Source organism: Polynucleobacter sp. MWH-UH35A, assembly GCF_018687075.1.
Taxonomy (GTDB): domain Bacteria; phylum Pseudomonadota; class Gammaproteobacteria; order Burkholderiales; family Burkholderiaceae; genus Polynucleobacter.
In genome coordinates, this window is sequence record NZ_CP061285.1 from 282,386 (window position 1) to 340,056 (window position 57,671).

General features: G+C 37.2%; 64 protein-coding genes (2 of these 64 running past the window's edge). 52 read left to right on the forward strand and 12 right to left on the reverse strand.

What is annotated here, in order from left to right; translation table 11 throughout:
* Positions 1-283, forward strand: partial view of a serine hydroxymethyltransferase gene (gene glyA / locus ICV36_RS01520; RefSeq protein ID WP_215401519.1) — the end only. The gene continues 962 nt to the left of window position 1, outside the view; the window shows 283 of its 1,245 coding nt (coding positions 963-1,245); the start codon falls outside the window, past its left edge; its stop codon occupies positions 281-283.
* 46 nt (positions 284-329) lie between these two features.
* Positions 330-776 carry a transcriptional regulator NrdR gene (nrdR, locus tag ICV36_RS01525; RefSeq protein ID WP_215321463.1) on the forward strand — a complete coding sequence of 149 codons (447 nt, stop codon included), beginning with the start codon at positions 330-332 and terminating at the stop codon, positions 774-776.
* A gap of 9 nt (positions 777-785) precedes the next feature.
* On the opposite strand, the gene ICV36_RS01530 is transcribed toward nrdR, so the two are convergent.
* From ICV36_RS01530 to ICV36_RS01565, 8 genes are all read right to left on the reverse strand, one after another.
* Entirely contained in the window at positions 786-1,103 is a 318-nt protein-coding gene (locus tag ICV36_RS01530; RefSeq protein WP_215400796.1) for a DNA-binding transcriptional regulator, read from the reverse strand.
* Positions 1,093-1,479 carry a type II toxin-antitoxin system RelE/ParE family toxin gene (locus ICV36_RS01535; protein WP_215400797.1) on the reverse strand — a complete coding sequence of 129 codons (387 nt, stop codon included), beginning with the start codon at positions 1,477-1,479 and terminating at the stop codon, positions 1,093-1,095. The genes ICV36_RS01530 and ICV36_RS01535 overlap by 11 nt, the downstream gene beginning before the upstream one ends.
* A gap of 99 nt (positions 1,480-1,578) precedes the next feature.
* Complete coding sequence (gene adk, locus ICV36_RS01540) at positions 1,579-2,244, reverse strand: adenylate kinase (RefSeq protein WP_215400798.1); 666 nt, start codon at positions 2,242-2,244, stop codon at positions 1,579-1,581.
* Between the two features lie 114 nt (positions 2,245-2,358).
* The gene (gene kdsB, locus ICV36_RS01545; RefSeq protein ID WP_215400799.1) at positions 2,359-3,123 is read right to left on the reverse strand and encodes a 3-deoxy-manno-octulosonate cytidylyltransferase; all 765 of its coding nucleotides are present in this window, start codon (positions 3,121-3,123) and stop codon (positions 2,359-2,361) included.
* A gap of 41 nt (positions 3,124-3,164) precedes the next feature.
* A complete protein-coding gene (locus tag ICV36_RS01550; protein ID WP_215400800.1) occupies positions 3,165-3,344 on the reverse strand; it encodes a Trm112 family protein in 180 nt (59 codons plus the stop codon).
* A 70-nt stretch (positions 3,345-3,414) separates the two neighbouring features.
* The gene (gene lpxK, locus ICV36_RS01555; protein WP_215400801.1) at positions 3,415-4,506 is read right to left on the reverse strand and encodes a tetraacyldisaccharide 4'-kinase; all 1,092 of its coding nucleotides are present in this window, start codon (positions 4,504-4,506) and stop codon (positions 3,415-3,417) included.
* Between the two features lie 25 nt (positions 4,507-4,531).
* Entirely contained in the window at positions 4,532-5,014 is a 483-nt protein-coding gene (locus ICV36_RS01560) for a biopolymer transporter ExbD (RefSeq protein WP_215400802.1), read from the reverse strand.
* Positions 5,011-5,670 carry a MotA/TolQ/ExbB proton channel family protein gene (locus tag ICV36_RS01565; RefSeq protein WP_215400803.1) on the reverse strand — a complete coding sequence of 220 codons (660 nt, stop codon included), beginning with the start codon at positions 5,668-5,670 and terminating at the stop codon, positions 5,011-5,013. The genes ICV36_RS01560 and ICV36_RS01565 overlap by 4 nt, the downstream gene beginning before the upstream one ends.
* Positions 5,671-5,983: 313 nt before the next feature.
* Between ICV36_RS01565 and xseA the strand changes: the two genes are divergently transcribed.
* The 3 genes from xseA to ICV36_RS01580 are packed head-to-tail and all read left to right on the forward strand — an operon-like array spanning position 5,984 to position 7,757.
* Positions 5,984-7,201 (forward strand): exodeoxyribonuclease VII large subunit, encoded by a 1,218-nt coding sequence (gene xseA, locus ICV36_RS01570; RefSeq protein ID WP_215400804.1) that lies wholly within the window; start codon positions 5,984-5,986, stop codon positions 7,199-7,201.
* 53 nt (positions 7,202-7,254) lie between these two features.
* Positions 7,255-7,497 (forward strand): type II toxin-antitoxin system Phd/YefM family antitoxin, encoded by a 243-nt coding sequence (locus tag ICV36_RS01575; RefSeq protein ID WP_215400805.1) that lies wholly within the window; start codon positions 7,255-7,257, stop codon positions 7,495-7,497.
* Positions 7,494-7,757, forward strand: a complete 264-nt coding sequence (locus tag ICV36_RS01580) for a Txe/YoeB family addiction module toxin (RefSeq protein WP_215400806.1) — start codon at positions 7,494-7,496, stop codon at positions 7,755-7,757. The genes ICV36_RS01575 and ICV36_RS01580 overlap by 4 nt, the downstream gene beginning before the upstream one ends.
* A 4-nt stretch (positions 7,758-7,761) precedes the next feature.
* Here the strand turns inward: ICV36_RS01580 and murB are convergent, their stop codons facing one another.
* The gene (murB, locus tag ICV36_RS01585; RefSeq protein WP_215400807.1) at positions 7,762-8,799 is read right to left on the reverse strand and encodes a UDP-N-acetylmuramate dehydrogenase; all 1,038 of its coding nucleotides are present in this window, start codon (positions 8,797-8,799) and stop codon (positions 7,762-7,764) included.
* Between the two features lie 126 nt (positions 8,800-8,925).
* Between murB and ICV36_RS01590 the strand changes: the two genes are divergently transcribed.
* The 11 genes from ICV36_RS01590 (at position 8,926) to ICV36_RS01640 (ending at position 15,219) form a co-directional block, all read left to right on the forward strand.
* A complete protein-coding gene (locus tag ICV36_RS01590) occupies positions 8,926-9,411 on the forward strand; it encodes a YajQ family cyclic di-GMP-binding protein (protein WP_215400808.1) in 486 nt (161 codons plus the stop codon).
* Between the two features lie 69 nt (positions 9,412-9,480).
* Positions 9,481-9,780, forward strand: a complete 300-nt coding sequence (locus tag ICV36_RS01595) for a BrnT family toxin (protein ID WP_215400809.1) — start codon at positions 9,481-9,483, stop codon at positions 9,778-9,780.
* On the forward strand, positions 9,767-10,039 hold the full coding sequence (locus ICV36_RS01600; protein ID WP_215400810.1) for a BrnA antitoxin family protein: 273 nt from the start codon (positions 9,767-9,769) through the stop codon (positions 10,037-10,039). Before ICV36_RS01595 ends, ICV36_RS01600 begins: the two co-directional genes overlap by 14 nt.
* Before the next feature lie 41 nt (positions 10,040-10,080).
* Entirely contained in the window at positions 10,081-11,013 is a 933-nt protein-coding gene (gene xerD / locus ICV36_RS01605; RefSeq protein ID WP_215400811.1) for a site-specific tyrosine recombinase XerD, read from the forward strand.
* A gap of 17 nt (positions 11,014-11,030) precedes the next feature.
* A complete protein-coding gene (gene plsY, locus ICV36_RS01610; protein WP_215400812.1) occupies positions 11,031-11,663 on the forward strand; it encodes a glycerol-3-phosphate 1-O-acyltransferase PlsY in 633 nt (210 codons plus the stop codon).
* A 56-nt stretch (positions 11,664-11,719) separates the two neighbouring features.
* Positions 11,720-12,091, forward strand: coding sequence for an MAPEG family protein (locus ICV36_RS01615; RefSeq protein ID WP_215400813.1), 372 nt, complete (start codon positions 11,720-11,722; stop codon positions 12,089-12,091).
* 100 nt (positions 12,092-12,191) lie between these two features.
* The gene (locus tag ICV36_RS01620) at positions 12,192-12,983 is read left to right on the forward strand and encodes a GTP cyclohydrolase I (RefSeq protein WP_251375043.1); all 792 of its coding nucleotides are present in this window, start codon (positions 12,192-12,194) and stop codon (positions 12,981-12,983) included.
* Positions 12,984-13,068: 85 nt separating this feature from the next.
* Positions 13,069-13,878 (forward strand): hypothetical protein, encoded by an 810-nt coding sequence (locus ICV36_RS01625; RefSeq protein ID WP_215400814.1) that lies wholly within the window; start codon positions 13,069-13,071, stop codon positions 13,876-13,878.
* 8 nt (positions 13,879-13,886) lie between these two features.
* Entirely contained in the window at positions 13,887-14,102 is a 216-nt protein-coding gene (locus ICV36_RS01630; protein ID WP_215400815.1) for a hypothetical protein, read from the forward strand.
* Between the two features lie 183 nt (positions 14,103-14,285).
* On the forward strand, positions 14,286-14,594 hold the full coding sequence (locus ICV36_RS01635; RefSeq protein ID WP_215400816.1) for a high-potential iron-sulfur protein: 309 nt from the start codon (positions 14,286-14,288) through the stop codon (positions 14,592-14,594).
* An 82-nt stretch (positions 14,595-14,676) separates the two neighbouring features.
* Complete coding sequence (locus tag ICV36_RS01640) at positions 14,677-15,219, forward strand: HPP family protein (RefSeq protein WP_215400817.1); 543 nt, start codon at positions 14,677-14,679, stop codon at positions 15,217-15,219.
* A gap of 24 nt (positions 15,220-15,243) precedes the next feature.
* Here the strand turns inward: ICV36_RS01640 and ICV36_RS01645 are convergent, their stop codons facing one another.
* Positions 15,244-15,384 (reverse strand): hypothetical protein, encoded by a 141-nt coding sequence (locus ICV36_RS01645; protein ID WP_215400818.1) that lies wholly within the window; start codon positions 15,382-15,384, stop codon positions 15,244-15,246.
* Between the two features lie 185 nt (positions 15,385-15,569).
* On the opposite strand from ICV36_RS01645, the gene ICV36_RS01650 reads away from it, so the two are divergent.
* The 17 genes from ICV36_RS01650 (at position 15,570) to ICV36_RS01730 (ending at position 33,744) form a co-directional block, all read left to right on the forward strand.
* Positions 15,570-17,045, forward strand: coding sequence for a mannose-1-phosphate guanylyltransferase/mannose-6-phosphate isomerase (locus tag ICV36_RS01650; RefSeq protein WP_215400819.1), 1,476 nt, complete (start codon positions 15,570-15,572; stop codon positions 17,043-17,045).
* Positions 17,046-17,075: 30 nt separating this feature from the next.
* On the forward strand, positions 17,076-18,167 hold the full coding sequence (gene gmd, locus ICV36_RS01655) for a GDP-mannose 4,6-dehydratase (RefSeq protein ID WP_215400820.1): 1,092 nt from the start codon (positions 17,076-17,078) through the stop codon (positions 18,165-18,167).
* A complete protein-coding gene (locus tag ICV36_RS01660) occupies positions 18,167-19,105 on the forward strand; it encodes a GDP-L-fucose synthase (protein WP_215400821.1) in 939 nt (312 codons plus the stop codon). The genes gmd and ICV36_RS01660 overlap by 1 nt, the downstream gene beginning before the upstream one ends.
* Positions 19,095-20,261, forward strand: a complete 1,167-nt coding sequence (locus ICV36_RS01665) for a DegT/DnrJ/EryC1/StrS aminotransferase family protein (RefSeq protein WP_215400822.1) — start codon at positions 19,095-19,097, stop codon at positions 20,259-20,261. Before ICV36_RS01660 ends, ICV36_RS01665 begins: the two co-directional genes overlap by 11 nt.
* Positions 20,262-20,281: 20 nt before the next feature.
* The gene (gene rfbF / locus ICV36_RS01670; RefSeq protein ID WP_215400823.1) at positions 20,282-21,055 is read left to right on the forward strand and encodes a glucose-1-phosphate cytidylyltransferase; all 774 of its coding nucleotides are present in this window, start codon (positions 20,282-20,284) and stop codon (positions 21,053-21,055) included.
* Entirely contained in the window at positions 21,052-22,128 is a 1,077-nt protein-coding gene (rfbG, locus tag ICV36_RS01675) for a CDP-glucose 4,6-dehydratase (protein WP_215400824.1), read from the forward strand. Before rfbF ends, rfbG begins: the two co-directional genes overlap by 4 nt.
* 7 nt (positions 22,129-22,135) lie before the next feature.
* Positions 22,136-23,479 carry a lipopolysaccharide biosynthesis protein RfbH gene (rfbH, locus tag ICV36_RS01680; protein WP_215400825.1) on the forward strand — a complete coding sequence of 448 codons (1,344 nt, stop codon included), beginning with the start codon at positions 22,136-22,138 and terminating at the stop codon, positions 23,477-23,479.
* A gap of 5 nt (positions 23,480-23,484) precedes the next feature.
* Positions 23,485-24,516 carry an NAD(P)-dependent oxidoreductase gene (locus tag ICV36_RS01685; RefSeq protein WP_215400826.1) on the forward strand — a complete coding sequence of 344 codons (1,032 nt, stop codon included), beginning with the start codon at positions 23,485-23,487 and terminating at the stop codon, positions 24,514-24,516.
* Positions 24,500-25,309 carry a transketolase gene (locus tag ICV36_RS01690; RefSeq protein ID WP_215400827.1) on the forward strand — a complete coding sequence of 270 codons (810 nt, stop codon included), beginning with the start codon at positions 24,500-24,502 and terminating at the stop codon, positions 25,307-25,309. The genes ICV36_RS01685 and ICV36_RS01690 overlap by 17 nt, the downstream gene beginning before the upstream one ends.
* On the forward strand, positions 25,302-26,186 hold the full coding sequence (locus ICV36_RS01695; RefSeq protein ID WP_215400828.1) for a transketolase family protein: 885 nt from the start codon (positions 25,302-25,304) through the stop codon (positions 26,184-26,186). The genes ICV36_RS01690 and ICV36_RS01695 overlap by 8 nt, the downstream gene beginning before the upstream one ends.
* A gap of 130 nt (positions 26,187-26,316) precedes the next feature.
* Complete coding sequence (locus ICV36_RS01700; RefSeq protein WP_215400829.1) at positions 26,317-27,711, forward strand: lipopolysaccharide biosynthesis protein; 1,395 nt, start codon at positions 26,317-26,319, stop codon at positions 27,709-27,711.
* Between the two features lie 155 nt (positions 27,712-27,866).
* Positions 27,867-28,706 (forward strand): glycosyltransferase, encoded by an 840-nt coding sequence (locus tag ICV36_RS01705; protein ID WP_215400830.1) that lies wholly within the window; start codon positions 27,867-27,869, stop codon positions 28,704-28,706.
* Entirely contained in the window at positions 28,699-29,730 is a 1,032-nt protein-coding gene (locus ICV36_RS01710; RefSeq protein ID WP_215400831.1) for a glycosyltransferase, read from the forward strand. Before ICV36_RS01705 ends, ICV36_RS01710 begins: the two co-directional genes overlap by 8 nt.
* Positions 29,731-29,735: 5 nt before the next feature.
* On the forward strand, positions 29,736-30,767 hold the full coding sequence (locus tag ICV36_RS01715) for a glycosyltransferase family 10 domain-containing protein (RefSeq protein ID WP_215400832.1): 1,032 nt from the start codon (positions 29,736-29,738) through the stop codon (positions 30,765-30,767).
* A 21-nt stretch (positions 30,768-30,788) separates the two neighbouring features.
* Entirely contained in the window at positions 30,789-31,634 is an 846-nt protein-coding gene (locus ICV36_RS01720) for a glycosyltransferase family 2 protein (protein ID WP_215400833.1), read from the forward strand.
* 42 nt (positions 31,635-31,676) lie between these two features.
* Entirely contained in the window at positions 31,677-32,507 is an 831-nt protein-coding gene (locus ICV36_RS01725) for a glycosyltransferase (RefSeq protein WP_215400834.1), read from the forward strand.
* A 121-nt stretch (positions 32,508-32,628) separates the two neighbouring features.
* Positions 32,629-33,744, forward strand: coding sequence for a glycosyltransferase (locus tag ICV36_RS01730; RefSeq protein ID WP_215400835.1), 1,116 nt, complete (start codon positions 32,629-32,631; stop codon positions 33,742-33,744).
* 57 nt (positions 33,745-33,801) lie between these two features.
* Here ICV36_RS01730 and ICV36_RS01735 read toward each other — a convergent pair whose 3' ends face one another.
* Together ICV36_RS01735 and ICV36_RS01740 are read right to left on the reverse strand one after the other, a co-directional pair.
* The gene (locus ICV36_RS01735; protein ID WP_215400836.1) at positions 33,802-34,998 is read right to left on the reverse strand and encodes an oligosaccharide flippase family protein; all 1,197 of its coding nucleotides are present in this window, start codon (positions 34,996-34,998) and stop codon (positions 33,802-33,804) included.
* A gap of 106 nt (positions 34,999-35,104) precedes the next feature.
* Positions 35,105-36,175, reverse strand: a complete 1,071-nt coding sequence (locus ICV36_RS01740; protein ID WP_371743206.1) for a glycosyltransferase — start codon at positions 36,173-36,175, stop codon at positions 35,105-35,107.
* 397 nt (positions 36,176-36,572) lie between these two features.
* Between ICV36_RS01740 and ICV36_RS01745 the strand changes: the two genes are divergently transcribed.
* The 19 genes from ICV36_RS01745 to ICV36_RS01835 all read left to right on the forward strand — a co-directional run.
* Positions 36,573-37,520 (forward strand): glycosyltransferase family 2 protein, encoded by a 948-nt coding sequence (locus ICV36_RS01745; RefSeq protein WP_215400838.1) that lies wholly within the window; start codon positions 36,573-36,575, stop codon positions 37,518-37,520.
* The gene (locus ICV36_RS01750; RefSeq protein WP_215400839.1) at positions 37,517-38,776 is read left to right on the forward strand and encodes a hypothetical protein; all 1,260 of its coding nucleotides are present in this window, start codon (positions 37,517-37,519) and stop codon (positions 38,774-38,776) included. The genes ICV36_RS01745 and ICV36_RS01750 overlap by 4 nt, the downstream gene beginning before the upstream one ends.
* 77 nt (positions 38,777-38,853) lie before the next feature.
* Positions 38,854-39,939 carry a glycosyltransferase family 4 protein gene (locus ICV36_RS01755; protein WP_215400840.1) on the forward strand — a complete coding sequence of 362 codons (1,086 nt, stop codon included), beginning with the start codon at positions 38,854-38,856 and terminating at the stop codon, positions 39,937-39,939.
* Between the two features lie 8 nt (positions 39,940-39,947).
* Positions 39,948-40,979 (forward strand): GDP-mannose 4,6-dehydratase, encoded by a 1,032-nt coding sequence (locus ICV36_RS01760; RefSeq protein ID WP_215400841.1) that lies wholly within the window; start codon positions 39,948-39,950, stop codon positions 40,977-40,979.
* Between the two features lies 1 nt (position 40,980).
* Positions 40,981-41,829 (forward strand): glycosyltransferase family A protein, encoded by an 849-nt coding sequence (locus ICV36_RS01765; protein ID WP_215400842.1) that lies wholly within the window; start codon positions 40,981-40,983, stop codon positions 41,827-41,829.
* The gene (locus tag ICV36_RS01770) at positions 41,813-42,670 is read left to right on the forward strand and encodes a hypothetical protein (protein ID WP_215400843.1); all 858 of its coding nucleotides are present in this window, start codon (positions 41,813-41,815) and stop codon (positions 42,668-42,670) included. The genes ICV36_RS01765 and ICV36_RS01770 overlap by 17 nt, the downstream gene beginning before the upstream one ends.
* Positions 42,667-43,695, forward strand: coding sequence for a glycosyltransferase family 2 protein (locus ICV36_RS01775; protein WP_215400844.1), 1,029 nt, complete (start codon positions 42,667-42,669; stop codon positions 43,693-43,695). The genes ICV36_RS01770 and ICV36_RS01775 overlap by 4 nt, the downstream gene beginning before the upstream one ends.
* Positions 43,688-45,730, forward strand: a complete 2,043-nt coding sequence (locus tag ICV36_RS01780) for a hypothetical protein (protein WP_215400845.1) — start codon at positions 43,688-43,690, stop codon at positions 45,728-45,730. The genes ICV36_RS01775 and ICV36_RS01780 overlap by 8 nt, the downstream gene beginning before the upstream one ends.
* A 38-nt stretch (positions 45,731-45,768) precedes the next feature.
* Entirely contained in the window at positions 45,769-47,133 is a 1,365-nt protein-coding gene (locus ICV36_RS01785) for a hypothetical protein (protein WP_215400846.1), read from the forward strand.
* A gap of 32 nt (positions 47,134-47,165) precedes the next feature.
* A complete protein-coding gene (locus ICV36_RS01790) occupies positions 47,166-48,272 on the forward strand; it encodes a UDP-N-acetylglucosamine 2-epimerase (protein WP_215400847.1) in 1,107 nt (368 codons plus the stop codon).
* The gene (locus ICV36_RS01795) at positions 48,257-49,447 is read left to right on the forward strand and encodes a hypothetical protein (RefSeq protein ID WP_215400848.1); all 1,191 of its coding nucleotides are present in this window, start codon (positions 48,257-48,259) and stop codon (positions 49,445-49,447) included. The genes ICV36_RS01790 and ICV36_RS01795 overlap by 16 nt, the downstream gene beginning before the upstream one ends.
* A complete protein-coding gene (locus tag ICV36_RS01800; protein ID WP_215400849.1) occupies positions 49,428-50,384 on the forward strand; it encodes a hypothetical protein in 957 nt (318 codons plus the stop codon). Before ICV36_RS01795 ends, ICV36_RS01800 begins: the two co-directional genes overlap by 20 nt.
* The gene (locus ICV36_RS01805) at positions 50,377-51,402 is read left to right on the forward strand and encodes a glycosyltransferase family A protein (protein ID WP_215400850.1); all 1,026 of its coding nucleotides are present in this window, start codon (positions 50,377-50,379) and stop codon (positions 51,400-51,402) included. Before ICV36_RS01800 ends, ICV36_RS01805 begins: the two co-directional genes overlap by 8 nt.
* Positions 51,395-52,393, forward strand: coding sequence for a hypothetical protein (locus ICV36_RS01810; RefSeq protein WP_215400851.1), 999 nt, complete (start codon positions 51,395-51,397; stop codon positions 52,391-52,393). The genes ICV36_RS01805 and ICV36_RS01810 overlap by 8 nt, the downstream gene beginning before the upstream one ends.
* Positions 52,394-52,417: 24 nt before the next feature.
* The gene (locus tag ICV36_RS01815; protein ID WP_215400852.1) at positions 52,418-53,194 is read left to right on the forward strand and encodes a hypothetical protein; all 777 of its coding nucleotides are present in this window, start codon (positions 52,418-52,420) and stop codon (positions 53,192-53,194) included.
* Positions 53,195-53,204: 10 nt separating this feature from the next.
* Positions 53,205-54,656 (forward strand): DUF2079 domain-containing protein, encoded by a 1,452-nt coding sequence (locus tag ICV36_RS01820; RefSeq protein WP_215400853.1) that lies wholly within the window; start codon positions 53,205-53,207, stop codon positions 54,654-54,656.
* A 23-nt stretch (positions 54,657-54,679) separates the two neighbouring features.
* The gene (locus ICV36_RS01825) at positions 54,680-55,777 is read left to right on the forward strand and encodes a glycosyltransferase family 1 protein (RefSeq protein WP_215400854.1); all 1,098 of its coding nucleotides are present in this window, start codon (positions 54,680-54,682) and stop codon (positions 55,775-55,777) included.
* A 297-nt stretch (positions 55,778-56,074) separates the two neighbouring features.
* The gene (locus ICV36_RS01830) at positions 56,075-56,797 is read left to right on the forward strand and encodes a class I SAM-dependent methyltransferase (protein ID WP_215400855.1); all 723 of its coding nucleotides are present in this window, start codon (positions 56,075-56,077) and stop codon (positions 56,795-56,797) included.
* A gap of 350 nt (positions 56,798-57,147) precedes the next feature.
* Positions 57,148-57,671: the 5' portion of a UDP-glucuronic acid decarboxylase family protein gene (locus ICV36_RS01835; protein WP_215400856.1), read on the forward strand. 412 nt of this gene lie beyond the right edge of the window; the window shows 524 of its 936 coding nt (coding positions 1-524); the start codon lies at positions 57,148-57,150; its stop codon lies off the right edge, out of view.

Sequence of the window (57,671 nt, forward strand, 5' to 3'; positions counted from 1 at the left end):
TGCCAAGAAAATGACGGGCAAAGAAGCGGAGCGTGTGTTGGGCGAAGCGCACATTACTTGCAATAAGAATGGCATCCCGAACGATCCTGAAAAACCAATGGTTACTAGTGGTATTCGTTTGGGTACACCTGCGATGACTACTCGTGGATTTAAAGAAGCTGAAGCAAGACAAGTAGGTAACTTTATTGCCGATGTTTTGGATAACCCAAATGATCCAGAGAATATCGCTAAGGTGCGTGCGCAAGTTGCTGAGTTGACTGAGCGTTTCCCGGTTTACGGTTAAGTACTAATTAAGCAATTAGTAACCCAATCAAGAAAAGAAGAGTTCATTGCGCTGCCCTTTTTGCCATAACGAAGATACCCAGGTTCTAGATACCCGGGTATCTGACGAGGGCGATACTATTCGCCGTCGTCGCCGTTGCGCCAAATGCGACAAGCGCTTTACAACTTATGAGCGTGTTGAGTTAGTGCTTCCGGCAATCGTGAAGAAAAACGGTAGCCGGGTTGAGTACAGCCACGACAAGTTGGCTAGCTCAATCAAACTAGCACTTCGTAAGCGCCCAGTTTCTTCAGACTCCGTTGATGAATCCATAGCTCGTATCGAGGAAAAACTTCTTAGCCTTGGTGAAAAAGAGATCCCAAGCGAACGTGTAGGTGAATTGGTGATGCGCGAGCTCAAGCGTCTCGATAAAGTGGCTTATATTCGTTTTGCTTCGGTTTACAGAAGCTTTGCAGATATTGAATCTTTTGAGAGCGCCTTAAAAGAGTTGAAATAAATCAATGGGTTAGAGGACTACGTCTAAACCCTTTCTTTCAATAAGCGACAAAAGTTTTAAAGATGGTCCACTCGGGCTTTTATCGCCCGCCTCCCATTTTTGAATGGTTGATAGACTGGCATTAATAGCGACCGCAAACACTGCTTGGCTTAAGTGAGTTTTAGCCCTTAAGCGTTTTATCCTGGTAGGAGTCATTGGCTTTACATCAAGATTTTTTAAGGCCTCAAACTCATCCATGCTTTTCTTTGTGATCACTCCTGCTGCATGCAAGCCCAATACCGTCTCTTGCATCTCTTGAATAATTCGACTTTTCTTATTATTTTTCATCGATCTTTATTTCCTCTAATTTACCTTCGTCAATAGCGATATCTATTTCTCGATCTACCAAACTTAACAGTCTTTTTGCCGTTTCTTGGAAATAGATTAATTCTTCATTGCTTATGTTGGATTTTTCATTCTTTGCAAAACCATACATAAAGTACCAACATCTCAAAAGTTTGGTTGCCACGACCACTCTGGCACCTCCTCTTTTACCTATGCCCTGGAGTTTCACTCGCTTTTTGTAAACATTGCAACCCAAGTCTGCGTCGATGAGACCTTTTTCCATTTCCTCAACTGCGCTCAATAAGCTACGGTCATTTAAAGTATTTTTGCTTAACCATCTTGCAAATGGTTTAGTTACAAAGATGCGTTTTTTAGTCATCCAAAACTATATCACTTAGTGGTATAGAGATAATAACCTATATCTTGATAATGAAAAAGGGGTTGCCATGGCAACCCCTTTAAGGAAGGCGCAAACTTATTATTTCAATTCAGCAAAAATCGAAGCAGTAATATCTTCAACACTACCCGTGCCGCTCACCTTGCGATAGGCGGGCGCCTTCACTTTGTCTGCAGGACTGGCTTGAGCAGCCCATGATGAGTAGTACTCCACTAGTGGGCGAGTTTGATCGTCATAAACCTGTAAGCGCTTGCGAACAGTTTCTTCTTTGTCATCGTCACGTTGGATCAATGGATCGCCAGTAACATCATCTTTGCCTTCAACCTTTGGTGGGTTGTACTTGATGTGATAAGTGCGGCCAGAAGCAGGATGAACACGACGTCCGCCCATGCGATCAATGATGGCATCAAACGGCACATCAATTTCTAAAACGTAATCAATAGGCACACCAGCATCTTTCATTGCCTGTGCTTGGGGAATCGTTCTTGGAAAACCGTCAAACAAATAACCTTTGCTGCAATCTGGCTGAGTCAGGCGATCTTTTACAAGGCCGATAATGATGTCGTCGGAAACAAGGCCGCCGGCATCCATAATTTTTTTAGCGGCAATACCAAGTTCAGTTCCCGCTTTCACAGCAGCGCGCAACATATCGCCTGTGGAAATTTGTGGAATAGCGAATTTTTCGCAAATAAACTGAGCTTGTGTGCCTTTTCCAGCACCTGGTGCACCGAGCAGAATCAACCGCATTGTTTTCCCCTTAGAAGAGCTGACATTGTCCCGTATTTTGTTGGGATCTTAGAAACCTATTGCCTAGGATTATCCCCGAGAAGATTAAAGCTGCCAGGTTGGTGGTGTGTTGGCTTAGGAGCTAGCCAGTAGCTGGCGCACTCTTTTCAGGTCTTCTGGGGTATCGACCCCAGCTGGAGGAGCCTCAGGGGCCGTATGAACCGCTATGCGGTAACCGTTCCAGAGGGCGCGGAGTTGTTCTAGGGCTTCAGCCTGCTCTGGGGGTGCCGACTCTAGACGGGTGTAGGCCTGCAGAAAGTCGGCTCGGTAGGCGTAGATGCCTAGGTGACGTAAATGCTCAGTTTTATGGTTTACCTCCGAATCTCTTACAAAGGGTATCGGCGCTCTTGAAAAATACAATGCCTCGCCTGAGCGATTCAGAACGACTTTCACCACATTGGGATTGTTGATCTCAGCGCCATCGGTAATGGGTACGGCAACGGTAGAGATGGCACATTGGTCGTGATTCGCTAAAGTGTGCGCTACCTGATTGATTAATTCTGGTGGAATGAGTGGTTCATCACCTTGCACATTCACAATCAAAGCATTGCTTGGTAGCTTGAGAAGTTGAGCAACTTCTGCAATGCGGTCAGTGCCGGTAGGATGATCTGCTCTAGTAAGTAAACACTCAATGCGGTGTTCATCACAAGCGGCTTGTATTTCTGGTGAATCCGTTGCAACCACAACGCTTTGCGCAAGTGATTGCTTAGCACGTTCTGCAACACGAATTACCATGGGTTTACCACCAATGTCCGCCAAAGGTTTACGTGGCAAGCGAGTGGATCCCAGTCTGGCTGGAATAACGACTAAAAAATCAGGAGCCTTAGAGTCAGCGTGCATTGCTATGACTTACTGTGCGGTGATATTGAGGATGTAAATATTTAAGCAATTTCATCGGCGCTGAGCGTGCGCGCCTCATCCACCAGCATGACTGGCACATCATCGCGGATTGGGTAAGCCAGGCGATCTGCTTTACAAATAAGTTCATGTTTTTCGGCATCTAAATGCAATTGGCTTTTGCACAAAGGGCAAACCAAAATATCGAGTAGTCGTTTATCCATGATTTCTTAAATGATGTTTTTAAATAAGTGATGAGACAGTGTAGTGCTTTGTGAGCCAAAATCACAAGCGCTACAAGGTATAGCGATAGGGATCTGGTCGTTGAAGTATGGATTGCAGCCATTCAGCCAAGCTATCTGGGAGGGCGAGAGTCATTGGAACGACCCAAATACGCTCATCGCTAATGTTTGCGCACTTCACCGCATCTTTTTCCGTAATCAAAATGCATTGCGCATTGAGTCTCTCGAAGAACTCGGCAGTGTATACGGCGTGATCAGGCAAAGGAATCGCTTTGCCAGCAATTCCCTGTTTCAATAGATCATCAAAAAATCGCTGTGGATTACCTAACCCAGCAACAGCAGTAATCTTATTGGGTAAATAACTATCGGCAACTTGAGAGAGTGACTGTGTATTTGTTGGATTATTCAATTGATAGGCGTTGCCCAAAGTGCTCATGAGTGAGAACGCACGACGCCCTAAAAAGTATTCATCCTGTGGACCAAGTTTGGAGTCATTATCTTTGGCTTTGCCGGTAAAAAGTGTTGCATCGCGTTCGCGTGTGACAGGTTCGCGCAGCGGACCAGCAGGTAGTAAAAACCGGTTACCCTCACCGCGTCCATCTCGCACAACAAATTCAATATCACGACCACCTTCGCGAGCGGGCCAGCGAGCTAAGCCATGGTGTTGGAGTCCATCGTCACTAATAATGACATTCACATTTGAGGAGTGCTTGAGTAACGCTCGGATACTTTTCTGGCGCTTTGGAAACACCCAGATCGGAAATTGATCATGCGTCCGTTTTGCAATGAGTACAGGTTCATCACCCACCAAAGATGGATCAGAGTCGCTGCGGACCTGCAAAGGGGCTATTTGTGCAGAAGAACCATAGCCCCTACTGATAATGCCGGGTCTCCATCCAAGTTGCTGCAATCGTTCAGCTAGAGCAATCACAATAGGTGTCTTGCCTGTCCCACCTGCGCGAATATTACCCACAATAATCACTGGCACTGGAGCGGGCTTTTGTTTTACTAAGCCCGTATCTTGAATTAACTTACGTACACGTATCACCAAACCATACAGCCAAGATAGTGGCCACAGAAATAAGCTTGTGGGACCGCGTCTTTCCCAAAACTTGGGTGCTTTACGGAAAAAAGAAAAGGACATGAAAAATAGTTTCTTTATTTGGAAATTATTTCTTAGTTTGAGTATTAACTTGGCTACTAAAGACAATATTAGAGAGATTGGCATCGCGCGCGGCTTCAAGAGCGCTCATTACTGCCTGATGTGGTGCTTTAGCATCAGCATCTATATTGACTTGGAGCGTATTTACGCCTTCTTTCTGGCTGCCGCTCCCACTAAGCTGAGTTAATACAGCACTAAGTTGTGAGCGGTCTGTGACTTTTCCATTAATTGCAAAGCGGCCATCGCGACTCACTGCAATGTGTATTTGTTTTACCTCTGCTTGGCTTTCGCTGCCATTGGCAGTAGGTAAGGTGATAGCTAATTCTTGATAGCGTGTGAAAGTTGTGGAGATCATCAAAAAGATCAGCACTACTAAGAGCACATCAATAAACGGAATGAGATTGATTTCCGGCTCCAACGACGTAGCGCTAGGTGTTCCCCCTAAAGAAAATCTTTTCTTAGCTTGTGGATGAGTTTCTAACCAACTCATTTTGAAGTATCAACAGTCTGGTTTGATACGTTTGGATAGAGCTTCTTAAAGAGTTGACGCGTAAATTCTTCGCATTCACGTTGGCGTTGGTTGGCCATTGCACGCAGACCTCTCCATGCAGCTAGCGCTGGTATAGCAATCAGCAGGCCAAAGGCAGTGTTGTACAAGGCTACAGAAATACCGTGCGCCAATTGTTGTGGGCTACCTGCTGCACCATTGATAGCGCCTTGGCTGCCAAAGATCTCAATCATGCCAACTACCGTGCCAAATAAACCTAATAGCGGTGCGATAGTGGCGATCGTAGCGAGTGCGCCGAGGTAGCGATCTAATTTTTGCCAAGTCGCTTGTGCGGTGGCTTGTAATTCTTCTAAAGCTGTCTCTGCACTGCTGCCCGATAACCTTTCCTTCAGTGCGCATGCCAGTAAAGTACTGGCTGGAGAAGGACTGGCTAAAGCTGCAATCTGTTGTTCGGAAACAGTGGATTTGCTTGCAACAATTTGATTTGCAAGAGAAAAGATGTTTTCTAGGCATTTTTTGGGAAAAATATGCGTTTGACGTAGATACCAGGTACGTTCGAGGGCAATCGCCAAGCCCAAAATAGAAATAATGAGTAGGGGCCAAATGGGCCAGCCAGCGGATAGTAAGATGGAGTACATAAGCTCAGTACTTTAGCTGAATTAAAAAGCCTGTTTCAGAAAGCCATCCTGTGGATAACTCTGTGCAAAACTTTTTTGAATTTGTTCTGTAAGTCCTTGATAGATGGTTGATCAGATTTGATATTGATTTAAATTGGATCGCTTGCTTAGATTAATCTTTATATAAATCAATGACTTATAATTAGTATGTTGGATTTATGAGACGTTTTGGGTCAGTAATTACTTACTTATGTGTATTGAACCTAAGGCGAATCAGTAGCTGTGGATATTTATTGGCGCCAAAGCCAGATGGCTGTGAGATTAAAGAGAAAAAATGTCGGAAATGTCAAGGGAAATTCTAAGTGTTGGCGATCTGAACCGCGCTATTGCAGCTTCTTTGGAGGACCGCTTTGATACCGTCTGGGTCAGCGGTGAGATTTCCAACTTTAAGGCCTATGACAGCGGGCATTGGTATTTCTCATTAAAGGACGAAGAGGGTCAGATTCGCTGCGTCATGTTCCGTGGCCGCAATGGTCAGGTTGGGTTTATGCCGCAATCTGGGGATTTGGTAGAGGTTAGCGCCAGTTTGGGCATGTATGTGCCCCGCGGAGATATTCAGCTCACCATTCAGACTTTGCGTCGCGCTGGGATGGGCGGTCTCTATGAAGCCTTCTTAAAGCTCAAAACCAAGCTAGCCAAAGAGGGTTTATTTGATGATGAGCGTAAACGAAAAATTCCAACGCACCCGCGATCGATTGGCATCATTACTTCCCCACAAGCTGCTGCACTCAAAGATGTATTAAGTACTCTGGCAAGAAGAGCGCCGCATATTCCGATTGTGATTTATCCAACCTTGGTGCAAGGACCAGATGCGCCAGCTGGAATTATTGCTGCACTCAAAGCTGCCAATACCGAAAAAGCAGTAGATGTCATCTTGCTAGTACGCGGTGGCGGCAGCATTGAAGATCTGTGGGCATTTAATGATGAACGGCTTGCCTATGCCATTGCGGATTCTGCAATACCCGTAGTGAGTGGTGTTGGTCATGAAACGGATTTCACAATCGCCGACTTTGTTGCTGATCTGCGTGCACCAACTCCGACGGGTGCGGCAGAGCTAGCGGCACCACGCCGAGATCAAATGTTGCAAGAGCTTGACGCCATCATGCAGACTCTGATTCAACGCATCAATCAGAGGGTTGAACGTGAAGCACAAACTTTGGATCAATTAGCGCTACGACTGAGTCACGCCTTGCCTAACCCAGATCGCATGCGAGAACAAATACAAAGTTGGCAGCAACGATTAAATCAAGCGTGGTCAGTTCGCGTGGATGGCTGGAAGCGTAATCAAGCGCACTATCAGTCTCAGTTAGAGATGCTCAATCCGCAAAGAACATTAGAGCGTGGTTATGCGGTGATACTGAGTAAAAACAAAGAAGAATTGCATGCGGTACGTGATCCAGTCGAGCTCAATACGGAACAAGGTTTTCAGATTAGGTTAGCTGAGGGTCAAGTAGAAGTACATTTTGCAGATGTAATTGGGGATAAGTCATAAAGCAGGCTTGACAAAGCGTACGCTTTTACGTACCATAATGGCTGGAGATCAATATGACAACTATCACCGCAAGTGAAGCTAGAGCTGGGCTTTATCGCTTGATTGATCAGGCGGCAGAGTCTCATAAACCAGTGACAATTTCTGGAAAGCGCGCCAACGCCGTGCTGATTTCTGAGGAGGACTGGAGTGCGATTCAGGAGACGCTATACCTGATGGCAATTCCTGGAATGCGTGAGTCTATTAAAGACGCCATGGCAGAGCCTTTGGCAAAGACCAAAAGAGCCCTAAAGTGGTGACTTGGAATTTAGTATTTTCCAAGTATGCAATAAAAGACGCAAAAAAATTATCAGCTGCTGGATTGAAAGAGAAAGCCCAGGCCTTACTTGAAATTTTAGAAATAGATCCACTACAAAATCCACCGCCTTACGAAAAACTGGTAGGAGATCTTAAGGGCGCATATTCTCGACGAATCAACATTCAACATCGATTGGTTTATGAAATCTTTCGCAAAGAAAAGGCGGTTCGAGTTCTAAGAATGTGGACACATTACGATTGAGCCTTTAAAAAATATTGGGCTCTATCTGCAAACTAACACCAAATTTGTCATGCACTTTATCTTGAATGCATTTTGCAAGGCCTAGAATATCTTGAGCTGTGCCGCCGCCATGATTTACTAGTACCAAGGCTTGATTTTCATAAACACCAACTGAACCCATGCGTTGACCTTTAAAGCCACATTGATCTATCAGCCAGCCTGCCGCTAGTTTACGTTTACCAGGTAAGTCTGGATATGAGGCTAGGCCTGGGTAAGTTTTGATAAGAGTCTTATATTGTTCGTTTGGAACAACTGGGTTTTGAAAGAAGCTCCCAGCATTACCAATAACCTTTGGATCGGGAAGTTTCTGGGTACGAATTTTACAAACCGCCAGAAACATGTCTTCTGGACTCGGGTTAGAGTTCTCAGAAAATTGCTTTGCAAGATCAGCGTAGTGAATGCGCGCTTTCCAAGTCTTGGGAAGTTTAAAAACGACCTTTGTCACGATAAAGCGGTGGGGATTTTGTTTGAAGTAGCTATCGCGATAAGCAAAGCGGCATGCCTCATTTTGGAGGGTGACAAAGGCTTGCTCTTTGGCATCAAATGCTTCGATGCTGTCTATGTAATCTGAAACCTCTACACCATAGGCGCCGATGTTTTGAATGGGTGCTGCCCCAACCGTCCCAGGGATGAGTGCTAAGTTTTCTAAACCGGGCAAATCATTTTCGAGTGTCCAGGTAACGAGTTCATGCCAATTCACACCGCCACCCACTGCTAAAAGGGTTGAGCTAGAATTACTGGAGATAATTTCTTGCCCAATGATATTCATGAGCAGAGTGACTCCTGGCAGATTAGCGGGGAGGATCACATTGCTGCCGCCACCCAATACTCTCCACTTCTGTTTATGGGAGGTAATTTCGGACATGACCGCTGGAATTTGCTCGGGGGAGTTAATTTCATAGGCGAATTCGGCCACAGCATCAAAGCCAAACGTATTGCGATGTTTAAGCCCTAAATTAGGGGTTAACTTGGTGGGAGTGGACGCATTTGGGGCGCGAGTCATGCCACAATCTTATTCGTAAACGAATCTAAGGTAGTTTTTTTGTATATCAGGCAGAAATTATGGCCACAAGCCTTAGAATTTCGCAAAAAGTTATACCGAATAAGCAAGATTAATTAAGGAGCAGAAATGCCATCATTTGACGTTGTGTGTGAGCCGGACATGGTTGAGCTCAAAAATGCGATTGAGCAATCCAATAAAGAAATCAGCAATCGATTCGACTTTAAGGGCTCTGATAGCCGTGTAGAGCAAAAAGATGAAGTGCTTATTTTGTTTGGTGACGATGACTTTAAATTAGGTCAGGTCCGTGATGTTCTCGTTGGCAAAATGGCCAAGCGCAATGTGGATGTGCGTTATCTCAAGGATGACAAAACCGAAACCATCGGTGGTGATAAGCGCAAGCAAACGATGAAGATCCAAAAGGGCATTACATCTGAGTTGGCTAAAAAAGTGGTGCGCATCATCAAAGACAGCAAGCTCAAAGTGCAGGCAAGCATTCAGGGTGATGCAGTGCGTGTTACTGGTGCCAAGCGCGATGACTTGCAAGAAACGATGGCCTTACTTAAAAAAGAAGTAACAGAAGCGCCATTGGGCTTTAATAATTTCCGTGACTAGGGCGCTGATAAGGTTGCATCAGTAACCCTTTGCTCTATGAGTGCATGTATATTATGATAATATACATGTATGATAGATTTTCAACGAATTACTGGATTCCAGTTGGATGCTGGAAATGCTTACAAGAGCCGAGAGAAGCATGATGTAACTCAGGGTGAGGCTGAGGAAATTTTCTTTAACCAACCTCTAATGGTTTCTAGTGATGAAAAGCATAGCCAAGGCGAGCAGCGTTATTTGGCCTTAGGTGTTACTTCGGTTGGTGAATTTTTGTCGGCAGTTTTTACCTTGCGAAAGAATGCCACCCTAATTAGGGTGGTTTCTGCGAGACCAATGAGTAAGAAAGAGAGGGCGTTTTATGAAAAAGCCTAGCAAAACACTTCCTAAATTCAAGAACGAAAAAGAAGAGCGTGCATTCTGGGAAAAGAATGATTCTTCAGAATATTTTGATTTAACAAAGGCTGTGCGAGTCACGATGCCGAATCTAAAGCCAACAACCACTTCAATATCGCTTCGCTTGTCCCAAAGTATTCTAGAAAATATTAAGTTGCAAGCAAACAAGCTTGATGTGCCGTATCAATCTTTAATGAAGATATGGCTTGCGGAAAAGCTGGAAGAAGCTGCTAAATAGTTGTTGATAGTTGGCTGCCGCAATTCTCTTTGCTTCCAAATATGCCAATCTCTGAACATAGTCAAAATAAAATAGCTCCAGCAAGCCAGGATGCAATTGAGCGCTTCTGCGATGCTTGCTGGCTCGAGGACGGGTTAGCTCAAAATAGCTTATCTGCATACCGAAGAGATTTATTGTTATTGGCCCAGTGGCTATATAAAGACTCTGGTATCGACCTATATGGTGTTACTGAAAAAGATCTCACCGCCTACATAGCGTATCGCCGTGCTGATAAAGCTACTACCGCAAATAGACGCTTGACCGTCTTTAAGCGTTTCTATCGTCACGCACTTCGTATTAATTTAGTGAAGAGCGATCCTTGTATTGGATTGCGCGCTGCTAAACAAGCGCTACGTTTTCCTAAAACGCTTAGTGAGGATCAGGTTACTGCATTGCTTCATGCGCCTGATATTGAAACCCCATTGGGATTGCGTGATCGCACTATGTTGGAATTAATGTACGCCAGTGGTTTGCGCGTTTCGGAAATCGTTTCATTAAAAACAGTGGCATTGGGTTTAAATGAAGGTGTAGTGCGTGTGATTAACGGTAAGGGTGGTAAAGAGCGCTTGGTGCCGTTTGGTGGTGAAGCTGGCCAATGGTTAAGGCGCTACTTGGCAGAGGCGCGCACCCCATTATTGGAGGGTAAAACAACGGATGCCGTATTTGTAGGACGCCACACCGGCACTGGTTTAACTAGACAAGCATTTTGGGCATTGATTAAGCGCTATGCAACGTTGGCCAATATTCCGGTGGCTTTATCACCCCACACCTTACGTCATGCTTTTGCTACCCATTTGCTAAACCATGGCGCTGATTTAAGGGTCGTACAGCTTCTTTTAGGCCATGCGGATATCTCTACTACCCAGATCTATACCCATGTGGCTAGAGAAAGACTTAAATCCATACATCAGCAACACCATCCAAGGGGTTCATAAGTGTTTAAGATAGCGTTATGAAATTGACCCTTGATCTCTTGCTTATCCCGATTGCCTATTTAATCGGCTCTATTTCATTTGCGGTAGTGGTAAGTAAGTGCATGCGCTTGCCTGACCCTCACTCTTATGGTTCTGGAAATCCGGGCGCAACCAATGTATTGCGAACTGGCAATAAGTTGGCTGCCGTCTTAACGCTGATCGGCGATGCCTTAAAGGGTTACTTTGCGGTCATGCTGGCGCGAGTATTGCTGGGAGATGAATCTCTGACCTCGACGATGAACTCGTGGCTTTTGTGCGGTGTGGTGCTCGCCGTATTTTTGGGCCATCTTTTCCCAATATTCCATGGCTTTAAAGGTGGTAAAGGCGTTGCCACTGCCTGCGGTATTTTGTTTGGCATAAATTGGGTCTTGGGATTTGCTACGCTGAGTACCTGGATTATTGTGGCGATGTTTATGCGCTACTCTTCTTTGGCGGCGTTGGCAGCAGCAATCTTTGGCCCCATCTATTTTGTTTTCTTATTCGGCTTACAGCCAATGGGCTTAGCCCTGTTAGTTGTTTGTGTATTACTCATCTGGCGCCATAGAAGCAACATCCAGAATTTACTCAATGGCAAGGAGAGTCGTATTGGCTCCAAAAAGACCTCAACATAACAAAAAATAACCAAGCAATAACCAAAAATAACCAACAAACAATTAAGGTACTTCTGATGACTATTGCTTATGCTTGCATTCTTTTTATGGGTCTCTTGCCTTATGTGGCAGCCGGCATCGCTAAAAAAGGTTTTGAAGGCTATGACAATGCCATGCCTAGACAGTGGCTGGCAAAGCAAACAGGATTTAGAGCTAGAGCTAATGCAGCCCAAGCCAATCTATTTGAATCCTTGCCGCTCTTCTTTGCGGCAGTAATCATTGCCTCAATTGCCAATGCCCCGCAAGACAGAATTGATCTGCTGGCGATGGGATTTGTACTGGCGCGTATTGCCTATCTTATTTGCTATGTTGCTAATTGGCCAACGACTAGATCAATCGTCTGGTTGTTTGGGATCATTTGTGTAGTGGCATTATTTTTCCAGATCTAAGAAGCAAAATAATTAATGCAGGCAAAGTTATGCAGCACGTACAACAGAACGCCATCATTAAATTGAATAGAACTATTAAAACTGAGACAGATTAATTTTTATGCCAGCCAAAAAACCAGCGGTAACTAAAAAGCCCCTAGCTTTAAAAAAACCATCTACTAAGACGGCAACTAAAAAAGTAACAGTTTCCAAAAATGCATCTACAAAAGAGGGTGTTGGATTGCCATTGTCGGTGGTGATTCGTCGCCGTATTGAGGCGCAGAATGCACGCTTTCATGCAAATGACAATATCTCTGCATTTATTAAGCCTGGAGAGTTAGAGGGTTTGGTTGAGGAGGTTGCCCAGAAGATGCAGGCTGTCTTAGAGAGTCTGGTTATCGATACTGAAAATGACCATAACACTCAAAATACGAGTCGTCGTGTAGCAAAAATGTATGTACAAGAGGTCTTTAATGGCCGCTATGTTGAACAACCAGTCCTAACGAAATTCCCCAATGTGAGCCGCTTAAATGAGTTAATGATCATTGGGCCTATTACAGTACGTAGCGCCTGTTCTCATCATTTGTGCCCCATCATGGGCCGCATTTGGATTGGTGTGTTGCCTAGTAAAGAATCTGCCTTAATTGGACTTTCAAAATATTCACGCTTAACTGAATGGGTCATGTGCCGCCCGCAAATTCAGGAAGAGGCGGTTGTGGAGTTGGCAGACATGCTTGAGAAAAAGATTAAGCCAATTGGTGTTGCAGTGGTTATGGATGCTGATCACTTCTGTATGCAATGGCGTGGTGTTAAAGATCGTGATTCCAAGATGATTAACAGCGTCATGCGTGGAGCGTTCTTGAAAGACTCTAACTTGCGTAGAGAGTTCTTGGCCTTAATTGATCGCAAGTAATCCAATGAAAAAGATTCTTAGCCTTGCTGTTTTATTGATTGTGGGTTGTACTAGCGGCCCTACTTGGCAAGATTATCAATCTTTCTTGGATGAAAAAGTGGAGTCCCCGTTTTTTTACGTACCACCATTAAATAAAAAAGATTATTCAGATCGCACCTGGATTTTGCTAGCAGAGTCTAAAAATAAAAACTGGTTTTATGATCCCTATACATTGAGCGAGGACGAGGACGGGGTTCTCTCTTTTGCTGCTTACATTGCGCCGAGAGAGAAAAGTAACCTTCCTCCATTTAATGCCACTATTGTTGGCCCTTATCTCCAAAAGATTGATTGCTTTAGTAATAACCAATTGTCAGAAACTTTTTACGCCCAAAATGTTTCATCTAAAGGTCCATTGGTGGGTGACACTAAGTCCGTAAATGGATTTGGCTGGATAAAGATTGTGCCCAAAACAGCTTTAGCTTATGTGCGCTCCCGTCTCTGTGGCAGAAAGTTTATTGACGATAGCAATGTGAATTACTTTCTCTATCAAGAAGGCGCTTTACCAGCCCCAATTTCTAAAAAGGTGCCTGAAGAAGTGCTTGATGAAAAGACAAAAAAGCTGCCACCCGTCTTTTATGAAGTTATCAATAACGAAGTAATAATCACTGATTCAAAAAAAGACGTTCGCCAATTACTAGTGAGCTCTTATATTTTGGATAAATATTTAACAAAAAATGCTGACTATATTTTCATGGCTAATTGCCAAGAAAATTCATACTCATTAAGTATTCAAGGTCAAGGTACTAAATCTAGCGGCGCTATTGGTGCAAAAGATTTGTTACCGGCAGTAGCGTTTAATAGGGCGTGCGGCAATCATGGCGCGTATATGAAAGTTGTAAATAAAGATAAAAATTGATTCCAAGCATGACCCGACTCAGATATTGGTTTTCTTTGCTATTGATCCCGCTCAGCATTGCTGCATGCTCATCTTTCCCCTCGGAAAATCAAGATCCATCTAAAAATAACAAGGTGATTTACAACCAAGATTTAAAGGAATGTAAAGAAGATTACCCTGAAGCTGGTTCGGGTGTTCACATCCGCCAGTGGATTAATTGCATGAAGCTGAAGGGATGGAGTTGATTAATGTTTTTAGTCTGAAATTTTATGAGAACAATTCTCATCTATATTTCTATATAAATCATTGACTTAGGTAGTTGCTAGCACTTCTAAATCTTCTCCACTATGATTTGTTCAGTATTCAAAGTTGCGCATTGCTTCTCGATGCGCATGCAAGTTAATCACTGATTTATTTTTGGAGAATCCATGAAAAATAGTCGTCGCCAATTTATGATTTTGTCTGCTGCTGGTGCTTGCACCCTTGCATTGAACGGTAAGGTTCAAGCTCAAGCCATGGTTGCAGAAACTGATCCACAAGCTGCTGCACTCGGTTACAAAGCAGATGCCTCTAAAGTAGATAAAGCAAAATATGCTAAGTATGCCGCTGGTCAACAGTGCGACAATTGCGCTCTGTACCAAGGTAAGCCTGGTTCAGCTGCAGGTGGCTGCTCTTTATTTGCTGGCAAGCAAGTTGCCGGTAAGGGCTGGTGCTCTGCTTATGCGAAAAAAGCCTAAACTTAAATAAGCTTCAGTGCTAAAGGCTGCCTAGGCAGCCTTTTTTATTACACTTGGCCACTGAGCACATTGAGGGATTTAAATGAAGTATTCATTTAGCCAATTTTTAAGACATCTCCAGTTTTATTTGGGCGGCGATCAGCCTTCAGTAAGCTGGTTGGAAAGAGTGCGTGCGGTATCGGGAGCTTTTATTGGGCTTATCTTGGTGTTCGTCACCGCTAAATATCTTGGGGAGCTTAGTGGCATAGATGAATGGCTGATGGCATCACTTGGGGCCAGCGCTTTACTGGTGTTTGCTTTGCCAGGCAGCCCTATGGCACAGCCGTGGGCGGTCATTGCTGGCAATACCATCTCTGCGCTGATTGGTATTAGCTGTATTCATTTGATTGACCAGCCTTTATTGGCTCTGCCTACGGCTGCTTCAATGTCAATTTTGGGGATGTTTATTTTGCGCTGTCTTCATCCACCAGCTGCGGCGGTATCTTTGATTGTGGTTTTGGGGCATATTGGCAGCTATCGCTATGCCATTTTTCCGGTGATGGTGGATTCTGTTTTGTTGATACTGGCTGGGGCGGTTTACAGTAATCTGACTGGTAAACCCTACCCCAATAGCCCTCCTAGATAGGTTTCTAGAGGGCAATTTCATTTTTTACTTAATTTTTCCTGCGGCAATAGAGGCTTTGCAGTCTAAGATGCCGTAATTTTGGAACTTGCCAGCATTCTCTTTGCGGATGGATTGGCCGCATTCGGTCAGGGAGTTGCAAAGGTTAATTTTTGGGATATTGCCCATAGTGATAGCTCCTGTAGTGATTTCTATAGTTATTGTTTGAATTCAATATGTAACACAGCGCCATTGTGCTTTTTGCTGGCGCCTATTGGGATTTTAATAAATTCCTTAGGTTTGCTAAAGAGGAGCTATAAACCCTTTAAAATCTAGTTTTATTGATAAAAAGTATATTCATAGCTTTTAATTTTATGGCTTTAGTGATTCCAGTCATTCTTTGCGGCGGTTCCGGCACACGGCTTTGGCCTTTGTCCCGTTCGGGATTCCCAAAGCAATTTTTGGTTCTCTCGGGCGACGGCTCATCTCAAAGCCTTTTTCAGCAGGCGGTAGAGCGCATTAATTCTGTCGCTAGTTCAAAAAATACGCTAGGTAATACTTTGGTGGTCACCAATGAAGACCACCGATTTTTAGTACTGGATCAGTTGCGTGAAATGAAATCAGTTCATGCTACTTTGTTATTGGAACCTGTAGGTCGTAACACAGCACCTGCGTTAAGTATGGCTGCTTTTTGTGCGCAGCAGTTAGCTCACGATCAAGATCCTATTTTGGTAATTACACCAGCAGATCAAACGATTCAAAATTCTGTGGCCTTTACTAAGGCATTACAAGACTGCATTGATGTGGTTGAAGAAAATAAACAAAGTATTGCTATCTTGGGTATTACACCAACTGCGCCTGAAACAGGCTATGGGTATATTCAACGTTCAGGCGCTAAGGATCAACATAACGCATTTGTAGTGGATCGTTTTGTAGAAAAGCCTGACTGCCAGACTGCGCAAAGTTATTTGGCTGAGGGCGGCTATCTTTGGAACAGTGGTATGTTTGTCCTGAAGGCCAGTACATGGCTTTCAGCTCTTGAGGAATATCGAAGCGATATTTATAAAGCTTCAGAAAAAGCATGGCAAACCCAATCTGAAGATCAAGCTGATGGCGTGCAATTCATCCGCCCAGGAAAAGAAGAGTTTATGGCGATTCCAAGTGAATCCATCGACTATGCAGTGATTGAAAAGTGTCCCAAGAGTGCATACACCATCAAGATGGTGGAATTGGATGCCGGGTGGAATGACCTTGGTGCTTGGGATGCTGTTTGGCAAGTTGGTAAGCAAGATCAAGATGGCAACGTTACTAGTGGCGATACTTTGCTGACGAACTCTAAGAACTCCTTAGTGCACGCCAACAGCCGCTTGGTAAGTGCTGTTGGGGTTGAAAATCTAATCATCGTAGAAACGGCAGACGCAGTATTGGTGGCTGATCGCAAAAATAGCCAAGACGTTAAAAACATTGTGAACCTGCTGGAGTCACAAAGGCGGGAAGAGAAAAGCCTGCATCGTAAGGTCGCCAGACCCTGGGGTTGGTATGACAGCGTAGATGAAGGCGAGCGCTTCAAGGTGAAGCGAATTCAGGTCAAACCAGGCGCCAGCCTATCCTTGCAGATGCATCATCACCGCGCTGAGCACTGGATTGTGGTTAAAGGTGTGGCAGAGGTTACCAATGGGGATCAAGTCATCACGCTCAAAGAAAATCAAAGTACTTATATTCCGCGGGGGCAAACGCATCGTTTATCTAATCTCGGAGAGACTCCATTAGAGATTATTGAGGTACAGTCTGGTGGTTATTTGGGTGAAGATGACATCGTACGTTTTGAGGACACCTATGGCAGAAATTAGTCGAGAATTTTAAAAAAGCAGAAATTTGATATGAAAAATAAAAAAGTAGCACTGATTACTGGGGTAACTGGGCAAGATGGTTCTTACTTAGCTGAGTTTTTATTAGGCAAAGATTACGCTGTACATGGCATTAAGAGGCGCACCTCTTTATTTAATACCGACCGTATTGATCATTTATTCCACGACCCTCATGAAACGGGGCGAGACTTCACTTTGCATCACGGTGATATGACAGACTCCAGTTCATTGACGCGAATCATTCAGCAAGTGCAGCCCGATGAAATATATAACCTTGCAGCTCAAAGCCATGTAGCGGTCAGTTTTGAGGAGCCAGAGTACACCGCCAATAGCGATGGCTTGGGCGCCTTGAGAATTTTAGAGGCCATTCGAATTTTGGGGTTGGAGAAGAAAACTCGCTTTTATCAGGCCTCTACTTCAGAGTTGTATGGATTAGTGCAAGAGATTCCGCAAAAAGAGACGACCCCTTTCTATCCAAGAAGTCCTTATGCGGTGGCTAAGCTTTATGCCTATTGGATTACCGTGAATTATCGTGAGGCTTACGATATGTATGCCTGCAATGGCATTCTCTTTAATCATGAGAGCCCCAATCGTGGCGAGACATTTGTTACCAGAAAAATTACGCGAGCTTTAGCGCGTATTAAGTTGGGGATTCAAGATTGTTTGTATCTCGGTAATTTAGATGCAAAGCGTGACTGGGGTCATGCCAGAGACTACATTGAGATGCAATGGTTGATGCTTCAGCAAGATATTCCGGATGACTACGTGATTGCTACAGGCGTGCAATATAGTGTGCGTGAATTTGTAGATGCTGCAGCCAAGGAGTTAGGTCTCGTTATTCGTTGGGAGGGCAACGGTGTTAATGAAAGGGGCTATACGGCAGATGGAAAATGTGTAGTTGCAGTAGATCCACGCTACTTTAGGCCTACCGAGGTAGAGACACTACTTGGCGATGCCACTAAGGCGCATCAAAAGCTTGGCTGGAAACCTAAAATTACCTTTGCAGAGCTGGTCTCAGAGATGGCTAAGGCTGATATGGTGGAAGCGGAATTCGATCTGCAGGTTAAAAAGAGTGGCCATAAGGCATTACGCAATCAGGGCTAATGAGTAACAAGCCAAAAGTTCTCTTAACGGGTGGTCGCGGAATGGTTGGTAAAAACATTCTAGAACATGCCACGGCTAGAGATTTTGATTTTTTAGCTCCAACAAGTGCAGATTTAGATTTGCGTGATCTTGCAAAAACTCAAGATTTTTTCTCTAAGCATGCCCCCGATTTTGTTATTCATACGGCTGGTTTAGTGGGCGGCATTCAGGCGAATATGGCAAGACCAGTAGATTTCTTGGTGGAGAACGTAGACATAGGGCGCAATGTCATCATGGCATCCCGATCTGCGGGGGTAAAAAAACTTCTGAACTTATCTAGTTCCTGCATGTATCCACGTAATGCAGAAAACCCATTAAGAGAAGAGCTAATTCTTAAAGGCGAGTTAGAGCCAACCAATGAAGGATATGCGTTAGCCAAAATATTTGCGTTGCGTCTTTGTGAGTATTTGCATAAAGAGGACGCATCACTTCAATATAAAACGTTTATTCCCTGTAATTTATATGGGCGATTTGATAAGTTTGACCCCAAGCATTCGCATTTAATACCGGCAATTATTCATAAGGTGCACTTAGCAAAAGTGAATAATGAAAAGACTGTTGAAATCTGGGGTGATGGCGATGCACGTCGTGAGTTCATGTATTCAGGGGATTTGGCTGATGCAATTTTGCGTGCTATTAGTAATTTTGAGGATGTGCCGACCTTAATGAATGTTGGTTTAGGTATTGATCACAGTATTAATGAGTATTACGAGGCTGTGGCAAAAGTGGTCGATTGGCATGGTGAATTCGTACATGACCTTACAAGGCCGGTTGGTATGAAACAGAAATTGGTATCTGTTGAACGTCAAAAAAAATGGGGATGGTCGGCAAAAACATCCTTAGAAGAGGGTATATCTAAGGCATATGATTTTTATTTAAAGGTTTCCAATGAGTTTTAAATATCCACTTGCTACTGCTACCTGGGATGAGTCCGAATATCAAGCCTTACAGGACGTGATCTCTAGCGGCATGTTTACCATGGGTCCTAAGGTCGCTCAATTTGAGAAAGACTTTGCAAAATACATTGGTAGCAAATATGCGGTGATGGTAAATTCAGGCTCCTCTGCAAATTTGCTGATGGTAGCCGCACTTTTTTATACCAAAAATGCACGACTCAAACTCAGTCCTGGTGATGAAGTTATTGTCCCTGCTGTATCCTGGAGTACGACTTACTACCCGCTCTATCAATATGGGCTGAAGATCAAGTTTGTAGATATTGACTTACACACTCTGAACTATGATCTGGAGCAACTAAGCCAAGCGATTGGCCCAAATACACGAGCTGTAGTGGCAGTTAACTTACTTGGCAATCCCAATGATTTCACGAAACTGAAAACAATAATTGGTGATCGCGATATTGTTCTTATTGAAGATAACTGTGAATCACTAGGTGCTGAATTTGAAGGTAAAAAAGCGGGAACATTTGGTGTCATGGGTAGCTTTAGTACTTTTTTCTCGCATCATATCTCCACGATGGAGGGCGGTCTTGTTGTTACTGATGATGAAGAGCTTTATCACATCCTGCTTTCTCTACGTGCGCACGGTTGGACCAGAAATCTTCCAAAGGAAAACCACGTTTGTGGCACAAAGGGTGATGATCCATTTGAGGAGTCATTCCGCTTTGTTCTTCCCGGGTATAACGTTCGACCACTAGAAATGTCTGGCGCTCTAGGTATCGAGCAGGTTAAAAAATTACCGCATTTAATAGCGGAGCGTCGTAAAAATGGCGCATTACTGCAAAAGGCTTTGGCAAATCATTCGGATTTACTAATTCAAACTGAGATTGGCCACAGCAGCTGGTTTGGTTTTAGTTTAATTATCAAGCCTGGATCTTCATTGACCAGAAAGGATTTGGTGAAGAAGTTAACTGATCTTGGCTTCGAGTGTAGACCCATCGTCACTGGTAACTTTGCTAAGAATGAAGTAGTGAAATACTTCAATTCAGAAGTGCATGGCCAACTAAAAAATGCTGAGCATGTTGATCGCAGTGGATTGTTTATTGGGAATCATCATTATTCGATTTCAGATGCAATTGAGATGTTGAAAAATATTTAAATTATCTTTGAAGGCTTTATATGAAGGCAGTCATTCTTGCTGGTGGTTTGGGAACTAGAATTTCAGAGGAAAGCGCATCTCGTCCTAAGCCGATGATTGAGATTGGCGGTAAGCCAATCCTCTGGCACATCATGAAGATTTATTCGCACTACGGAATTAATGATTTTATTGTTTGTTGTGGATACAAGGGCTATGTGATCAAGGAATATTTTGCAAATTATTTCCTGCATACTTCCGATGTTACTTTTGACATGCAAAAAAATTCCATGGAAGTTCATCAGCGCTTTGCTGAGCCTTGGAAAGTAACCCTGGTGGATACTGGTGAGGATACGATGACAGGCGGACGACTCAAGAGGGTTGGGGAGTACGTTAAAGATGAGGAAGCATTTTGTTTTACTTATGGCGATGGTGTCTCGGATATCAATATTCAGGCGCTAATAGATTTTCATCGTCAGCAAGCGGTAAAGGCCACGTTAACGGCTGTATATCCTCCTGGCCGTTTTGGCGCTCTTGATATTGCTGGAAATAAAGTGATTACGTTCCAAGAGAAGCCAAAGGGTGATGGTGGAATGATTAACGGCGGATTTTTTGTTCTTTCTCCATCTGTTCTCAGTCTATTGAAGGGTGATGAAACCATTTGGGAAAGAGAGCCTTTGGAAAGTTTGGCCAAAAGCGGTCAAATCAGCGCATATGAGCACCGCGGATTTTGGCAGCCTATGGATACACTGCGCGATAAGAATTATTTGGAAGATTTGTGGTCTAGTGGCAAAGCCCTTTGGAAACTTTGGAAATGAATTTAGCTAAAGTGGATTCCCTTTTCTGGAAGGGTAAAAAAGTTTTTTTAACGGGTCACACTGGCTTCAAGGGAAGTTGGCTATCTCTTTGGCTTAGCTCCATGGGTGCGGAGGTCGCTGGTTATGCATTAGCGCCAAATACCACGCCAAATCTTTTTGATGTCTTGAACATCAAGGGTCAAATAAAGACATCGCACATTGCTGACATTAGAAATCTAGAAATTTTAAAAAGTGCCATGCTTGAGGCGTCCCCGGATATTTTGATTCATATGGCTGCACAACCCCTAGTACGCTACTCTTATGAGAATCCTGTTGAAACCTATGCAGTTAATGTAATGGGCACGGTAAACGTCTTGGAGTCGGCAAGAAAAATCCAGTCACTTAGAGCAACTGTAGTTGTTACTACAGATAAATGTTATGAAAACAAAGAGTGGGTGTGGGGATATCGTGAGAATGAGCCGATGGGTGGTCATGACCCCTACAGTAATAGCAAGGGATGCGCTGAGCTAGTGACTTCTGCATATCGCCAATCGTTTTTTAATCTAGCGGATAATCACAATGCTGTAGCTTCAGCTAGAGCAGGTAATGTAATTGGTGGTGGAGATTGGTCTATTGATCGACTTATTCCTGATGCAATTAAAGCATTTGAAGCCAATCAATCCCTGACGATTCGTAATCCACTAGCAACGCGTCCATGGCAGCATGTTTTGGAGCCCCTATCTGGGTATCTCATTCTGGCGCAAGGGCTTTATGAAAAGGGAGGCTCACTGGCTTCTGGATGGAATTTTGGTCCTAGAGATGAAGATAACCGTTCTGTGCAGGAGGTTATTGATCTCATGATTTCAGGTTGGGGTGGAGCGGCTCAATGGGAGAGGGATGGTGCAGGGCAGCCTCATGAGGCAAATCTATTGAAATTGGATTGCTCAAAAGCACGTCAGCAACTTGGCTGGGTTCCAAAATGGGATCTAGAAACAGCCATCAAAAAAATTGTAGAGTGGCAAAAGTCATTTCAAGGCAATGCAAATATGCGAGATGTTAGTCTTGCTCAAATTAATCAATATACCAATACCTAGGTTATTTATGAACACACAAGTAATTGATATTAAAAAACTCGAGCAAGAAAAAATTCGCAAGCAAATTGCTGATTTGGTTGATCAGTATGCGGCCATTGAATTTGCCCCAAAAGCATTTACACCAGAACAAACAGTCATTCCTCCATCAGGTAAAGTCATTGGTGCTGAAGAACTTAAAAATATGGTGGATGCTTCATTAGATGGCTGGTTAACAACAGGGCGCTTTAATGATCTTTTTGAGAAAAAGCTTGCAGAATTCATTGGCGTAAAACATGCCATTACTGTTAATTCTGGGTCTTCCGCTAATCTAGTGGCATTTTCAACTCTGACTTCATCTAAGCTCGGAGATCGTGCTATTAAGCAGGGTGATGAGGTAATTGGTGTGGCCGCTGGCTTTCCAACAACAGTTAACCCCATTATTCAATTTGGCGCTGTACCGGTATTTGTTGATGTAGATCCGGTTACTCATAATATTGATGCCTCTAAGATTGAGGCAGCAATAAGCCCCAAGACGAAAGCGATTATGTTGGCTCATTCGCTGGGTAATCCATTTAACTTAGATCTAGTCACGGCAATATGTAAAAAATATAACCTTTGGCTTGTTGAAGATTGTTGCGATGCCTTAGGCACAACCTATAAAGGTCAGATGGTAGGCACTTTTGGTGATATTGCTACCCTCAGTTTCTATCCTGCACACCATATAACAATGGGTGAGGGTGGGGCAGTATTTACGAACAACTTTGAATTGAAGCAGATTGCTGAAAGCTTTCGTGATTGGGGGCGCGATTGTTATTGCCCACCGGGAAAAGACAATACTTGCGGCAAACGATTTTGCTGGAAGTTAGGAAATTTACCTGAAGGATACGATCATAAATATACCTACAGTCATTTGGGATATAACCTGAAGATTACTGATATGCAGGCAGCCTGCGCTTTGGCGCAGCTTGAAAAAGCACCCGCATTTATTCAGGCCCGTAAGGACAACTTTAAATTTCTAAAAGAACGTCTGAAGTCTTGTGAAGAATTTTTGCAGTTACCTGAAGCTACTGAAGGATCGGATTCATCATGGTTTGGATTTCCAATTACTGTGAAAGAATCATCCCCTGTTTCTAGACTCGATTTAACTACCTATCTCGATCAAAATAAGATTGGCACTCGTTTGTTATTTGCCGGTAATTTGACTCGTCAGCCTTATATGGTTAATGCAAAATATCGCGTCAGTGGCGAGTTAGTTAATACTGATAATGTAATGAGCAATACATTTTGGATAGGGGTTCAGCCTGCCCTAACCAAAGAGATGCTGGAGTATGTGGCTGTAAAAATTGAAACCTTCTTAGGTATAAATTTTTGAAGTATTTGTGCCCCCCTGAAGATCTTACTCAAATTAATGAGGCCCTAAGACCTGAGTTTGAAAAACTTAGAAGTAAGGTGATTTTTATATCGGGGGCGACAGGATTTATTGGAAAAAATATCCTTGAGTCCATTCTATGGATTAATGAAAAAAATAATTTAGATTTAAAAATATTTGCAATATCTAGAGATCCAAAATCATTTTTTTCTAAGTACCCACATTTTCAAATGCATGCATGCTTTGAGCTCTTCAAAGCTGATATTCGTGATGAAATAGATTCGCTTCCTGTCGAAAAAATTGATTTTGTGATTCATGCCGCGACTGATGTAGTGAGACAAAAAAATTTAATCGATATTCTTGGTGCCTGTGTCGACGGTACAAATAACATTCTTTCCTTTGCTGGGAAAAGGGGTTGTCAAAGTTTTTTATTGCTAAGTTCCGGTGCGGTATATGGAAATTCTCCTGTTTCTGCTGATGGGCTTGAAGAAAGTCAGTGTGGGGGCGTTGACCTGCAATCCTCAAAGTCTGCATATGCCTTGGGAAAACAACTCTCAGAGTGGATTACCTATCAGTCAAGAGCTGATTTGATGCAGGTAAAGGTGGCAAGATGCTTTGCTTTCGTGGGCCCATATTTGCCGCTAGACCAGCACTTTGCAATTGGTAATTTTATTAAATCGTCTCTGCTTGATGAGGATATAGAAATTAAAGGTGATGGCACCCCTCTCAGAACATATCTATATACATCTGATTTGTGTGTGTGGCTTTTAAAAATTCTAGTTAATGGTTTACCAGATACGGTACTCAATGTAGGTGGCGATCAAGTATTTTCTATTGAAGAGTTAGCCTATCTCGTTAAGGAGGTAGTCAATCCTAATATTCAGGTCAAAGTTCATCAGCCCCCTAATGGAATTTCTGATAGATATATACCTAATATAAATAAAATTGCTAGTGAGATGGATCTGCGCCCGACGATCCAACTAAGAGAAGCCATTAGCAAGACCGTTAATTGGAATATGAAATATGCCCATATCAAGTAAAGAGCTATCTAAACAGATCAGAGTAAGTGCTTTAAAAATGGTTACCAAGGCCAAGGCTTCGCATATTGGAAGCGCATTATCGATTGCGGATATAGTGGCTGTGCTGTATGCAGATATATTAAATGTGTCGCCAAAGAATTCTAAAGATAGCGTAAGAGATCGATTGATCCTAAGCAAAGGGCATGCTTGTGTAGCCGTGTATGCCGCATTGGCTGAAATAGGCTTTTTTCCAAAAAAAGATTTGGAAAGTTATGGTGATAACTATTCCGCTTTAATGAACCATATTAGCCATAAAGTTCCTGGCGTTGAGTTTTCTACTGGCGCTCTTGGACACGGCCTTCCATTTGGTGTGGGTAAGGCACTTTTTGCTAAGAAGAAGAAATTAGATTGGCGTGTTTTTGTTATCCTTAGTGATGGTGAGCTAGATGAGGGCAGCAATTGGGAGGCGCTGATGTTTGCCGCTCATCATCAGCTTGATAACCTAACCATGATTATTGATTACAACAAGCTGCAAAGCTTGACTAGTATTGAAAAGACTTTGGGCCTAGAGCCTCTTGCGGATAAATTTAAGGCATTTGGAGCGCATGTAATTGATTTGGATGGCCACGATCATTTGGCCTTAACCAAAAATTTGCAGGCACCGGAGGTTGGGAAGCCTAAAGCGATCATTGCCCACACAATAAAAGGTAGGGGTGTTAGCTTCATGGAGAACCAGGTAATTTGGCACTATCGTAGTCCAAATGAAGATCAGCTTGCTCAAGCTCTCAAAGAAATCGAGGCTCACTATGCGTAACGCGTTTATTGAAGAGTTAGTAGAGCTTGCGAAGACAAATTCGAATATTGTATTAATGGTTGGGGATTTGGGTTTTTCTGTTGTCGAGCCATTTCAAGATGCTTATCCAGACAGATTTTTTAATGCTGGCGTAGCAGAGCAAAATATGATGAGTATGGCTGCGGGCTTGGCATCTGAGGGTTGTCATGCGTTTGTTTATTCAATTGCTAACTTCCCCACTTTTAGGTGTGCTGAACAAATTAGAAATGACGTTGCCTATCATCAGCTGCCAGTAACTATAGTAGCCGTTGGTGGAGGTTTAGCATATGGAAACTTGGGTTACTCACATCATGCTGTGCAGGACTATGCCCTCATGAGATCCATGCCTAATATGCTGATTTCAGCGCCCGGCGATCCTATGGAGGTGCGAGCTTGTTTGCGGTATTTAACTAGCCACCCTCAGCCATCCTATTTAAGACTTGGAAAGGCTGGGGAGTTATGTCTTCATGACTCAGTCCCGTCAATAGAGCCAGGGATATGGCAGAGAATTACTAATAGCAGTGGTCCGAAAAATAGAGCCATCTTAGCAACTGGTAATGGTTTGCAAATTGCCAAAAATTGGCAGCAAGGAGGTCAATATCTCGACCACGATTTATACAGCCTGCCGCTATGGGGTATAACTCAAAAAAATCTCCAGACAAATCAAGTGGAAAAATTTGAGAAACTTGTGACAGTGGAAGATCACTTGTTAGATGCCGGCTTTGGTAGTTGGATGCTCGAATCTTTAATTAATGAACCTAAGCTAATTGAGAGGTTAGCGTTAAAAGCACTTGATCCAAGTGTATGCGGATTAGTTGCAAGTCAAAATGAATTACATAAAGCTAGTAATTTAGAGTGATATTAAAACTGCAAATAGTTTATCTTCAAAGATTCTCTGTGAAAATTACATCTGATTACTTATAAATTTAGAAAATATAATTGACTGGTAAGAATTGATTAAAGTAATCCTTGGAAGACTACTGCAGTTCATGCTTGCATTAGCAATGATGCGTGCTGGCACTACACTGTTGTCTCCGCCAGAGATGGGGAAGGTGTCGTTAGTTGTTGCTACCGCTGGATTCTTCACACTTTTTCTGATTAATCCTGTTGGCATGTTTATTAATCGTCGTTTGCATGCATGGTATTTCAGTGGTGCGGCAAAATACTATTTATGGCGATATTCGTTGTATTTGGTATTTATCGCTTTTATTGCTGCCATATTGGTAGCTCTCTTGAATGTAGACAATATTTTAAGCATTGGAATTTCACTTCCATGGTTGATTACTTTGGTATGTGGTTCTTTAATAATTAATACGATAAATCAAACTTCCATCCCATCTCTAAATATGTTGGGATTTAGCAAAGAATTTTTAGTTCTATCGCTTGCAACGACCCTAGCCAGTTTTATTGGTGCAATTTTATTAGCTAGTGCAATAGAGTTAAGTGCGCAATATTGGCTTCTGGGTATTTTATTTGGCCAAGCAATTTTTGCATTTCTGGGCTCAAAAGTCTTATGCGATAAGCTGCAAACTAAAAGTTTAGTATATGCACCCCTTGGTATCAGCAGGCAAAATCTCAATAACTTATTTCATTTTGCATGGCCGGTTTCCATTGCAGCTGGCTTAGGCTGGGCTCAGAGTCAAGGTTATCGCTATCTCATGGGGGATCAATTGGGGTTGATGCAGTTGGGTTTGTTTGTGGCTGGTTACGGCATTAGTGCTGGCATTATTGCCGCATTTGAATCGATATTGACTACGTATTTTCAGCCAATGTTGTATCGAGATGCAAATACAATCTCCGCAAGCAATCAAGCTCAGGCATGGAATAGGTATGCTGTCGTTGTTATTCCGTCGCTCTTATTGACTGCTGCATTTGTCATTGCCACTTCGTCTGAGTTAACTCAGTTGTTATTGGGTCCTAATTTCCAAGGCGCCTCAAATTTTGTAATCTGGGGAGCTTTGGCAGAGTTGTCGAGGGCATTGGTAGGTGTTTATACACTAATTGCACACATATTTACGCGCACCAGAATGCTCATTATTCCCGGGTTAATTGGAGCCATTTTCTCAGTTGGATTATGCGTAATATTAGTGCCTACATATGGGGGGGTTGGTGCGGGTATAGGTTTGGCCGTTTCTGGATTTTTAATGCTTTTAATCTTTCATATATTGTTTGTAAAAAATGTTGGTGGAGTAGTCTGTTCTTCTAAAATATTGGTTGCTATATTGTTTTCCCTAATAATGTGGGTAGTGTCGAATTTATTTCATTATTTTATAGAAAATACCACCTGGATAATTACCATTGAATTTCTAGGTTTTATGGGGTTAATTTATCTATCAATGCAATATTATTTTCTGCAAGAGCACTTAAAAATGGGGGGAGCGTGAAAATTTTAGTTGTATGTATGAAGCATGGCTACGGCGACCCCAGCAGAGAGCTTTCATTCGAGTACTTTAATTTTTATCTAACTCTAAAGCAAATGGGTTATGAAGTAGAGCTATTTGACTACCTGTCTGAGATTAAGGTATTGGGAAAATGTGCAATGAATCAAAAATTGCTCAAATTAGTTCAAGAGTGGAAACCGGCAATCACCCTCTTTTCTTTATATACTGATCAGTTTAATCCAGAGGTTGTGGATGAACTGCGCCGATATACCAAAACGATTTGCTTTTTCCATGATGACACGTGGAGAGTTGATTATTCTCGGTTTTGGGCAAAACAATTTGACTTCTTTACTACCCCAGACTTTTACGGTGAGCGCAAATATCGTGAAATTGGCTTGCCAAATGCAATTTATTTTCCTTTTGGGTGCAATGAAAAGATTTCTCGTAACTTAGAGATCCCCAAAAAATATGATGTGTCATTTGTTGGTGGATGGCACCCTCATCGGGAATGGTTAATTAAGCGAATCAAAAAAGCGGGCATTAAAGTGGAGGTATTTGGCTATGGTTGGCCTAATGGTGAAATTGATCAAGAGGGCATGATTCGGGTGTTTAATGAAAGCCGAATTAATTTGAATCTTACAAACTCATCCTCATGGGATGTTAGATATCTAACATCCTCTTTGCACGCCATCAAAAGTAGCTTGCGTAGCAAGAAAACTATTGAGCAGTTAAAGGCAAGGATATTTGAGGTGAATGGGTGTAATGCTTTTCAGCTCTCATACTTTGTGGAGGGGTTGGCTAACTGCTATGAAATTGATAAAGAAATTGCGGTATATGTCGATGTAAATGATTTGATTGATAAGATCAAATTTTATTTGGCTCATGACGAATTGCGAGAATCTATTGCGCAGGCTGCTTATTCTCGTACTATTCGTAATCACACCTTTGCCCAGCGTTTTAATGTGGTTTTTCAAAGAATGGGCTTACCAAATGCTTGATGAGTCACCTTTAGTCTGTATTTGCATCCCTACATTTAATGTTGCGGTAACAGTAAAAGAGACGCTTGACTCTATCGTGGCCCAAACCTATCAAAATACGGTTATCCATATTTCAGATAACGCATCTACAGATGGTACGGTTAATGTTGTTAAATCTGTTCCGGATAAGCGGATTCAGATCCACTGTAATAGCGAAAATGTAGGTGGCGAAGGCAATTTCACTAGATGCATTGAACTGGCTGAAGGCAAGTACACCGCAATATTTCATGCGGATGATTTATACAATCCCGAGATGGTTTCAAGACAAGTTGACTTTCTTGAATCTAATCCCAATATTTGCGCAGTATTTACTGCGGCACACACAATTGATGAGAATGGGACTTTACTTTCAGAAATTTTAGCGCCGCCTTTTTGCAAAAAAGGGGATACTGCAATATATGATTTCAAAAATTTATTAAAAACAATCTTACTGCGTCGTAATTTTCTGGTTTGCCCTAGTGCTATGGTTAAAACAGAAACTTATAAAAATGTAATTAGACAGTGGGGTAGTAGTTTATTCAATTCAGCTTCCGATGTTGATACATGGTTAAGGCTTGCTAGTAGTGCACCCATAGCGGTAATTAATGAGCCACTCATGCGATATAGGATTAGTCAACTTCAGTATTCGGATAAGATTCGAAAAAGAACTAGTAAGACAGATTTTTTTCTCGTAATGGATCATTACTTATCTATACCAGAAGTAGTAAAAATATTGTCAAAAGAAGATTTTCGACATTATGGCTGGCTGTTGCGTCATGAAAATGTAGCTTGTGCATCTAATTTATTGGCAAATGGAGAGTCATTGGAAGCTAAGAATCTTCTGAAGGGTCTGATATGTTGGGATTCTCTCAATGCGGCAATTTCAACGCGCCTAGGATTTAAAACCCTGGCGGGCGGTATTTTTTTGAAGATGATGATTTTTCTTAGTTTATCGAATAAATCTTATAGGTTTCTAAATAAACTTAAAAATAATGAGCGCGGGTGAGGTATATGAAAAATCTCAGACAATCCGTTTTAATAAATCCCCCCTCTGAACATTTTGTAAATAACAAACTCTTTGATTTATCTGATCTGCGATTAAACCGCGATGGAACCTTATTACCATTTCATCGGTTGAAGCATGAATTAAGCATTAAAAATATTTCGATCAATACTCCCGACCTATTGTCGAGTGGCGGTATTAGGGATGCTAAACATTGCTATTATTCTTTGGGAATACTGGAAGAGCCCTTTTCTCAGCCCGAAAATAATGAAATTGAGCTTAAAGGTTTTTTGATTATGGAGCCACCAGTAGTGGCGCCAGAGCTATACGAAGCTTTGCCTGAGTTGACAAGGAAATTTGATAAGGTCTATGTTCACAATACAGTAGGTGATGGATACTCTCTAAACGGAGTTGATCAGACTAGACTAGAAAAATTATATTGGCCTCAGCCCTATTGGGGCATTTTGGAGAAATTTTGGGGGCGGACCAAGCGTCTTAAAAGGATTGTGGTGATCAATGGCAATCATAAGCCTAAAAAAATGAACCATGAGCTTTACAGTAAGCGTATTTATGCAATGGCCACTTTGTTCAAGTTTAATATAGTTGATTTATATGGGCGGGGATGGGGGCGTTGGTGGTCTCGAACTTCATTCTGGTTACCTTACTGGCTTCACCTCAGTAAATTAATGTCAATCTATAAGGGCGAATGCGAATCAAAATATGAGGTCTTGAGTAATTACCAATACAGTCTCTGTTTTGAGAATATGGAAATGAAGGGTTATGTTTCAGAAAAGATATTTGATTGTTTTTATGCTGGGACTATTCCAATCTATTGGGGAGCACCAGATATTAACTCATTGATTCCTCCGAAACTCTTTATTGATGCCAGACAATTTTCTTCATGGGGCGAGCTATGGAAAAAGGTCAGTTCCATTAGTGATCAAGACCTCCAAGACATGCGTAATGAAACTAGAGTCTTTTTAACAAGCGATATTTTTTTAAAATATTACAATTCTCTAGCAAATATCGTGGAGCAATAGTGTCGCTAGATTAAAAATGAAATGTCAATTTTCTCTAGCCATATGATGAATGCTGCCGCCCCAGTTACAGTAGTCATTCCATGCTACAGGTGTTTGTCGACAGTCTCTCGTGCAGTTGAGTCAGTGATGGCGCAAACGATGCTTCCAGCAGAAATTATTCTTATTGATGACTGCAGCATGGACGGCACTTTAGATCTTCTATACCAATTGCAAGCTCGCCATCAAGATCGCATTCAGGTTGTTGCTCTAGATCAAAATCTTGGTGTATCTTTTGCACGCAATATGGGCTGGAAATATGCAAAGTATCCTTATATTGCGTTTCTTGATTCTGATGATGCATGGCATTGTAGAAAAATTGAAATTCAATACGGTTATATGCGTACTCATCCAGACGTTGAGCTTAGTGGTCACGAGTTTAGAATTCTTTTGCCGCAAGACGGGCTCCCAGATTGGCATCTAAATGCGGAGTCTGATGTAATTTCAATTAGCAAGGAAGGTCTTTTGTTATCCAACCCTTTTATTACGCCATCAGTCATGTTACGTAGAGATATTGTTCAGCGCTTTATTGAAAATCGCCGCCATATGGAGGATCATATGCTTTGGCTGGACATTTTTTTTAGTGGTGCAAAAGTATTAAAACTTAAAGTGCCATTGGCCGCAACTTATAAGAAGTCTTTTGGTGAGACAGGTTTAAGCTCTCAACTCTTGGAGATGCAAATGGGGGATCTAGATAACTATAAGAATCTTTTGAAAATGAAATATATTAATTATTTTCAATGGATGCTTCTTTGCGTTTATTCTTGGTGTAAATTCGTACGTCGCCTGATTATTTCTAAGGCTTATTTAATTTTAAGATCTACTTCATAATTTACTGCTGTAAAGAATAAAAATGCATATCCATGGTGACAATTGAATAATCATAAAATTACGGCATCAATCGTCTTGTACAACACGGCAGGAGTCCTAATTAATAGACTTCTTGCCTGTATCCACAATTCAGGCTGTATCGATGCAATTTTTATAGTTGATAATTCTCCCGAGCCCAATCAGCAGCTCGTCTTTGAGGATCTTCCAGTTGAATATATCCGAACCCAAAGAAATATAGGCTATGGCTCCGGGCATAATATTGCACTCAAAAAGGCTATAAAATTAGGTTCAGATTTTCATTTTATTTTTAATCCAGATATATCTTTTGGGGAGTCTGAACTTCAAAAAATGATTTCTCGGATTTGTGATGACAAAGAAATTGGGCAGCTGATGCCTAAAGTCATTAATCCCGATGGGAGCCTGCAGTATCTATGTAAGCTGCTTCCGATACCCTTGGACTTGGTGTTAAGGCGCTTTGCTATAGGGCCCCTGAAGAGGATCGCAAAAGCGAGGGCTGATAAATTTGAGCTTCGTTTTACTGGCTACAAAAAAGAAATGAACGTGCCATTTCTATCGGGCTGTTTTATGCTGTTTCGTGTGAGTGCATTACAAAAAATTGGTTTATTTGATGAATCCTTCTTTATGTATGGAGAGGATATAGATCTAACAAGGCGAATGCATTCCAAGTACAAAACTATTTTCTTTCCAGGCGCTGTAGTGATTCATGACCATGCAAGGGAATCCTATAAAAATATCAAGATGCTATGGATACATAGCGTTAATGTAGGTAAATATTTCAATAAATGGGGTTGGTTTCTAGATCCCGATAGAAAAAAAATGAATGCTGCAGTTATTAACTCATTAGGGAAATAATCAGCTCTTAATCACCATTGAGATACTTCTTAAATGGGTGTAACTTTTATAGCTACTATATATAGATTTCTTAAATTAGCCTAAAATTAAGCCTTACATTATCTAAAGCTCACAAGATTACATGTCCGTTCTAGCAATTTCATTTCTTATTTCATTAGCGGTCAACTTGTGGATTGTTAGATACAGTCATTTGCATGCCCGATACACGGCTGATTCAGATTTACTTGGGATTCAGAAGTTTCATGTCTCAGCTGTACCCCGCATCGGCGGGTTGGCAATATTAATCGCAGTTTTGGCGGCTCTCCTAGTTCGTCATTTTCAGAATGTTGAAGTCGGATCTTTTGGGTTACTCCTAGCGGCTGCCTCGCTACCAGCTTTTATATCGGGCTTGGCCGAGGACGTCACCAAAAAAGTCGGAGTTCGCTTTCGCTTATTGGCAACCATGGTCTCTGCAGGTCTTGCCGGTTATTTGCTTCATGCGTGGTTAACAAGTGTGCAGATATTGGGTTTAGATAATTTAATGCTGACTTACCCAGTTTTAGCCATTGTCATTACTTGTGTAGCGGTAGGAGGTGTGGCAAACGCTTTTAATATTATCGATGGATACAACGGCTTATCTTCTATGGTCGCGGTGATTATTTTATTGGGCATTACTTATGTAGCCTTTCAGGTGGGTGATCATGCAATCATGATTGCCTCAATAGCGATGATTGGTGCTTTGCTAGGCTTCCTTTTTTTAAACTACCCCCGAGGGTTAATTTTTCTAGGTGATGGGGGAGCGTATTTTGTAGGTTTTTGGATTGCTGAACTTTCAGTGCTTTTAACTGCCCGCCATCCTGAAGTGTCTAAGTGGTTTCCGCTTCTTCTCTGTTTCTACCCAATTTTTGAGACCCTCTTTTCGATTTATCGACGTGTCATTATTAAAAAGTCTCACCCTGGTATGCCGGATGCATCACATCTTCACCAGCTGATATATAGACGTGTTGTACGATGGTCAACAGGTGATGCGCAAGATTACTTAAGGGTACAGCGGAATGCCTTAACCTCGCCGTATTTATGGGTGCTGTGTTTATTGGCGGTAATCCCGGCTTTGTTATTCTGGAGGTATCACCTGTTATTGAAACTGTTTGCCCTAATATTCTCAATTAGTTACATTTGGCTTTATTGGTCAATCGTTCGATTTCGGGCACCGGAATTTCTCATCATCAATAATCCGAGCAATAGATCTGGTCGATAAGAATCAGGCAGCACATACCGCCTTAATAATCCCGTTTATTCTGATTCAGAAATTGTATTAGTGCTTTTTTCTTCTGAAGACGGCTATAGATAGGCCAATCATTAATATAAATTCTGTGGCAATACTGCTATAAGCCGCCGCCACCGTCCCATGTTCTGGGATAAAAAGGTAATTCAGGCTGATATTGCAAATTGCTGCCAATGTTGCAGTTGCTGCATAAGACTTTTCGAGGTTTAGAGCCAATGCAGTTTGTGTGAGCACCGTGTTTGGAATAAGCAGGACAATCATCCAGCCCAAGATAGGTAAAAAGCCTGCCGCTTGATCGTATTGCACCCCATAAGTTATTTGCACTAGAGGGTATGCAATCCAATTTAGCAAAGCAAAGCCCGCTAAACCAAAAATTGCACTAACTAGTAGCGACTTAATAATGTACTTTGTTTGCAAGAGTTGCTCTTCATGTAGAAGGCGGACCTTGCGAAAGATGATGATTGAGATCGGGCTGGCCACTAATATAGCTGCCTCAATTAGGCGATAGGCTGCGGCATACTGGCCAATATTACTATCCGATATCTTAAAGCCTCTGAGCATAATCAAATCAGAGCGAAAATAAATAATCGTCGCCAAATCGATCCATAGTAGCGGCAATAGAGTGCGATACAGTTTGTGCTCTGATGATAGTAGGGGCTTTAGGAGCGGCTTAAACCGAAACCCTTCTTTAAAAAAGAGATTGGCGCATAAGGCTCCAGCAGCCCAAGTGAGTAGCAATTGCCATGCCTCAAAGTAGCCCAGAAAAACAGTGATAGCAATTAAGGTGGCAGTGAGTATTCGTTGCTTGAGTTGCCAAAGTGAGTCGGCCTTAAGGTTGCCATCACCTCTTAACATTGCGGAGGCATATTGTGTAATTACTGCGCCCCAAAAGCACCAAATAATCCCAAGACCAAGGTAAATCTGCCCAGGAAATGCAAGCAAGCAGATTAAGCTGGCCAATACCGCCGCCATGAGACAGTGCCCCATGGCAACATGTGGCAATAATCCATAGAGATTGCTGAGATGACCGCTTGGTTTAGTGCGTTCACGTGTGAGGAAATTACGAAGACCTCCATCCAATGCAATGGCAAGAATTGAACCAATTGCCAACGCTGTGGAGTACTGCCCAAAATTAGATGCCCCTACTTGTCTCGCAATAAAAAGACTTAGCGCAAAAGAAATGGCGCCGACCCCAACTGAAGAAATAAGTTGATAGAAGTAGTTCAAGATGCCTTACTTATCGATGAAGTGATTAATCGTATGCGCTCTCTCGATGATAGAGAATCTTTAATGAGAATCAGTATGACTTTCGATTCTGAAATTGAGAGGCGCTTTAATAATTCAGTAGTTTTTGGTAAAGCTCGAAATACGATTGTGACATTCTTTTTGCTGTAAATAAGGCTTCATAGCGTTTGCGAGCTCTTTCCCCCATCTTTTTTGCTTCTTCTGGGTGATTCCAAAGCCAGGTCATGGCGTTGGCTAGAGCTTTTGGATCGGCTGGAGGGGTTACTATTCCAGTTTCTTGATTGATATTAATATAGGTAGTACCCGTACCAATCTCACAAGAAATCAGCGGTTTGCTAAACATAGCCCCTTCTAATAGCGTAACTCCAAAAGCTTCAGAGCGAAGATGCGATGGGAAAATTATCCCATAACAGGCTTCCAATAATGCACTCTTATTTTCTTCGCTCACCTGACCTACAAAAAAAATATTTTTTAATTGGTATTTGAGGGTGTCTGCTTTTAATTCATCTTCGAGAGGGCCTGATCCCACGATCACAATGGGATAAGGAGCCTCTCTAGCCGCTTCAATAAGGAACTTGAGGCCTTTATAATAGCGGAATGCCCCAATAAAAAGAAAAAACTGTTCACCAAAACACTGTTTGTAGTAGTTAATAAGAGTTGCACAAGGTTTTGGATAGGTTTGATGATCTAAGCCAATCGGAATTACAGAGGTCTTATCTGCAAAGGATTGCAGCACACTGCTAGTCTGAAGATAATTTGGCGAAGTTGCAACAATATGATCAACTGAATTGAGAAATCGTAACTTAAGAGGGCGGTAGAGTTGCAAAAGTAGCTTTTGCCGAACAATGTCGGAATGGTAGGTCACTACACAAGGTTTGTTTGGTAAGGTCCAATGGTGAATAAAGTCGGCAAAGGGCCACGGAAAATGGTAATGAATTACATCAGCCTTGGCAGCAAGCCCCTTAAAAAGGTTGATGGATTGCCAAGAAAATCCGTTAGAGGCCAGCTCAAAATCGCGTTTAGCTGTAATCAGCTCATATCCGTGCAAAGGAGTGGGGCGCTCGGAGGGTGAATTACTTAGGGTCAGAAAGGTGTTTTCAATACCCAAAGCTGCAGTAGTGCGTGCGATCTGATCAATTGTCTGCTCGATGCCACCCACAGTCTCTGGCAAACTATTTTTGTAAAAGTGAAGAACTTTCATTTATTTTTAATGGCTAAAAATTTAATTTTAAAAATAAATAAACACATCAATTTTGACTACATAAAATAATAATAATTAAATTATATATGATGAAAAAAAATTGAGAGATCTTATCAATTAACCTTGTTCAACTTATGAGGGTTGCAGGTTGGTAAATTACAATTCAAATAGTTAATCAATATTAGCTTTATATAAATAATAATTGTATAATAATACATATAGAAAATTACTCCGCATGTAAAAACTTTCTTAAACAAACTATAGGCTAAGTGTAGAATTTATCATTTCCTTGATTAGGTTATTAGAGCCCTAAGGTAATTTATTAAAATAAGAAAAGTTCTGAAAATAGAAAATTATGAATAGTTCTAATTTAATTACAATAGTCGTGCCAACTTATGGAGAGGGTGAGAATGTCTCCCACCTTTATGAGGCTCTAGAAACTAATTTAGTATCTGTTTCCACGTCTTATGAGTTTAATTATATTTTTGTAAATGATGGCAGCATTGATGATACTTGTGACGTATTACGTGAGCTTGCAAAACTAGATAAAAAAGTAAAAGTTATTGACCTTTCTAGGAATTTCGGTAAGGAGATAGCTCTCACCGCTGGTGTACATGAGGCTTTAAGCAGTAAAGCAATAATTTGTCTAGATGCAGATATGCAGCACCCGCCAAATTTGATTCCTGACATGATTCAAAAATGGGAGAGTGGCGCTGAAATAGTTATTGCAATAAGAAAAGAGTCTGAGGATCAACCCATCTTTAGATGGCTTGGATCAAAAGTTTATTATTGGATAATAAATAAAATTTCCGAAGTCGAGATGACTCCCCAATCTACTGACTTCAGGCTTTATGACAATAAAGTTATTGAAGCTTTTAAACGTGCCACTGAGCGTCAAAGAATGTTTAGGGGGATAATGGATTGGCTTGGTTTTAAAAGAGAATATGTTTATTTTTCTGCTCCCAAAAGAATGTATGGTAGTGCAGGTTATTCTTACGCTAAGTTATTCAGTTTGGCAGTAAATAGCATAACTTCTTTCTCGCTATGGCCGCTAAAGATTGCCGGGTATCTTGGCCTATTATTAATTGTTATAGTGAGCGGAATCTTTTTGTATTTTCTTGGTTTTTATTTAATATATGGTGTTTTTATTATATCGCCTTTAGCAATAGTGGCATTGTTAAATACTCTTCTAATTGGCGTTGTTCTTGTGGCCATAGGTCTTGTGGCGCTATATGTGGGCTCCATACATACCGAGGTAATAAATAGACCGCTATACGTCGTTCGAGAAAAAATTAACTTTTGAAAAATAACGTTTCATTCATAAAAAATTCCATCTTACTAAGTAGTTCTTCATTTTTGGCGGGATTATTTGGGTATGGGTTTCAAATATTAATAGGAAGAAGTTTAAGTGTTGGGGATTATGCTGCATTTTCATCAGTCTTGGCGGTATCAGTCTTTCTAGTTTCCCCGATCAACGCGACGGTATTGATATATACGAGGAAAATATCAATTATTTCAGCGAGTGGCGCATTGGGCAGTGTATTAAAATTTTATAAGAAATTGCTAATAAATTTATTTTACGCATCCATCTTAATTCTATTTATAGGGTGGTTATTTTTCAAGCAGATATACGTATTTCTAAATTTTAAGTCGGCATATCAATATTATTTGACAATATTGATTACATCCATAAGCGCGGTTACCCTTATTAATATGGGTGTTATACATGGTCTGCAACAATTTAATCGTTATGCGGCCTTAACTGTTCTTTATCCATTTTTGAAGGCAGTATTTGCCCTTAGTTTTATCTTATTGGGATTTGAGCTTTATGGGGCGTTAACGGGAGTATTTATAGCCTCCATAGTAGTTTGTATAATCGGGTTTAAATTTATAGAGTCAGCGACTATAAATTCGATTTCTTCAGATCAAAAAATAAAACAAATAAAATATCTTCCTATATTAATCGCATCTATATGCTTGACCGCATTAACGCAGTTAGATGTAGTTATTGTCAATAAGTTTTTTGATAATAAGGAAGCTGGAATATTTGCTGCGGTATCTACATTGGGAAAATCAATTTTATATGTTTCGGGTGGCGTAATAGCTGCAATATATCCAGTTATTGCTAGAATGAGTGTCGCCTACCAGTCCACAAATTCGTTGTTTAAAATTGGATTCGCATCTATTTTTCTAGCATGTAGTTTAGGTGTTGTAATGTTCAAATTTTTTGGCGCCTTCATAATTACCATGTTATTTGGGGTATCGTATAGCGAGGCGGGAAACTTACTTTGGCTTTACTCTCTTGCAATCATGCCTATGGCTTTGACTATATTCTGTGAAAATTACATGATTGCCAAGGGCTCAGTAATATTTGCATGGCTATTTCTTGTGGCTGCACCTATTGAGATATTGGCAATATACCTATTTAGTAGCTCACTTTTAAACGTTATAACTATAATAGGTATCTCAAATTCGACGATATTGATATCTGGGTTAATGGCAATGTATATTAATTTTATTTATTCTAAAAGTAAGTTAATAGACGCATCAATCCAATAAATTTAATTGTCTTTTTCTATGACTTTAGCTAAACATTCCGTATTGTTTGAGAGATTTTCAGAATGAAAATTGTCTGGATGACTTGGAAAGATATGGGGCACCCTCAAGCGGGGGGTGCCGAGTTAGTTAATGAGGAATTGGCTAAAAGGTTGATATTGGAGGGTCATCAGGTTAAGTTTTTGGTGGGGGGGTGGCATAACTGCAAGGAGGAGGAGGAAAGGGATGGGTATCAAATTGTCAGGCTAGGCAGTAGATACACTGTATATCTAAAAGCGTTTTTTTATTTCCAAAGAAATTTAAAAGATTGGCCCGATCTTGTCATTGATGAGTGTAATACCATTCCCTTTTTCGCTAAATTTTACGTCAGTTGCAAAACTGTTTTTATGATTCAGCAGTTAGCGAGACAGGTGTGGTTTTATCAACTGCCATTTCCATTTTCACTTATTGGATATTTTTTGGAGCCCTTCTATTTGAGATTATTTAGGGATCAAAAAACATTTACATTTGCTGAATCTACTAAACAAGATTTGCTTGAACTTGGTTTCAAAGAAGATCTTATTAGGATAATATCCGAAACTTTTACAATAAATCCTGTTGAAAAAATTGAAGAAATTCAAAAGCCAGACAATCCAACAATTTTATTTTTTTCTGCATTGCGTGAAATGAAGCGCCCAGATCATGTCATTAAGGCATTTGAGCACGCAAAACCCAGGTTAAAAAATTTGAAATTGATTGTTGGCGGCGATGGTTTTGGGCGATATGCGGCTCGTGTAAAAAGAATGATTGCAAATTCTCCATATTCAGATGATATTCAATTCTTAGGTTCAATTCGTGATGAAAAATTGAAATGTAAAATAATGCAGTCGGCACACTATATTTGTTGCACCTCCGTTAGGGAAGGTTGGGGAATAATCGTTTCCGAAGCTGGTTCTCAGGGTACCCCGGCAATTGTTTATGACATACATGGACTTAGGGATGCTGTTGAAAATGGGCTGGCTGGAATTATTGTTAAGAAAAATTCACCCGAAAGTATGGCTGAATCAATTATTTCGGCGTTTCAGGATCATCAGCAATACGGAAATATTCAATTTAAAGCACACAAGCTGGCTTGCTCTGTAAATATTTCTAGAACCTACGACATATTTTTTAATTTTCTAAAGTAAGGCGAAAGATGGGAAAAATTTTAATAACTGGTGGGGCTGGATTTATTGGATCTAACGCAGCATGTTATTTTTCTGAAAAGGGTTGGCAGGTTGTGGTTTTAGATAACCTCTCAAGAAAAGGTGCGAATATTAATTGTGAATTTATACAAGGACTACCAAACGTTATTTTTAAAAAAGGTGACATTAGGGATGTGAATTTGGTAAATCAGCTTATCAAGCAAGAGGGTTTTAATGCAATTTTGCATCTAGCGGGGCAGGTTGCAGTTACAACATCTCTGGTTGACCCTGAAGAAGATTTTGAGATTAATGCAAGAGGAACTTTTAATATCTTAGAGGCGATTAGAAAGCATAGCCCAAATACAGTTCTTATATATTCATCGACTAACAAAGTATATGGGAAGATGGAGAACACATCAGTTATTGAAAGGAATGGTCGATATGAATATGAAAATCTTCAGAATGGGATAAGCGAAGAATATCCTCTTTCATTTTACTCGCCTTATGGTTGCTCTAAAGGTGCTGGGGATCAATATGTTATTGATTACGCGAGAATATATGGCCTGCGAACGATATCGTTTAGGCAATCATGTATATACGGACCCCGTCAATTTGGCGTTGAAGATCAGGGGTGGATAGCATGGTTCACAATTGCCAGCATGCTTGGAAAATCTATAACAGTTTATGGAGATGGAAAGCAGATACGTGATGTTTTGCATGTCAGCGATTTGGTAAGGGCATATGATTTGGCGATACAGTACTCCGATAAGGCATCGGGACATGCTTTTAATATTGGTGGCGGAAAAAGTAATACCCTGTCACTAAATGAGCTGGTTAAAAAAATTGAAAAAGAATCCGGGGAAAAGATCGAATATATTCAATCTGATTGGCGTCCGGGCGATCAAAAAGTATTTGTATGTGATACATCCAAAATTAATAAATTTTTGGGTTGGAATGCGGTCGTAGGCGTAAATGATGGGTTGGGTGAGCTTTATTCATGGACAACTGAACATCTCGATGAAATTCGAAAAGCGCTAAGATAGAATGGATAAAATCAGCATCGTAGTAACTACCTACAAGTTTGAGGATACGCTTATGCGATGTTTAGATTCAATCAGCAATCAAGAATATGAAAACTATGAGTTGATAGTGGTTGATTCATCTAATGATAGTTGTATTAGAAAAATTGTAGAGCAGTATCCTAAGGCTAAATATATAAAATCCAAAAATTATGAAAGATCCGCAAAGAGAAATGAGGGGGCAGAATTAGCCGAGGGGAAATATTTGGCCATTATTGATAGCGATATGATTCTTGACAAGACTGTAATTTCTGAAAGTTACCAACGTTTTTCCGGTGACGAATCATTGAGAATGTTATGCATACCAGAAAGATCTAGTGGTCATGGATTTTGGAGTAGATGCAAATCTCTTGAAAGATCACTTTATGACAAAATTATTTGGATGCAGGCGGCTAGAGTTTTTAAAAGAGAAACCTTCATAGAATTCAACGGGTATGATCCGGAGAACATTGGCTCTGAAGATTACGAGCTCCCTAGAAGGGTGGAGTATAAGTACGGAACCAAGTGTCTTTCAATTATAGAAAGTAAGGTGACACAGCAAGAGGGAAAAATAACCTTGTTGGGACAGTTGAGAAAAAAAATGTATTACTCTAAATCTTTTGTAAAGTATTCACAGGGCATTGAAACAAAAGAATCTTTTAAGTTGCAGTCAAGTTTGGCTTATAGATATTGGATTTTTTTTAAACACAGTAACAAAGCAAGGGAAAATTTTCCCTTATGGGCGGGCGCCATACTCTTAAAAACATTAGAGTTTACTGCGGGTGGTTTGGGTTATATTTACTATAAATCAATGAGTTATGTCACAAAAAAGTGAGCTAATGTTTGTAGTTGGCTTTAGCAGGTTGGCGCAGAAAGTCACTCAGAGGCCCGACTTTAAAAAATATAAAAAAATAGTAATTTCAAGAAGAAGTGTTAAGGGTATAAGCTCAAAAAAAATAGATACTATTAAATATAAAAATAGGAAAAAAATTAAGCAGCTAATTTCAAAATATAGATCCATTATCGTTTTAAATACAAGCGCAAATTATGGACCGAGAAAGTTCAATGCTTGTTCCATGGTAGATGGGAATCATCTATTCCCCAAAAAAATATTAGAATACATACCCAGAAATAAAATTACTAAGGTAATAAATATTGATACAGCTTTAAATAAATTTGAAAATTATTATTCAGCAAGAAAAAAAAAGCATTTTAATTGGTTAAGATGCTATGCATTGAAACGAAAAATTAGTTTAATAAATTTAGTGGCTGAGTCATACTACTATCTTGATGGATCCCCCGGTTCATTGATAGATTATTTATATCATTGCATGCAAAATTCAGTAGTAGCAAAAATTAGGAATGGGGATCATCAAAGAGATTTTGTAAGTGCAAATCAGCTTTTTTATGCTATCAAAAGGTCTGTAGATATTCGATTGAGAAAAGGCTCATTAAGGAAAATAAATATTTGTACTGGAAAACTATACAAAATAAAAGATATACCCAAAATTCTTGAAAATAAATTTAATAAAACAATCGAAGTAGAAATTGAAACTTATCCATCAAAAAAAATGCAGCAAGTGTTTAGATCTAAATCACAATATAAATTAGAGACTTTCATTAAAAAAGGGGTGAAAAATCTCGAGGAAGATATGCAAATTCGGGGAACGATTTGATAAAGGTATCGGTAATAATCGTTAATTGGAATGGAAAAAAATGGCTGAAAGAATGCATAGAATCCATCTTAAGACAGGACTATCAAAATTTAGAAATAATATTTATTGATAATGCGTCAACAGATGATTCTGTGGATTTTATAAAAATAAATTATCCAAAAGTAATAGTAAAAGTTCTTAGTGAGAATTTTGGATTTGCAAAAGCAAACAATATAGGAAACCAAATTGCTAGCGGAGAATATATTCTGCTTTTGAATAACGATACAAAATTAAAACCAGACTGTATTAGTGAGATGGTGAAAGGATTTATTGCCAAAAAAAATGCAGGCGCTATTCAAGCAAAATTAGTAAGAATGGGTAATGAAGGTATTATCGACTCTTGCGGCTCATTTTTAACATTATCTACGATCCTCTATCACTATGGGGTTGGAAAAAAATCAAACAAAGATATATATTCACATCCTTTTCGCGTCTTTAGTAGCAAAGGGGCATGCATGATGATAAAAGCAGAGGCGATTAAAAAAGTTGGATTATTTGATGGCAGATATTGGTGCTACTATGAGGAATCGGATTTTTGTCACCGAATTATTAACAACGGTTTTGAGTGCTGGTATTGGCCAAATGCAGTATGTGAGCACCATGTTGGTGGAACTTCAGTCTTATTCGGCAGCGAGATTGTTCAATATCATAATTTGAAAAATAAATTATGCTCTTATATAAAGAATTTTTCGACAGCTATGAATGTAATACTTCTACCAACTGCAATTCTAGCTGCAATAATGCAATTTCTGCCGAGTATAATTAAGGGAAATTTTAAATCTATTAATGTATTATATTCGGCCGTAAGATGGAATTTAGTTAATATAAATGATACTTTGGCACTCAAAAAAAAATATGGTAGCAATAACTTCAATGCTGATATGACAGTACTTAAGAAATATATAAAAAGACCAGGATTAAGCTACTATCTAGCTTTATTTAAGGGCCTGGAAGAATATAATGATATTGAGATAGGTAGTGAATAAGTTATTTGAAATTAAACTAATATTCTTAGTTAATATTATCCTGGCATTAGTGGTATTTATAAGTTTTGGAAAATATTACTATATAGGAGGAGATGCTTCTCAATATTTTTATATTGATCCAAATTTATATACTAATGAGCAGTATTTATATAATATACATTGGGGTAATACCTTGGCTGGACAGGGGCAACAATTTACTCAAATTTATCAGTTGCCTTTTTTCTTCTTCATAAAAGTATTGAAATTTTTAACAATTGATGCAATTAATATTCAGGCACTTTTATTTTCCTTGAATATTTTAATTTCATACAACCTATTTTATTTAATAATAAAAAAATTAGGCCTTGAAAAAGAAAATAAATTAAATGTAATTTATATTTTTATTCCTCTATTATATATTTTAAATCCATACACTTATACAACAATCGCTACCCACGGGCTATACGCACATTTTTTAATCTCATATTTTCCAGTTTTTATTTATTGCATATTTTTATCTGGAAATATTGGAAAATTAATAATAATACCCATTAGCTATCTTTATTCTTTCGCATTATTTAGTATTCCGTGGGTAATAGGAACAGTAGTGTGCATATTTCCTTTTATAGTATATTTATTTATCAAATCAAGATTTAAATTAAAAATACTATTAACAATTTTTTTAATTGTCATGGTTAATCTGTTTTGGTTAATTCCTTTGATATGGCAAATACTTGGTAATGAAAGCTTATCTTTTGGATATGTATCAACAGAAACAACAAGAGCAGTATTGGCAGAGGTAACAAGTTTAAATAGCATCATATTTCCTTTAATGGGCATGTCAATGCCAAGATGGTATGAAAATAAACTAAGCTTATATCTAGGGTTTCTATACGGATTTATATTTATAGGTTTAATATCCAACTACATATTAAATTTAAAAAATAAATCAGCAATTAATTTGGCAATATTATTTAGTTGGTTTTTAGCAGTTTTTTTATATACATTAAATATTGGAATTTTAAGTAAGGAAATAGATTTTTATAGCACGCTACCTTTAGCGGGCCTATTCAAAAATAACTTTGATAAGTTTTCTCTTGGTTTGGGATTTACATCATCAATATTAATGGCTTTAATATTAGTTAATTTTTCTAAAAATAAATTTAATATTTGCGTTTTATTTCTTATTCTATATGTAATTGCGAATATAAATGGTGTAATTTATTCAGAACTAAAAACACCTCTATGGACAACAAATGAAACGTCTAGAAAATTGACTAGTCTATCAAAGCAATATACAGATTTAACAAAATACTTGTCCAATAAAGATGTTAAAAATATATTATTCTTACCATTAAATATGCCAGGTTATATGGTTATTAAAGGCGTAAATTTAGATGAAAATTATATAGGCGTACCAATTTTTAATCTAACAGAAAAAAATAAAATAGGATTTTGGGGAAAATTTAGTTTTGCCAATTATGAGAACTTTGATAGAGTTCAGCGATATATTAGAAATAATGAATCAAATAAATTACTTAATATTTTACAAAATTTTGGTATAAATACTATCGTATTTATAAAAAGTATTGATAATGATTTAAAAAATAGTTATTTATATAAAAATGGACCAGAAGATTTGTATGTGGATTCCTATAAAGTTATTGAATTATTAAAACCACAAGAAAAAATAAATTTAAATAGTGAATACGATATCTACAGAATAAATAATAAATATAATTTTCAAAATGGCATAAAGGGGAAGCCTGGCATTATTAATTATGCTTATGATGAAAAGGTGGTTACAGATGTAAATTTCAATAGTAGTATTCAGCTATATATTAATAACAAAAATCAAAATGAAAGAATTGAAAAGAATGATTACTATAATATAGAAATCAATTTAAGCGGTCTTAATAATAATGATATCAATTCTATATACTTATATTCACCGCAAGTTAAAACTTTAGTAAGTATTTCAAAAATGTGTGCAACATTTAGTCTATTAATATTTATACTTGCTATTACTTTATTTATTATTAAAATTAAAAGATAAATAATTCCATATATTTAGTTTTATAGTCTAGAGATATAATGAATAAAATAATAGGAAAAATTAAAAAATATCCATTATTAGAAATATTTTTTTTAATAATAATTTCAATAGGGATATTAGTAAGTATAATTCAATTAAAAACTACATGCGCTGTATTTGAGTGGTGTGGAATGGATATAGATCAATACTATGCAATTTCTACTTCAATTTTAAATAATTTCAGACCAGATATTAATTTAGGTTCAGTTTACAATCTTAGTAATAGCAAAGAATACTATCCTGAAGTCAGGGTGTCTCTTGGGTTCCCATATTTAATTGCTTTTTTGAGATTAATATATGATTCTCCTAAAGTTTTAATTATTTTTAATTACTTTTTATACATAACTGCTGCAATATTTTTATTCAAAATAATTATATTAACAAATATTAATAAATTTGTTGCTGCAATAATTGCATTATTTGTATTATTAAACCCTAATATCATTGCATCAATTGCATTGCCAGGGGTGGATCTACCAACAATCACAGTACTTCTTTTTATATTTCTTCAGCTTGTAAATGGTGAATACAATAATAAATTATTTTTTACATGCATCGCTGCATTATTTTCTTTAACACTTAGATCTAATTTATTTTTATTTATATTGCCTCTTTTTATTTTTAATATGTTAAGAAAGAGAAAATATATAATAATATTACTTGCATTATTTTTATTGTATTTAATATTATGTATTCGAACTTATTACTATACCGGGATTTTTTCAGTAACTGGCCATTTTGGACATTATTTTTCTGCTGAATATATAGCATTAGCTTGTCGAGAGCTAAAATTTGAGCCTTCATGCAGTTCAGAATTAATGAATTATTTTAATGATAAGTCGCTTCGTGTTGTATATACCGAGAATTGTATTGAAAATGGAGGTCAAGTTCTTAGATGTTATGGAGACTTAAATAAATACTTGACAAATGCTACCTTAGATTTTTTAAGGGGGAGGTATAGCTTCCTAATAAACCACTTTCTTATAGCTACAGGTTATTCTACAAATTACAGCTATTCTTCTTTTTATTTAAATTTCATTTATGCAAATTTTGACCATTTGCGTCAAATTTCTAATTCCTTAATGGGCAATACCAATTTAACATCTTTTTTGAAATGGACGGAGTACCTTCAATGGATTTCATTATTTCCACTTCCATTAACGCTCATTTGGGGTAAGTTTGATAGAGATCACAAATTTCTATTTTTATATATTAGTTTATTGATGGCATCAATAATATCAATATTTGTGCATGGCCTTTCTGCAGGCGCTAGAACAATACTTATTTTTTATCCACTATTACTAATTGTTGTTGCAGCAACTTATACTAATATAATCATATCTTTAAATAAAATTAAAGCATAAAAAATAAACTACTTAAAAAGATATAAATATAAATGAAAAATAATTTTATTTTTTATGTTGGTACAGAAGCAGAGTTGATTAAAATATTACCTGTATGTCGACGTTTGAGTGATAATAATATTAAATATATAATATTATGTAATGGTCAAAATTTTCTTTATGACTCAAATGTATTTGATGAGGTTACACATTCTAATGCAATATTTTTAACTGTTGGCAATATAAAATTTCCCTCAAATAAATTTATTTTTAGAGTTGCGTGGATGGTTGTATGGTTTTTAGGCGCAACTTATAAGACTAATAAATATATAAAAAATCTTAAGAAAGAAATAGATAATGTTTCGATAATTGTTCATGGAGATACAATATCAACATTTATTGGGTCAATTGTTGCGATAATAAATAGCTTAAAGCTATTTCATATTGAATCGGGACTAACAAGTAATAAAATCTTTACACCCTTTCCTGAGGAATTATGTAGGAGATTTGTAACCAAATATGCCACAGTCAGATTTACCCCCAGTATTGAATCCTTCTTATATGCAAAAAAATTAAACAATAAGACAGAAGTTATTAATACTTGTGGAAACACAATGTATGATGCTTTTACTGATTTAGCAATAAAGCCACATAAATCAATGGAGTTGTATTACCTTCTCATCATACATAGGCAGGAATCCCTACTTTCTCAAAATTTTGTTAAGAGTGTTCTAGAAATATGTTCCTCAAATAATGATAATATAAAATGTTATTTTGTAATGCATAAGCAAACTAAGGACTTCTTAATAAATATAAATATATATGATGAATTAAAAGAAAATAAAAGAATTAATTTATTGGATAGGCTACCTTTTAAAAACTTTATTGAACTTTTTATAGGGGCTGAATTTATAGCAACAGATGGCGGAACTAATCAAGAGGAGTCTTGTTACATAGGAAAGCCATGTTTTCTCTTGAGAAAAGAAACAGAAAGAGTGGAAGGTCTTGGGGGAAATGTAGTTATCCCCAAAAAAGATATAGTCTTGGAATTTAAATTATTTTTACAAAATTATAGGGAATTTATAAATAAACCCTTGAAGTATGATTCATCTCCTAGCGATAACATTGTAAGGTATCTTAAAAATTGCCTTATAAAATAATTTTTATTATAAGTGTTATTGGATACTCAATTGCACCATTTTTATATTATGATAATAATGTATTATTAATAGGTGGAGATGATATAAAGTTTGAGTTTTTTGATCCAGGATTAAATATAATTCATATTTTAAGTGGAGCTATTAATAATTCAAACTTAAGTCAAAGCAGCCTGATAACAGAAGTTTCAAATATTGGATATTATCTATTAATTTACTTAATAGATAAAATATCACCTATAAATACACAGCTAAGTTATCTAAGTTTACAGTTAAATTTAACATTTATTGGAATGTTATTTTTATTAAAAGAAACTGCAAAAAATTTAAGAGTAAAAATAAGCTTTATATGTATGATTTTACTAGCTAATTTATACGCGCTATCCCCCGTACTTGCAAGTACTCTAATGTCAACAAAATTACCGGTCATTACATATATATGGGGCATGCCACTTTTGATGGGATTGTTACTAAGATTTGTAAGAAAAGGTGATAAAATAACTTTAACTATTTCAATAATAGTCTTATTTGTTCAATCATCTATTTATGCATCCGTTCCATGGACTATTCCTCTACTGCCTTTGCTTGCCATTTATATATTTTTAGCATTAAGAGAAAATTATAAAAGAGCTATTATATTTCTAATTACTATTATTATAAATATATTTATTATTAATATTGATACCTTATATTTAACATTTATTGGCGGACTTTATTCAAATGGAATGTTTAGTATAGAGAGTATTAATGCTAGTAAACATATATCAATTAGCACTTCTGCCTTAAATAGTAATTATATAACATTAGCAGGACTCCCTGTAAATTTATTTATTGGTTATTATAAAAATTCAAGTATTTACTTAAACTACTTAAATATTATTATAATAATTATCATTAGTTTGTTCTGCATATTTCAAATGCTGATAAATAAAAAAAGTAAAAAATTAAATAAATTTTTCAAACTAATAGCATTAAATTTTATAATAATAAATTACCTATATAATGGATTTGGACATTTAAACTTATACTTTTCAAATGCTATGGAAAATGCTAAATTCTTAATAATTTGGCGCAATAGCTATGATAAATTTTCTATAGCCCAATCTATTTCATTTATACTTTTGATGTTTGCCATGTATACATTTGTCACTAATTATAATGATGAAAAAATTAAATAGAATAGTGGTGACATTTCTATGCATTGCCTTAATATCTATTTTGTATATTTTTATTAATTTTGATATAAATTTAATAAAAAATAATGAGAAATCTGGTGTAAAAAGGTTATTTATAAAGGAGTACATCCACGAGATCATAAATTTGAATATTAATGGAAATTTTCTATTTTTTCCTATTTCCAATATAAATTATCTTGTACTATTAGACAGCAATAACACTTACGCCGGTTCAAATTTCTTATATAAATATACAAATTTTCATTCATATACTGGTTATGAATCACTAACAATAAACCACGATTTAATTAAAAGAAATATTGTAAAAAATAATTATAAAGATATTTGCAATTTAATTATTGATAATAAAATTAATTTTGTAATTTATAATAAAAATATAATTTCTAATAAAAAAGCCTATCCATATTTTAGTTTTTATAATGAAGGCGATTTAATATTTGATAATAAAAGTAAGTTATTTAACTTAATATCTGATAAGGAGGTGGTTAAGGAAACCAATAATTTTATACTTTATAAGATCAACAAAAAATTAGAAAATAATTTTGCTTATACAGAATTCAATGATAACCTTATACAGGATAGTTGTGCATCTAGGGAAAAGAGAAAAATACCGTACATAATTATTGGCAATCAGATTAAGCTAGATACTCTTAACACTAAAAATTTAATTATCAATGTGGAATATTTTAAAAATAAAAAAGTACAAATAGACCCTTTCTCATGTAATGATTTAGGAATTTTTAAAATTGATAATAAATTAATATTAGAAAATAATAAAAACTGTAAAAATATTATTTTCTTTTTATCTGATGATATATCATTTCCAAAATATCAATATTTAGAAATCATTAAGATTTGTACTCTTCTATTTGTATTTATATTGATTATTATATTATATAATTACATAGAAAATGATTAATTTAACTATATGCATTGCAACTTATAATTCAGAGTTGGTGTTGGAGCGCTGCCTAAAATCTATTTATAGACAGAATATTTCGGACCTTAAAATTGAAATATTAATTGTAGATGGTGGTTCTAGTGATTCTACAATTAATATTGCCAATAAATATGAATGCAAAATTATCAATAACGAGTTAGTAGAGCCAGGGTACGCTAAGTATTTAGGTTATATAAATGCAAAAGGAGATTATCTTTTATATATAGACTCAGATGAAATAATTGTATCTAATAGTAGTATTTTAAAAAAAATTGAGTTACTAGATATATATAAAGATAAGGCTGTAATTGCATTGTCTTCTGGGTATATAACAGATGGAAATAGTAATCAAATTAATTACTATATAAATGAATTTGGAGACCCATACTCATTCTATTTATATAGAATGAGTAAACAGCCTAACTTTTATGCTTCATTTTTAAATAAATATTTTTATAAAGTCAAAGATAATTCTATATATGCGATATATAATACATCTAATTTAAAAAAAGAAGTTCTGATTGAAATCGTAGCGCTTTCAACGATAATCAATCTAAGTCAAATCAAAATTAAATATCCATTTTTAACGAATGAAGCAAGGTTAACACCACATCTATACTACATAACTAAGGAGGATTTTTGTTATTTAATATATATGAAAAAAGATGAAATAATTCATACTCCATCCCATAGTTTTTTAGGTTATCTTCGCAAGATAAGATCTAGAGTAATTGCTAATATTTATTTCAAAAATAAATCTGGTTTACATGGTAGAAAGTTATATTATAAAAACTATAGGTTAAAGCAACTTAAAATCGTAATTAATGCATTATTAGTAATTCCAATAATAATAGATGCGTTATATCTCGCTATTACACGAAAACGTGTTTATTATTTAATTCATTTTATATTATTTTACTATATGTTTTTTATAGTAATATATTACTTATCATTTTATTATTTTTACAAACACAAAGCTAATCGTGTATATGGGTAAAAAATATTTTCTTACAGTTCTATTTTTAGTAATTTCAATTTTTTTTGTTAAATCACTTTCAAATAGTTCTAACTTTATACAATACCTTAATATATTTCCTCAATACATACTTGGCAATTATTATGAGTATAATACTGTTAATCAAAATAGATATGTTTATAAGTTAAGAAATATACAAATAAATCAATCCATTCTAATTAGTCCAAATCATTTAAATAATCTTGAAACGGTAGTTTTGGTATATAAAAGTCAAGGAAGTGAAGTATTAATAAAATTTGATTATTATAATTCAAAATATAGTGATCTAAAAAGCTTATGTATAAAGCCTCTTCTTGATAATATATTTATAGATAAAATTACATTTTTTTTTAATAAAGATGTTAAGTATAATGATATTAAAATAAATGCTATTGAATCAGGTTTGTGTAACGTTAAAAATAAAACAAATATACTTAATAAATTTACAATAAGCGGTAATCCAACCGTAGTTATTACCGATAATATAATAAATAAAGCATATAAATTTTTAAACACTATTAACTTTGATGTATTTTTTTATGTAATTTTTCTTGTTATTTTATTTATAATATCAATTATTAATATAACAAATGGTTTTAATAAATTTAAAGGATGCACTTATACTTCATTTTTTTTATTAATAAAATTAATTAAAAGTAATTTTTCTCTTAGTATATTTTTAAAATTTATTTTTATTTTTTTAATATTATTATTTTATATTTTATTATCGAATTTATTTTTAGAATATAAATTTATAAATTTGTCCATTGGAATTTTTCTAATATTTTTAATTAATATTTATTTTTTTAAAAAACATATTATTATTTTAATATATTTTATTTTATTGGCTTCATTAATATTATTTAATTTTAATTTATATGATCAAAGTAGATATTTTGGTGCGCTAATTTATTTCTATTTATTGATAGTATTTTTTAAATATACATACATTAGTTTCTTGAAATTAAAATAGTTTTTTTCTTAGTTATAATAAAAAATGAATTCTGATTGTGCTGTTGTAGTTTTATCATGTGATAAATACAGTGATGTGTGGCCATTTACATTGGCATCACTAGAAAGATACTATGATAATTTTAATAAAATTTATTTTGTTAGCAATGAAATAGAGGTAATACAAGATAATATTACGAATATTAAGGTTGGCGCAGATTTAAACTGGAGTTCTTCACTAATTAAAGCCTTAAATATGATAAGTGAAAAATATTTGCTTATATTGCTTGAGGATATGATCATAGATTCGAATGTTAATAATGAAACCCTTTTGTACGGTTATTCTCTAATTGAATCTAATTCTTTTCAGCACTTACAGTTTAGTAATTTTAAAAAACCAAATGTACGTTATTTGAATGAGAAATTAGGAGTGTATGATGTTGGTGCTCCATATTCTGTTAATGTTATGGGATATTGGAACAAAGATATATTAAGTAAGTTGCTAATTGAAGGTGAAAGTCCATGGAATTTTGAGGTTTTTGGATCTTATAGGATGCAGTATTTTGGTAAATCTGGTTCAATTATTCCAAGCCCTTTTAATTATTTACATTTAATTGAAAAAGGACGTTGGATTCCAGGCATATGCCGTATTTTAAATATAAAATATCCAGATATTTCAACTAAAAATAGAAGAGATTCGACTGGTGGTTATAAATTTTTAAGCCAAATTAAATCATTTCTATTCAATAGTATTTCAAATATACCATGGAAATATAGACTTTATTTTACTAATATTTTTAGGAAATTATTTGGTACTTATTAAAAATGATGACATGACTAAGTTTCTAAAGTTTATCTTTGCCTTCTTTGTTCTGTTATTACCTTTATTAAAGCTGCATAATAATAATTATAATTATTTTGATTTTGGTATTTATTTAAGAAATATTTACCATTTGCAAAATAATATTAATTATATGTTTGAGGGACATGTGCAGCCATTTACATATTTTTATTCCCTATTTTTATATATAATTCCCTTTGATTTATTGCCGGTATTAATGGTGCTAAGTCAATCATTTGTAGTTATATATGTAGCTTTTAAAATTGATAAATTATTTGGTAGAGTTAATTTCGTAACTTTTATTCTATACATACCTATATGGACGTTAGTACTTGTTGATTTTCATTATGAATTTTTCTTACTATTAATAATTCTGAATTTTTATTTAAATATAGAAAATAATAATTATTTAATATCTTTCTTCTGGATATTATCCTCCTTATTAATTAAAGAAATTTATTCATTACTTTTAATCTCTTCGTCATTTATTTACTTATATTTATCTTTTAATCCTAATAATAAATTAGATAAATTTATACTAAGAGTTTTTGCTATATCTTTATTTTTAATTGGTGTTTTATATTTTTTAATAAGTTATTTATATATTATTCCATTATATGGTGGCAGTGATTCTGGATTTGGATTCGATTCAACTACATTTTTAATTGACGATTTAAAATTAGATAGTTTACTCAATAATAATTTTATTCATATAATATTTGAAAGTATTAGATTTGATTTTATAAATAAGTTTAAGTTTTTTTTGTTAATATTTTATCCCCTAATATTTTTCTTTCAAAAGAAGAAAAATTTAAGATACATATTACTTACATCTCCATTTTTTTTGATTTCTTTAGTTTCAGTCCTACCAAATCACCATGATATTTTTTCCCATTACACTACTGTATTTATAATGCCAGTAATACTTATGTCGGGCACTCTTTCTAAATTTTATATTTTAAATTCATCACGTTCACTTAAATACACATATTTTCTTTACTTGTTAATTTTTAATATCCTCTTTTCTATTTCCCCATTGTCAAGATTATTCTTTTCAGATAAGAGCTTTGAATTTAATTTCAATAGATATTTATTTGAAAATCACGAAAGCAAATTTGATAATTTAATTTGCGATAACTTTGATTTGAATAATAATTATATTGTGCAAAATAATTTTAATTTTTTATGTCTTGCAAAAAGTAATACATATTTACCATTTCCAGAGGGTCTTTCTAATTTAACTTCAAAAAATAATGCAGATACTTTTGTTATCCTAAATACCAAAAGACCATTATTTATCTTAGATAAGGGCTGTTCATATATCAATGGAATTTGTACAAATCAAAATATAGAAAATATTTACTATGATTTTTTAAAATATAAATTAGGTAATATCCAACCAATTTATAATTATAATGGTGCTTTAATTTATAAATTACATTAATTTAATTAGATAGCCATTTAAATATGAATATAAAAATAGCAATAGATGCAAGACATCTTAGTGAAGAACTAACTGGTATAGGGCGTTATGTGTATGAAATTATTTCTCGACTTATAAGAAATGGCGCTAATGTCGAATGGCATTTATATTCTCATAGAGAAATAATAGTTGGCAATTGGGATCATAGTAATGTTTATATTCATCATTGTCGAATAAAAAATAGAATTTTGAGAATGTTATGGGCACAATTTTATTTACCTATTTGTTTAAAAAGGGATAATATAAATATATTTTGGTCTCCCGCTCATAGGATTCCATTTTTTATTAATAGGTCAATCCGATGCGTTGTAACCATACACGACTTTGTTTGGAAGTATTCACCCAAAACTATGAGGTTTTTAAGTAGATATTTGGATACGTTATTAATGCCTATGTCCATAAAAATTGCTAATAAGGTTATTTGCGTCTCTAACTCTACTAAAAATGATATAGTCATTAATTACCCTAAATTTACTCCTAAGTTAATTACCATATATGAAGCCCCCACCATTTTATCTAGGTTAAAAATTACAAATTTATCTAAGGATCCATTTATTTTATTTGTAGGTACATTAGAGCCTAGAAAAAATCTTGAGAGACTCCTTGCGGCTTTTAAATTATTAATTTCAAATTATGATGGGACATTAAAATTAAATTTAGTAGGTGGCAAAGGTTGGGGTAAAGTTAATATAGCGAATTTAATTATTGATATGGGTTTAATTAACAATGTTAATGTTTTAGGCTATGTACGCGATGAAGAGCTATTTGATTTATATAGTAATGCTCTTTTTACGGCAATGCCTTCCTTATATGAGGGATTTGGATTGCCAATACTTGAGTCTTATTCTTGTGGAACCCCCGTTTTAACATCAAACAATTCTTCTATGCTAGAAATTGGCGGCTCTGCTGCCCATTTTGTAGATCCATATTCTATTAATAGTATAAAAGATGGCCTAGAAAAGCTTATCTATGATGTGGATTATTTAAATGCACTTAAATTAAATACCTACTTCGAGTCCTCTAAATATTCATGGGAAAAAGCTGCAGATGAGACTTTTATGTGCTTAATGTCCTCCGACTAATAATTATTCATGATTTATTTATATAAAACTCTTCTTTTAAATGGGCTCTAATGAGTTCAAAAGGTGCTATCAATGAAAAGTTGTATTGTTTGTGGGTTTCCAATAATGCCTCTTTTGGTTGCCGAAGAAAGGATGCATGGTCTTAAAGGGAATTTTAAATATAACCGCTGTTCTAATTGTGAATTAATCCAAATTCATGATATACCGGCTAATCTTGGGCAGTATTACATTAATTACTATGGGAGATTACGACTCAATACTAGCAGTTTAATATTCAGTCTAAGGCGAATGAGATTTATGGCAAAGTTTTATGGACGCTATGGACTTGGAGCGATTATTGAATATTTTCTTGAAGATAGCTTAGGAAGTACATACAGAAGATTGGGTTTAGATAAAAATTCTAGAATTTTAGATATTGGTTGTGCCGATGGTTTCTTGCCTTATATGCTGGCTGAGGCTGGATTCAAAAATGTTACTGGTATTGACCCCTACATTCAGTCTGATGCAACATATGAAAACGGTGCAAAAGTTTTTAAAAAGGAATTATGTGAATGTACGGATGGTATGTATGATGTGATTACTTTAAATCATGTATTTGAGCATCTCCCTGACCAATTGGAAACTTTGGTAGAAATAAAACGTTTATTAAGTAATGGTGGCAAGTTAGTAATACGCATTCCAACATCAACATCAGATGCATTTGAAAAGTTTAATGCGCACTGGTATCAATTAGATGCACCAAGACATCTGTATTTGCACAGTCATAAAAGCATTATTGAGCTTTTAAATAAGGCAGGATTTAAATCTATTGATTTATTTTGCGACTCGACAATATGGCAGTATTACTCAAGCGAATTGTATTTAAAAGACTATCCTTTTAATGTTCACATGAAAAAATATTTAATTAATATTCCTCGCCTTTTACTTACAGGTGGATTAAATAGGTATAAGAAAAAGGTTTTAGAAGTTAATGCCAAGCTTAGAGGCGACCAAATTGTAGTTGTAGCAATAAGGAAGTAGTTTTTTGAATATTCGAAAAATAAGCATTTATCTTTCAGCGGTATTGAGCGCTATATTACTTTTGTATGTGGTAATAATAGTCTTTGATATTTTTTTTCAATATGCAATCATCCAATAATACATTCTAATTGAATCTACGTCATAAATTGCAGAATGCGCCGAAAGCAAAATAAAAAAGATGGAAAATAGAAAACCAAATTGGCGATTTGGCGAAAGAAATTTGGAAGATTGCATTGTATTTTCTAATTGATTAAATATAAAAATTTTATAAATGTTATTATTAATAAAAATAATCGTACAATAATAAGTAGCTATACTACATAGTAAAATAATATCAAACATATGTCACTATGAACAAAATCCTCATCACTGGCGGCGCAGGCTTTTTAGGCTCACACCTGACCGAAAAACTCCTAAAAGAAGGTAATGATGTTTTGGTAGTGGATAACTACTTCACGGGCTCCAAAGAGAACTTGGCGCATCTATTGCCTAATCCACGCTTAGAACTCATGCGCCATGATGTGACCTTCCCGCTCTATGTGGAAACCAATCAGATTTATAACTTGGCCTGCCCAGCCTCGCCTGTGCACTATCAGTATGACCCAGTGCAAACGACCAAGACTAGCGTGCATGGTGCAATCAATATGTTGGGTTTGGCTAAAAGAACCCGGGCGCGTATCTTGCAGGCATCAACGAGTGAAGTGTATGGTGATCCAGAAGTGCATCCACAGCCAGAAGAATATTGGGGGAAAGTCAATCCTATTGGGATTCGCTCTTGCTACGATGAAGGCAAGCGCTGTGCAGAGACCCTATTTTTCGATTACAACCGTCAGCACAATCTCGATATTAAAGTGGTGCGGATCTTTAATACCTA

Coding starts and splice junctions, on each gene's coding strand:
- ICV36_RS01530 (WP_215400796.1), bottom strand. CDS start 1,103: ATGAAAAATAATAAGAAAAGTCGAATTATTCAAGAGATGCAAGAGACG.
- ICV36_RS01535 (WP_215400797.1), bottom strand. CDS start 1,479: ATGACTAAAAAACGCATCTTTGTAACTAAACCATTTGCAAGATGGTTA.
- adk (WP_215400798.1), bottom strand. CDS start 2,244: ATGCGGTTGATTCTGCTCGGTGCACCAGGTGCTGGAAAAGGCACACAA.
- kdsB (WP_215400799.1), bottom strand. CDS start 3,123: ATGCACGCTGACTCTAAGGCTCCTGATTTTTTAGTCGTTATTCCAGCC.
- ICV36_RS01550 (WP_215400800.1), bottom strand. CDS start 3,344: ATGGATAAACGACTACTCGATATTTTGGTTTGCCCTTTGTGCAAAAGC.
- lpxK (WP_215400801.1), bottom strand. CDS start 4,506: ATGTCCTTTTCTTTTTTCCGTAAAGCACCCAAGTTTTGGGAAAGACGC.
- ICV36_RS01560 (WP_215400802.1), bottom strand. CDS start 5,014: ATGAGTTGGTTAGAAACTCATCCACAAGCTAAGAAAAGATTTTCTTTA.
- ICV36_RS01565 (WP_215400803.1), bottom strand. CDS start 5,670: ATGTACTCCATCTTACTATCCGCTGGCTGGCCCATTTGGCCCCTACTC.
- xseA (WP_215400804.1), top strand. CDS start 5,984: ATGTCGGAAATGTCAAGGGAAATTCTAAGTGTTGGCGATCTGAACCGC.
- ICV36_RS01575 (WP_215400805.1), top strand. CDS start 7,255: ATGACAACTATCACCGCAAGTGAAGCTAGAGCTGGGCTTTATCGCTTG.
- murB (WP_215400807.1), bottom strand. CDS start 8,799: ATGACTCGCGCCCCAAATGCGTCCACTCCCACCAAGTTAACCCCTAAT.
- ICV36_RS01590 (WP_215400808.1), top strand. CDS start 8,926: ATGCCATCATTTGACGTTGTGTGTGAGCCGGACATGGTTGAGCTCAAA.
- ICV36_RS01595 (WP_215400809.1), top strand. CDS start 9,481: ATGATAGATTTTCAACGAATTACTGGATTCCAGTTGGATGCTGGAAAT.
- ICV36_RS01600 (WP_215400810.1), top strand. CDS start 9,767: ATGAAAAAGCCTAGCAAAACACTTCCTAAATTCAAGAACGAAAAAGAA.
- xerD (WP_215400811.1), top strand. CDS start 10,081: ATGCCAATCTCTGAACATAGTCAAAATAAAATAGCTCCAGCAAGCCAG.
- plsY (WP_215400812.1), top strand. CDS start 11,031: ATGAAATTGACCCTTGATCTCTTGCTTATCCCGATTGCCTATTTAATC.
- ICV36_RS01615 (WP_215400813.1), top strand. CDS start 11,720: ATGACTATTGCTTATGCTTGCATTCTTTTTATGGGTCTCTTGCCTTAT.
- ICV36_RS01620 (WP_251375043.1), top strand. CDS start 12,192: ATGCCAGCCAAAAAACCAGCGGTAACTAAAAAGCCCCTAGCTTTAAAA.
- ICV36_RS01630 (WP_215400815.1), top strand. CDS start 13,887: ATGACCCGACTCAGATATTGGTTTTCTTTGCTATTGATCCCGCTCAGC.
- ICV36_RS01635 (WP_215400816.1), top strand. CDS start 14,286: ATGAAAAATAGTCGTCGCCAATTTATGATTTTGTCTGCTGCTGGTGCT.
- ICV36_RS01640 (WP_215400817.1), top strand. CDS start 14,677: ATGAAGTATTCATTTAGCCAATTTTTAAGACATCTCCAGTTTTATTTG.
- ICV36_RS01645 (WP_215400818.1), bottom strand. CDS start 15,384: ATGGGCAATATCCCAAAAATTAACCTTTGCAACTCCCTGACCGAATGC.
- ICV36_RS01650 (WP_215400819.1), top strand. CDS start 15,570: ATGGCTTTAGTGATTCCAGTCATTCTTTGCGGCGGTTCCGGCACACGG.
- gmd (WP_215400820.1), top strand. CDS start 17,076: ATGAAAAATAAAAAAGTAGCACTGATTACTGGGGTAACTGGGCAAGAT.
- ICV36_RS01660 (WP_215400821.1), top strand. CDS start 18,167: ATGAGTAACAAGCCAAAAGTTCTCTTAACGGGTGGTCGCGGAATGGTT.
- ICV36_RS01665 (WP_215400822.1), top strand. CDS start 19,095: ATGAGTTTTAAATATCCACTTGCTACTGCTACCTGGGATGAGTCCGAA.
- rfbF (WP_215400823.1), top strand. CDS start 20,282: ATGAAGGCAGTCATTCTTGCTGGTGGTTTGGGAACTAGAATTTCAGAG.
- rfbG (WP_215400824.1), top strand. CDS start 21,052: ATGAATTTAGCTAAAGTGGATTCCCTTTTCTGGAAGGGTAAAAAAGTT.
- rfbH (WP_215400825.1), top strand. CDS start 22,136: ATGAACACACAAGTAATTGATATTAAAAAACTCGAGCAAGAAAAAATT.
- ICV36_RS01690 (WP_215400827.1), top strand. CDS start 24,500: ATGCCCATATCAAGTAAAGAGCTATCTAAACAGATCAGAGTAAGTGCT.
- ICV36_RS01695 (WP_215400828.1), top strand. CDS start 25,302: ATGCGTAACGCGTTTATTGAAGAGTTAGTAGAGCTTGCGAAGACAAAT.
- ICV36_RS01700 (WP_215400829.1), top strand. CDS start 26,317: ATGCTTGCATTAGCAATGATGCGTGCTGGCACTACACTGTTGTCTCCG.
- ICV36_RS01705 (WP_215400830.1), top strand. CDS start 27,867: ATGAATCAAAAATTGCTCAAATTAGTTCAAGAGTGGAAACCGGCAATC.
- ICV36_RS01710 (WP_215400831.1), top strand. CDS start 28,699: ATGCTTGATGAGTCACCTTTAGTCTGTATTTGCATCCCTACATTTAAT.
- ICV36_RS01715 (WP_215400832.1), top strand. CDS start 29,736: ATGAAAAATCTCAGACAATCCGTTTTAATAAATCCCCCCTCTGAACAT.
- ICV36_RS01720 (WP_215400833.1), top strand. CDS start 30,789: ATGTCAATTTTCTCTAGCCATATGATGAATGCTGCCGCCCCAGTTACA.
- ICV36_RS01730 (WP_215400835.1), top strand. CDS start 32,629: ATGTCCGTTCTAGCAATTTCATTTCTTATTTCATTAGCGGTCAACTTG.
- ICV36_RS01745 (WP_215400838.1), top strand. CDS start 36,573: ATGAATAGTTCTAATTTAATTACAATAGTCGTGCCAACTTATGGAGAG.
- ICV36_RS01755 (WP_215400840.1), top strand. CDS start 38,854: ATGACTTGGAAAGATATGGGGCACCCTCAAGCGGGGGGTGCCGAGTTA.
- ICV36_RS01760 (WP_215400841.1), top strand. CDS start 39,948: ATGGGAAAAATTTTAATAACTGGTGGGGCTGGATTTATTGGATCTAAC.
- ICV36_RS01765 (WP_215400842.1), top strand. CDS start 40,981: ATGGATAAAATCAGCATCGTAGTAACTACCTACAAGTTTGAGGATACG.
- ICV36_RS01770 (WP_215400843.1), top strand. CDS start 41,813: ATGTCACAAAAAAGTGAGCTAATGTTTGTAGTTGGCTTTAGCAGGTTG.
- ICV36_RS01785 (WP_215400846.1), top strand. CDS start 45,769: ATGAATAAAATAATAGGAAAAATTAAAAAATATCCATTATTAGAAATA.
- ICV36_RS01790 (WP_215400847.1), top strand. CDS start 47,166: ATGAAAAATAATTTTATTTTTTATGTTGGTACAGAAGCAGAGTTGATT.
- ICV36_RS01800 (WP_215400849.1), top strand. CDS start 49,428: ATGATGAAAAAATTAAATAGAATAGTGGTGACATTTCTATGCATTGCC.
- ICV36_RS01805 (WP_215400850.1), top strand. CDS start 50,377: ATGATTAATTTAACTATATGCATTGCAACTTATAATTCAGAGTTGGTG.
- ICV36_RS01810 (WP_215400851.1), top strand. CDS start 51,395: ATGGGTAAAAAATATTTTCTTACAGTTCTATTTTTAGTAATTTCAATT.
- ICV36_RS01815 (WP_215400852.1), top strand. CDS start 52,418: ATGAATTCTGATTGTGCTGTTGTAGTTTTATCATGTGATAAATACAGT.
- ICV36_RS01820 (WP_215400853.1), top strand. CDS start 53,205: ATGACTAAGTTTCTAAAGTTTATCTTTGCCTTCTTTGTTCTGTTATTA.
- ICV36_RS01825 (WP_215400854.1), top strand. CDS start 54,680: ATGAATATAAAAATAGCAATAGATGCAAGACATCTTAGTGAAGAACTA.
- ICV36_RS01830 (WP_215400855.1), top strand. CDS start 56,075: ATGGCAAAGTTTTATGGACGCTATGGACTTGGAGCGATTATTGAATAT.